The sequence below is a fragment of the Bartonella sp. MU37NMGALS genome (assembly GCF_042194015.1).
GTDB classification, from domain to species: domain Bacteria; phylum Pseudomonadota; class Alphaproteobacteria; order Rhizobiales; family Rhizobiaceae; genus Bartonella; species Bartonella grahamii.
This window is the reverse complement of record NZ_JBHIML010000006.1, coordinates 1-57,671: the sequence shown is the minus strand read 5'-3', so window position 1 is coordinate 57,671 and position 57,671 is coordinate 1. Positions and strand designations below refer to the sequence as shown.

The following is a 57,671-nucleotide window of genomic DNA, read 5'->3' as shown; positions in this document are numbered from 1 at the left end:
CCTAAAATATTGCGGATTGTGCCATTAGGTGATTTCCACATTTTTTTTAGGTTAAATTCTTTAACGCGTGCCTCATCAGGTGTGATGGTTGCACATTTTATACCAACCCCATATTTTTTGATAGCATTGGCAGAATCGATTGTTACCTGATCATTGGTTGCATCACGATTTTCGACGGAAAGATCATAATATTTGAGATCAATGTCGAGATAGGGATGGATTAATTTATCTTTGATATATTTCCAGATGATACGGGTCATCTCATCCCCATCAAGTTCAACAACGGGGTTTTCTACTTTGATCTTTACCATTAGAAGTCCTTTTTTTTAAGCGATACTACTTTATAGCACTTTCAAGTTTATAATGAAAAGTAAAAACAAGGGAAAAAAGCATTCAAATATGAGCTTTTAGAATATATTATCAATAGAGTGTAAAGTTTTTTTGGAGGGTTTAATTTTTGAAAAGAAGTGATGTGTTTAGAAATCTATAATTATTCTATGATCGATGAAGAATCTGTTTACTAGATAAGGTAGTTAGATCACTGGGGGCAGGGATTATGCATTTTTATTTATCAGAGATTCCATTTAATAAGTTGATCGTATTCTAAATTATAGTTTCTTGATTTGTTGTGTTAGGTGAATAAGAATCTATTTTTATATCGTATTTCAATTCTAAGATTACGGTCTGTTTGTTTATAGAAAAATTTAATGTGATACAAAGGCACTGTAATTAGAAATGCTTCATATAAAATGCGTTTGGGATAAACTTCAGTTTTGAAGATTGGAAAAAACGTATAAATGATGTGGCTGGTTTTAATTTAAAAATTGACGGCATACGCAAGAATATGGTTTATAAACTTACCGTATCATGAGCTAGAACCCTCTAGTTTTTATATTTTATCGATTTTTATTGTTATCAACTGTGCGCAGTAAAGCACTACTATCAAAATGCAACAAAGAAATTAATCATCTAATGATTCTCGTATCTTTTTTACGAAGAGATCCCTTTAAAAATCTTATTCCTCGTTTTTATTTATACATTCCTCATTTTTAAAAATACAAATAAAATGAATGTATTAAACATAGAAAAAAGGATTATGGTACGCCCAAGGGGAATCGAACCCCTGTTTCCGCCGTGAAAGGGCGATGTCCTAACCGCTAGACGATGGGCGCAAACCATTGATGAGGCTTATAGAGAGGATCTTTTTACTTCGCAAGCCCTCTGTGTCATTTTTTTTGAAAAAAGTGTGTTTTATTGAATAATTTTTGAGCAATTCCTGTTTGGATTGTTTCTTTTCAGTTTGAGTAGTAGGCAAAAATGATCAAAACATTATTTTAAATGTGTTTATTTTTTGCATATTTTATCGTTTGTTATCTTTTCTTGCACATGAGAATATTATTTAACTTGCTTGAAAGAGCCTTTATACAGAAGATTTCTTATTTGAGCTTATCATAAAGCAAAAAACTGTATAAATTTATGAAGTATAAAGCAAATATTTATTACCAAATTAACAAATAATAATAATCATACAAAAGTTTTTTGAGGATTAAGCTATATATTACTTTTATTTTAAAAATATAAATATATTATGTATGATGAAAATGAGAATATTAAATCAATTTTACAGAATATATTAAAAATATTTTTCTTATCTTTACTTTTACATGTTTGTGAGAAATTTAAAATTAAAACCCCTTCATTTGTTCCCTCACATATTTGGAAGGTTATTTATTTGAAAATGAATTAGCTTGGGTGAAGGGCAGATTGAGGTTTTTGTCATTTCAATTCGCTAGTTTTTCAAAGGGGTGGCGATAAGTTTAGGTAAAATATTCGAGTTTTGCAAATTTATTCTCCATATTTATAATATTGCAGAATTATGGTGTGCACATATTAAGTTTTGTTTTTTACTTTAATGTAAGGTTCTATTTTGATATATGGGTGCATTAAAGATTTATAGTTCAAGCTATGGAATGGTAGGAAGGAATGTGTTATTATTTACTGGTCTACTTTATTTTGTCTATTCTATTAATTTATCATATGAAAGAGTGTTTTTTGTCCAATACTTGTTGATTTAGAAGGGGTGTTTTTATTCTTTTTACCAAGTATTCAATATTCTTTAATTTGTTATTGATTATTTTTTAGAACTTTTCTTTATGGCAACTTGCATTTATTAGTTTTACAGATTTTCATTCTGAATTAGATATTTTATAAAGATTCTGAAATCTTTGAAGACAATAAATATTATATTTTTAGGAATGTTGATTGAACAAGCGGGGATAATTCTATTGGAGAACATGGAGTGAATAGAGCGGGGTATTTTTTTTGTTCTTATGGATGTAAGTACTCTTTGTGTTGATTGGCACATCATTTAAACGATTTTTCAGTGAAGATAGGGATCAGTGGTTAATAATGGCAGAAGCTTTAAAAGTTGGTGTTGCGGGACTTGGTACGGTTGGTACTTCAGTTGTTCGAGCTCTATGTGAAAAAGCGAATAGTTTAGCTTGTCAATGTGGGCGATTCATCAAAGTCGTTGCTGTTAGTGCGCGCGATAAAAGCCGTAATCGTGGAATTGATCTCAGTGATATAAAATGGTTTGATTCACCTGTGGAGTTGGCTGCTTCTGATGAGATTGATGTTTTTGTAGAGTTAATTGGTGGTGAATTGGATGTGGTGTACACCGCTGTTAAGAGAGCGCTTGAGGCAGGACATCATGTTGTAACAGCCAATAAAGCTCTTCTTGCTCGACATGGAGTAGAGCTGGCTATAATTGCAGAAAAAAAAGGTGTTTTTCTTCATTTTGAAGCAGCTGTTGCAGGTGGAATTCCTGTCATCAAAGCGATGAGAGAATCACTTGTCAGTAATCACATATCCCGAATTTACGGTATTCTCAATGGAACCTGTAATTATATATTAACACGCATGTTTACGGAAGGCCTTTCATTTAAAGATTGTTTAGCAGATGCACAGAGACTTGGGTATGCTGAAGCAGATCCAAGTTTTGATATTGAGGGAAATGATACTGCTCATAAATTAGCTTTGTTGACAAGCTTGGCATTTGGAACGGCTGTTTCGTTAGATGATGTTTATGTTGAAGGAATTCATAATATTTCGCAAATTGATATTCGGGCAGCTGATGAATTAGGGTATCGGATTAAGCTTTTAGGGGTTGCATTAAAAACGGATTCTGGAATAGAGCAACGCGTTCATCCAACAATGGTACCAACATCTTCAATGATTGCACAGATAAATGGCGTAACCAATGCTCTTTCTATTCAAAGTGATTTATTAGGTGAATTACTGTTTTCTGGTCCTGGCGCCGGAGGAATGGCAACAGCATCAGCCGTTATTGGTGATTTGGCTGATATAGCAAAAGCGCGTTCTGGTTTTCAGTATGCACCTGTTTTAAGACGTCCAGCATTAGAACTTGCTCCTCATAAAAAAGCACGTATTTCGCATCATGCAGGGGGGTATTTTATTCGTTTAAATGTTCATGATCGTACTGGTGTTTTTGCTGCGGTCGCAAGGCATATGGCTGATAATCACATCTCATTGGAGTCGATTGTTCAAAGATCTTTTGTAGAAGATCAAATTGAAAAAACAATTATTTTAATTACGCATGAAACAACAGAGGTGAATGTACGACAGGCACTTGCAGAAATTGAAAAAGATGGACATCTTGTTGCAAAATCTCAATTTATTCGTATTGAGCCTATGGCAGAGAATTGATAACTTTCTTGATAATGACAAAAAGGCAAGCTTGAGTCCTTTTGTCTCTTGTGGAAAATTTTCATCTTTGCCAAAAACTTTATTCTTAGTATTCAATAAGGACTCATATTTTTTCTGGTATTCATTCGGTAGGATTTTTTCGTATGCCCACAACTCAGAAGATTTTAAATGGACTTGATCGTATTTTGACGCTTGAATTGGTACGTGTTACTGAACGTGCTGCTGTTGCTGCTGCACGCTGGCGCGGGCGTGGCGATGAAAAAGCTGCGGATCAGGCTGCTGTAGATGCAATGCGGCAGGAACTTAATCGATTGCCTATTGATGGTACAGTGGTGATTGGTGAAGGTGAGCGGGATGAAGCGCCTATGCTTTATATTGGAGAAAAAGTAGGTCTTCAAAGTGGATTGGCGATCGATATTGCACTTGATCCACTAGAGGGAACAACACTTTGTGCTAAAAATATTGCCAATTCTTTGGCAGTAGTTGCAATTGCTGAAAAAGGTAATCTCCTTTATGCTCCTGATGTTTATATGAAAAAAATTGCTATTGGTCCTGGTTATCCAAAGGGAGTAGTAGACATAGATGCTTGTCCTACCGATAATATCTATGCTCTTGCGAAGGCTAAAGGAGTGGCTGTTAATCAGATTGTTGTTTGTATTATGGATAGGCCTCGTCATGAAAAGTTAATTAATGAAGTACGAGCGACAGGGGCATCGATTCGCTTGATTGGGGATGGAGATGTTGCTGCTGTTATTGATACAACTGATCCAGAAGAAACAGGTATTGATATCTATATGGGGATTGGGGGAGCACCTGAAGGTGTTTTAGCTTCTGCTGCTTTGCGCTGTATTGGAGGACAGATGCAAGGTCGTTTGCTGCTAGATACAGAAGAGAAAATTGCTCGTGCAGCTAAAATGGGGATTAGTGATCCCAATAAAGCTTATACAATGGAAGAAATGGCAAAGGGTGATGTTTTGTTTGCAGCAACAGGGGTGACAGATGGCAATATGCTTTCTGGTGTTAAATTTACATCTCGTTACATTCAAACGGAAACTCTCGTAATGCGCTCCCATACGGGTACAGTCCGTAATATTAAAGCGCAGCATAGAGATCATTCAAAATTTGATTAATGTTTTCTTTTTTCGTCATTAAAAATAGAGGGAGTTTTTTAGGAAATACGCTTCCATGAATCTGCTTTCATGGAAGCGTTTATAGATATGAGAATATCTTATTATTATGAGAGCTGGACAGAATGAACCCAGCCATTTTTATCTTCTATGTTCCCTTTTTGAAGGCCAACCAATTGTGTACGAAGCTGCTTTGTAACTTCTCCAACTGTTTCATTTCCAATAATAAATTCTCCCCCTTTATATTTAAAACGACCAATTGATGTGACAACGGCAGCTGTACCACAAGCAAAGACTTCTTTAAGGTGTCCACTCTTTGCATCTTCTTGAAGCGCTGCAAAAGAATAAGGACGCTCTTCTATTTTTAAACCCATTTGTTGAGCTAATCTTAAGATTGAATCACGAGTTATCCCTGGAAGGATAGTTCCATTAAGTGTGGGGGTTACAAGTGTATTATTGTCCATAATAAAGCAGACATTCATACCACCAAGTTCTTCAATCCATTTATGTTCAATCATATCAAGGAAGAGTACTTGGCTACAATTGTTTTCAGTTGCAGTTTTTTGTGCAAGTAAGCTTGCTGCATAGTTTCCACCACATTTGGCAGCGCCTGTGCCCCCTGGACCAGCGCGGCTATAATCTGTTTCAATCCATACACTAACAGATTTTTCTTCTCCTTTGAAATAGGATTCAACTGGAGAGGCTATGATACAAAAAAGATATTCTTGAGAAGGGCGGACTCCCAAAAAGTTTTCATTGCCAAACATAAATGGACGGATATAGAGGCTAGCGTTGGGATGATCAGAAACCCATTTTTGATCAATTTTTACTAATTGATGAACGGCATCCAGAAAAATATCTTTTGGCAATTCTGGCATAGCTAAACGCCTCGCTGATTCTATAAAGCGTTGTGCATTGGCATCAGGACGGAAGAGCAAGATGCGCCCATCTTTTGCTCGATATGCTTTTAAACCCTCAAAAATTTCCTGTCCGTAATGTAAAACGGTACTTGCAGGGTTAATTTCTAAAGCTTTGTATTGAGAAATGATGGCATTATGCCAGCCTTTGTCTTCAGTCCATTGAATAGTACACATGTGGTCTGTAAAAAATTGACCAAAACCGGGACTTTTTAAAATTTCTTCACACTTTTCTTCTGACAGAGGAGATGGGTGTTTTTCTATTTTAAAGGGAAGCGACGATATAGGAGATTTCATAAAAAAACCTTTTGAGTATGTTTCATTTTTATTAATAAAAATAATGAGATATTTTGATCACAACTCTATTATTAACAAAACCTTTGTGTCAATGTTTTATTATAGAACACAAAGAGGTTTATTATAGAATTCAAAGGCTATGATAGATATTTTAATTCTACTTTCGCCTCTTTTTCTCAACTTTATGAAGTAAGCTGGAACTTTTTTCTATAATTATCGTTTTCTCAAAATAAGTATCTGAATAATTTCATATATGCATATTGTCTAGAAATTAAAAGGTAAGGGAATTGAGAAAAGGAATCTACTATGATTGATAAAAATTATCACACATATGAAGAACGTATGGCAGCAGAAAGAAGAGATAGTGAACAACGTGTTTCAATCGCTAAGGGTATTTTTGCTATTCTTCTTGCGATCGTTATTATCTGGTTTGTTTTTGGTTTTTTAGGATCTTTTTTTGCAAAATCTCCTGAACATAGTTCGCGTTATAATACTCCAGAAACAAGTCAAAGCGTAACAACGCCCAAAAAAGATTTAAATTCGCTCCCTCCTGTACCTTATACTTATAAGGGTACGGAATGACTTTTTCATAAATATAATCTTTTAGATAGGGCGAAAATCGACGTAGATTAAGGAATAAAGTCAGCACAAAGACATAAAAAAGATTGGACGATTTTAATTTCTGAAGTTTTTGATAAGTAATTAAATGGTATGGAAATAAATCATGCAACGGTTGTTAAAACCGTTGCATGATTGGTTTAGCGTGTGATGAAGCAGCTTCCACCAGAACTTTTAATGGATTCACAAAGGATTATGGCTTCATTACGGTCTTGCGCTTGAATCCGAACACGGTAATAAGTACCTTTTCCTGGTATAAAAGCGGATTGAATATTTAAAGAACGGGCACCGATAAGGAATCCAAACTTAGATTTCATATTTTTTAAAGAATTTCTAGCTAGCTCATGCGTTGGTTGAGATGCAAGTTGTACGTAATAACTTTCTGAATTTTGTGCTGCGACTTTGTTTGATGATGTGGGGCGAGACGCGGCGGGTGTTTCAACTTGTGTATTTCTTTCTGCATGAGAAGGAATAGGGATAAATTTTTCTTCAATATTTGAGTTAGAAGTACTTTCTGCGATTATTTTATCAATATTATTTTTGAGATCAAGATCTATTTCTTGATTGTTTATATCAGAATCATGCGACGAAACAAGGGAGGAATCTTGAAGTTCATTAGGAGTTTGATCAATGTTTTCTTCAGACTGAGCAGCAGTTTTGCTCTTTGTTTGATGTACGGGAGCTAGTGTAACTGTACCATCTTGATTTACAATAACAGTTTGTACTTCTTGCGTGGGAATAGTATGGTTTATGGCTTCTGTGACTGCATCTTCAACATCAGATTCATTTAAAGAAGAAGATGAAGCGTTTGAAGATTCTTCAGGATTTAATTCTTTTAAATTTTCAGGTTGTTCAGAGTTATCAATAAGAAATTGTTGTGTGTTTTCTTGTTTTTCATTTTGTTCAGTTGTTTGCTTATAGATATCTAAATTATGTGCAACATCATTTTTCGGTTCAGTTGTTTCTGGTTTGAATTTAAAAGGCGCATTATCAGCGTGGATAATGATCGTTTCTTCATTTTTTTGTGATGACATAAAAAAGTGCGAATAACCAGCAAATCCAATTCCTATTAAAATAAGTATAAAAATACCTTTAATGAAAGTTTTACCAAAAATAAAACTTTTTAAGGGAGGAGGAGCTGGTGGATGCGTGGGAACTTCATCTGAGCCTGTGTATGATGAATTCTCGCTAAAAGGGGGAAAATTATATTCCATATTGGCAGAAGAAAAATAGTCGGAATTTTGTTCTTTAGAGTTTATATAAACACCTTCTTTTGAATTTTGCATAGACTGATGAAAAACTTCACTAAAAACCTCATTTTTCTGTTGTTTTTGAGAAAAATTATCCGTTGGGACATTTCCTACATTAAGTACATCAGCAAATTCTTCCTCTAAACCACCACTAGTTGGCACATCATATTCTGGCGCTTCATACGGGACTTCTGGAACCATAATAGGGCCAGTTTTTTCTACGATTTCCTCTGAAAATTTATAAGTATCAACATTGGGAGGGGGAGTATCTCTGTGCGTATAGTTATGGGCAAAAAAGCCATCCGTTTGTTTTGTATTCAAAGAGGCTGATGAGGAAAGAAACTCATCTGAATTACTTTCATCATATGAAATTTCTCTATTTGGGTTAGAGGTACTTTCGGTGTTATTGATGTATTGGGCTTGAGCCTCATTATATATTGGAACTTTTTCGCTATAAGTTTCTTTTTGTGAAGGGTTTTCTTCAAAAAAATGGGGATAATTGGTTGTATGATCTTCTTGTGAAGCCCCCTTTAAATAAGATTGTCTATCAACTGGTGGAGAATCCAAAGGTGAGGAGAAGGTACTTTTTGTTTGATTTCTTGCAGTGTTTTGTCTTTCTGACATAAGGTTAGAAGATGAGAAAAACTCATTTGCCTCTGTAGAAGAGGAGACATCAGGATAATCTTTTTTGATCCAATTTTCTTGATCAGCTGAAATTTTATAGGGATGGTTTACAGGAGTGTCATAGAGGTTTTGATTATCATCATGAGTTTGTTGTATATTCGTAGCTTTAGGCTGTTGTGAATTTGTTTGTGAAAAACGATTGGTTTGTTCAACAGATTCTGGAATCTCTTTCTTATTTTCGCGCCTTTCAGATTTATCAAAAAAGAAATTTTCTGATTCTGATTGTGAAATAAGATTACTTTTTTTATGAAACGAATCAGCACTGGTTGCTGTTGTTTTCTCTTGAGGGGATTGGTTCTTCGGGATTGGTAATGGAGAAAGCTCATCTAAAATTTGTTCTTCATCATGACTGCTAGGTGAAGAATATTTCTCTTCAGATAAATTATTTTGTTTTGAATGGTTGAAAGAAGCAGCTTGTGCGATATCTGAGGCTGTTGCGTTGCTGGTTGCATGCAAGTCCCATTGTTTTTTTTGATCATCAAACGGTAAGTCATGTGCTAAATTATTTTCAAGTTCCTCTTCTAGAAAGGACAAATAAAAATCATCATCATGGGATGATGTTTCGGGGTGAGATGTTGATCGATCTGTCTGTAAAGAAGATTGCTCATTTTGGTTTCCGCTTTGTTTGTGCGGATTAAAAATGCGCGTAAGTCTTTCCAAAGGATCATGGTGTTCATGATCGTGTTTTGTTTCGTGTAGATTTTTGCGATCGTTATCGCTCATAGCTTTTCTCACATGGTGATTTGCACTTACGTGCAATCAATGGTTGATTTTGATTTGTTATATTAAAATTATAAATTTTCCCCCTCTCATGCAAGGATACATGAAAAAGTTTATCAATAGAGTACCTATTGTATGTATTTATAGAACTTTTTCAATGCATTTCTATTGGTGCTTCGACTCCTATGATGGTAAGTCCTGATGATAAAATATTGATAACAGCTTGTATCAACCCCAATCTTGCAAAGGATAACTCTTTATCATCAGGTTGAATAAAGCGTAAATTGAGATTTTCACTCCCTTTATTCCAATGGGTGTGAAAGCTGGAGGCAAGGTCATAAAGATAAAACGCTAATCGATGCGGTTCCTTATGAACGACGGCCTGTTCAATGATACGTGGATATTCAGAAAGTTTGCGTATTAACAATATTTCATGGTCATCTGTTAATCGATGAAGATGGGCGATTAATGTATCATTTGAAAAGCTTTTAATATGAAGCGCTTCCTGTGCTTGACGAAAGACTGAGTGACAACGTGCACTTGCATATTGTACGTAAAAGATGGGGTTATCTTTTGATTGTTCTGTTACTTTTGCAAAATCAAAATCAAGAGGTGCTTCACACTTACGGTATAGCATCATAAAACGCACAGGATCACGCCCAACCTCTTCGACAACATCGCGTAGAGTGACAAAAGATCCTGCTCTTTTTGACATGCGTACAGGATGACCGTTGCGAAAAAGTTTTACCAACTGACATAAGAAGACGCTTAATTTAGCTTTATCCCCAGAAATTGCTTTTGCCATTGCCTCTAGCCGCTTTACATAGCCAGCGTGGTCTGCGCCTAGAATATAAATCATTTCATCAAAATGACGATTAAATTTATCCCGAAAATAAGCAACATCAGCAGCAAAATAAGTGTAAGAACCATCAGATTTGACTAAAACACGGTCTTGGTCATCACCAACATTTGTTGAACGGAACAAAGTTTGTTCACTTGGTTCCCAATCTTCTGTATTTTTTCCCTTGGGAGGGGGGAGTTTTCCTTTGTAGATATAACCATTTAAAGTGAGGTCGTTGATGGTGTTACGAATGGCGCGTGCATTATCTGCATAAAGCATTCGCTCAGAGAAAAAGATATCATGATAAATATTAAGAGCAGCCAAATCTTCGCGAATCATGGTCATCATTGCATGAATTGCACGTTCTTTCACAAGAGATAAGGCTTCATCTTTATCCATCGTGAGGAGTTGGTCACCAAACTCTTGAGCAAGTGATTGTCCCAATGGTATCAAGTATTCTCCAGGATAGAGCCCTTCTGGAATTTCATTAATTTCTTGCCCAAGAGCCTCACGATAGCGCAATAGTACAGAGTGGGCGAGGACTTCGATTTGTTGACCAGCATCATTGATATAATATTCTTTCGTAATGTTATAGCCCGTAAATTGCAGCAAATTGGAGAGAACATCTCCAACAACCGCTCCGCGGCAGTGCCCTACGTGCATTGGTCCTGTCGGATTTGCTGAGACATATTCAACATTGACGCGTTTTCCTTGTCCCATTGGGATACGACCATAAGAAGTGCCTGATTCAAGCATGGATTTTATAGCATCTTGCCAAAATAATTTTGTAAGCTTTATATTTATAAAACCAGGACCGGCAACATCTATATTTTCGATAGAGGAATCATTTTTAAGAAGTTCTATGATTTTATCTGCAAGTGCACGTGGATTGATTCCAATAGATTTTGCAAGCACCATAGCAGCATTGGTTGATAAATGACCATGGGAGGAATCACGCGGAGGATCAACAGTGATTTTTGATAAATCTAGATCTTCTCCATTTTTCCCTTTTATATCAGATAATTCAATTGATCTCTTAATTTTTTTTTCGAAGTTTTTAAAGATATTCATATTTAGCTTCCATGATGATTCCAAAAGCCATTAGACGAAATTATCTGTATGGTCAAATAAACGGTGATATTCACGTAGAGCGTAGTGATCTGTCATGCCTGAAAGAAAGTCAGCAATCAAACGTGCTAACTCTTGATTTTTTAAGTGCACTGTTTTGTTCTGCCAACTTTCAGGCATTGTATTTGGTTTTTCATAATAACAATTGAATAATTTTTGTACAATGCGTTTTGCTGCATTGCGACGACTAAGAACTTGTTCATGGTAGTAAAGATTTTTAAATAAAAAGTTTTTTAGTTCTTTTTCATAAACAGTCATTGTTGGTGAAAAGGTGACAATAGTTTGTTTTGCTTGGTGAATATCGTTTATGCTTGCTGGTTTGATGCGTGCTAAATTTTCTTGTGATTGTTTGATAACATCTTCAACCATGGTTGTTATTTGTCTTCGTACAAGTGTGTAACCACGACGCGCTTGGTCGAGATGGGGGTGCTCATCTGTTATATCTTTTAATATTGCTGCTGTTAGTGAAACATGTTCAAATTGATCGAGTGTTAAAAATTGCGAACGTAGACCATCATCAATATCATGCGCATTGTATGCGATATCATCTGCAATAGCAGCACATTGCGCTTCTAGTCCTGCAAAACAATCGAGTGCAAGGTCTTGCTTTGCATTGTATTGTAAAATATCGATAGGAACCTCTTTATTCTTCGCGTGAGGACCTAACAGGGGACCATTATGCTTTACAAGTCCTTCGAGGGTTTCCCATGTAAGGTTAAGTCCATCAAAATTTGCATAGCGCTGTTCTAGTTTTGTGACAATGCGTAATGCTTGTGCATTATGATCAAAGCCACCATAATGTATCATGGCTTCATTAAGCGCATCTTCTCCAGCATGGCCAAAGGGCGTGTGTCCAAAGTCGTGAACAAGGGCAATGGCTTCGGCAAGGTCTTCATCAAGACAAAGGGCACGGGCTAATGTTCTTGCAATTTGAGAGACCTCTATGGAATGGGTTAGGCGAGTACGATAATGATCGCTTTCATCAGCAATAAACACTTGCGTTTTATGTTTAAGACGTCGAAATGCATTAGAATGGATAATACGATCTCTATCTCGTTGAAAAGGTGAGCGTGTGGCGCTCATCGTTTCATGAAATAATCTACCACGGCTTGTTTGCGGATGAGCACTGTACACTGCTCGAGATTGGTAATTGAAGTTGATATTGCCTATATCCATTGCAAGCTGCCCATTATCATCTTAGAATTGAGAGTGGTTTATGACAAATAAACTTCTCTTTGAATATGGGATACTCTTTCTTGATGGTTTAATGCAAGGATATATAAAATGAATGTGAAAATTTCAGATGTTGCTGCCAAAAAAATTGCACAGATACTTTTGCGTGAACCCGATAAAATAGCATTGCGTATTTCTGTTGAAGGTGGTGGGTGTTCTGGTTTTTCTTATAAATATGACTTGGTTTCTGAAATGTGTAAAGATGACCTCGTTCTCAAAAAAGATGGGGCAGTTGTGTTTATTGATTTACTATCACTTCCTTTCATGGAAGGAGCTGAGATTGATTTTGTTGATGATCTTATGGGGCAGTCTTTTCAAATCCATAATCCCAATGCTGTTTCATCATGTGGTTGTGGTGTAAGTTTTTCAATTTAAAATGATGGCTTTGTGATATTGTTTCTTGAAAAAAATATCATGTTGGTCAACAATGTGAAAATGGGTATTCTTATAAAAATAGTGCACCGATGTGTATGGTTGTGCGTGGTGCTTGCTTTATTGATCTGGAGCCACTGTGCTTTTTCTGAAGAAGGAGAAGGGAAAGATCAGCAGCAGGGACAATCAAGGAGTTTTATTGTAAAGTCTCAAGAGCAGGAAAAAGAAAATGTAGCATCTCAAACACAACTCATTTTGAATGCTCGATTAACAAATAGTTATCCGGATATTGAAAAAGGGCTTGTCTGGCGGGTTTATGCCCCTATTATAGGGATTGATAATAAATTACCATTAGTGGCAACCTATAAGGGGGGAAGTGCGCGTTTTGATCTCGAACCAGGAAGTTATCTTGTTCATGTCTCATTTGGTCATATGAGTGCTGTGCGCCATATTCGTTTAAAAAATGGACAGAGTCTTGTAAAAAACTTTAATCTTGAGGCTGGTGGTGTCATTTTAAATGCAACACTGCTCAATGGTGTAATGAATGAAAAGGAATTACGTTTTACCATTTATGAGGATGAAAAAGAAAATGATGATACGGGGGTGATTTTATCAAATGTTAAACCCCAATCAGTTGTGCGTTTAAAAGCTGGCCGCTACCATGTTGCTTCCCATTATGGTTCTATTAATGCGACGGCTCGTTCGGATATTCAAGTGGATGCTGGTAAAATGACAGAAGTTACCCTTGAACATCAGGCCGCTCAGATTGTCTTAAAGCTGGTACGACAAGAAGGAGGGGAAGCGCTTGCAGATACCAGTTGGTCTCTTGCTAATGATTCTGGTGATATCGTTTATGAAACAGTTGGTGCTTATGTTTCACTCGTGTTAGCGGAGGGAGAGTATATTGCAATTGCTAAAAATAAAGATAAAATCTATCAAAAAGTTTTTTCAGTCGTTTCTGGTCATGATGAAGATATAAGTGTGGTGGCGAATGAGCAAAATATGCAACGAATTGATGAAGATGTGGATTGATTGTTGTTCATGGGGGTAAACTATGATGAGAGACGGGGTATGAGTTTTGATTGAAATTTCAACAGTTGGTGTGTTTTTTGCTGGGGCACTCTCTTTTTTGTCGCCCTGTGTTTTGCCATTAGTTCCTCCTTATTTGTGCTATATGGCAGGTGTTGGTATTGATGATTTTCGTTCAGAAAATCGTGATGAGAAAGTCTTTATACGGTGGGCTTTATTGTCTTCTGTTATTGCTTTTGTTCTCGGGTTTACGACTGTTTTTGTTGCTTTAGGTGCCAGTGCTAGCACAATTGGGAAATTCATCGGTTATTATCGTGATTGGTTCGCCCTTGCTGCTGGAATTGTCATTATTATTTTTGGTTTAAATTTTTTGGGGATTTTCAAGATCGCTTTTTTATTCCGTGAAGCGCGTTTTCAGACCAAAAAAACACCTTCTGGTCCTTTGGGCGCGTATATTATTGGGTTAGCTTTCGCTTTTGGTTGGACACCGTGTATTGGCCCCATTTTAGGTCCTATTATAACGCTTGCTGGAACAAAAGAAACTGTGGGAGAGGGAGCTATCTTATTAGCGGTTTATGCATTAGGTCTTGCTATTCCTTTTATGTTGGCAGCTTTATTTTCGAGCAGTTTTATGCGATTTTTAGGAGCTTTTCGTATTCATTTAGGAAAAGTTGAAAAAATTATTGGTGTTTTTCTTATTCTTACAGGGATTTTGTTTTTAACAGGCTCTATGCAGGATCTTTCATTTTGGCTTTTAGAACATTATCCTTCGTTGAGCTATATTGAAGATATTCGTTGGCACGATATTATGATTTTTTTTGGATTTTCTCGTTAGTCTTATGTGTTTTTATGGTTAGAAGTTGTCTTTCTATTGTTCTTGCTGCAGGTGAGGGGACGCGCATGAAATCGTCTCTGCCTAAGGTACTTCATAAAATTGCTGGATTGCCTCTTATATGCCATGTTCTAAAACAAATAGAATTGGCAGGCTCTTCACAATTAGCAGTCGTTGTGGGATTTGGTGCTAAGGAGGTTACGCACGTTGTTCAGTCATTTGTAAAAGATGCGATGATTTTTGAACAAAAAGAGCGTTTAGGAACAGCTCATGCTGTTTTATCTGCTCGTTTAGCTTTGCAAAAGGAAGTGGATGATGTTCTCATTGTTTTTGGGGATACTCCTCTCATTCAGCAAGATTCATTGCACCAAATGCGTGCACAGCTTGCTGATGGAGCAGATGTTGTTTTTGCAGGTTTTCATACCCAAAATCCAACAGGTTATGGGCGTCTTCTTGAAAAAAATGGTCAATTGATCGCAATTGTAGAAGAAAAAGACGCTAGCGATGAAGAAAAAAAGATTTCTTTTTGTAACGGCGGAATACTCGCTATGCGCGGAAAACATGCACTTTCTCTTTTAGAGAAAGTTGATAATAACAATGTGAAAAAAGAGTATTACTTAACAGATATTGCTTCTCTTGCAACACGTGAAGGATTAGATGTGCGTGTTGTTGAAGTTCCTTTTGAAGATATTGTAGGAATTAACAACGGTCTTGAGCTTTCTGAGGCTGATTCTTTATGGCAAAAACGTAAATCGCGCGATTTAATGTTATCGGGTGTTACGCTTTTAAAACCAGAAACACTCTATTTTTCTTATGATACAGAAATTGAACCAGGGGTGGTGATAGAACCAAATGTTTATTTTGGATTAAGCGTGAAAGTACAATCTGGTGCTGTTATTCATGCATTTAGTTATCTCGAAGGTGCTGTGGTTGGTAGGGATGCACAGATTGGTCCCTATGCACGTTTGCGTCCTGGAACAGAGTTGGCGAAGTCCGTAAAGATTGGAAATTTTTGTGAAGTCAAACAAGCTAAGATAGGAGAATCTTCTAAAATCAATCATTTAAGTTATATTGGTGATGCTGAAATTGGTGCACATACCAATATTGGAGCCGGTACGATTACCTGCAATTATGATGGATTTAACAAATATAAAACCATGATTGGTGATCATGCTTTTGTTGGGTCTAATACGGCACTTGTTTCCCCATTGGTAATAGGGGATGGCTCTTATGTTGCTTCAGGAAGTGTTATTACTGAAAATATTCCTATGAACAGTATGGCTTTTGGGCGTGCACGACAGGTTATAAAAGAGGGCTATGCGACAAAATTTCGAGAGCGCTTGTTAGAAAACAAACAGAAAAAATGATTATTTTCAGCTTATTCCTTTGTTTCGTGTTATTCTAACGATCGATAGGATGTTTATTCTTAAAGATTGCCGTACTCCATGTTTGAATTATTTTATTATTTATAGTTTTAAATAAAGGCTGTTGGATTGTTTTATAAGATTTAAATCTTAAGATGTGGGTTGGAGCTTTTTAATGTGTGGAATTATTGGAATTCTTGGAAAGAGGTGTGTTACGTCTTCTTTGGTTGAGGGGTTAAAACGTCTTGAATATAGAGGGTATGATTCATCTGGGGTGGCAACGGTCCATAATGGGCATCTTTATCGTGTACGTTCTGAGGGGAAGCTTGTTCATTTAGAAGAAAAATTAAAAAAAACACCTCTGGAGGGAAGTTTAGGGATTGGTCATACCCGTTGGGCTACGCATGGAATTGCTGTTGAACGCAATGCGCATCCCCATGTGACTGAAAAGCTTGCGATTGTTCATAATGGTATTATTGAAAATTTTGTAGAATTGCAAAAGGAACTCATAGAGGATGGTTATATCTTTGAAACAGAGACGGATACGGAAGTTATTGCACATTTAATAACGCGTGCATTAAAAGATGGTCTTTCTCCGCAAGAAGCTATGCGTACCAGTTGGAAAAGGCTGCAGGGGGCTTTTGCTATTGCTCTTATTTTCGAAGGAGAAGATAACCTTATGATTGCGGCTCGTTCTGGTCCACCTCTGGCAATTGGTTATGGAAAAGATGAATTTTTTGTTGGGTCAGATGCGATTGCTTTGGCACCATTCGTTGATTATATTAGCTATATGGAAGACGGGGATTGGGCTGTTCTCACACGGGAAGGCGTCACAATTTATGATGTATATAATCAACCGGTAAAACGTCCTGTGACAACATTACTTGAAGAGGCTTTATTGATTTCTAAGGGTAATCATCGCCATTTTATGCACAAGGAAATGTTTGAACAACCTGAAGTGATTTCTCATAATTTGGCGCATTATCTTGATCTTGGAAATTATGCCGTTCGACCTTTTAAGAATTTGATTGATTGGAAAAATATTCATCGCCTCCTTTTTGCGAGTTGTGGAACGGCTTATTATTCAACCTTAGTTGCGCGCTATTGGTTTGAGAAATTTGCCGCTTTAAGTGTTGATAATGATGTTGCTTCGGAGTTTCGTTATCGTGAACCTCCTATAACATCTGATGTGTTGTCGCTGTTTGTTTCTCAATCAGGTGAGACAGCTGACACATTGGCTTCTTTGCGTTATTGTCGTGAGCGGGGTGTAAAAACAGCAACAATTGTGAATGTAGAGCAATCAACAATGGCAAGGGAGGCTGATTTTATTCTTCCAACACTTGCCGGACCGGAAATTGGTGTTGCGTCAACAAAAGCTTTTACCTGTCAATTGGCAACGCTTGCTTCACTAGCACTTAGTGCTGCTAAACAACGTGGCTATCTCTCTGTTCAAATGGAACAGCAATTGGTTCAACAATTGGCAGAAGTTCCACGTATTTTAAATGAGGTCTTAAAATTAGAGAGCAAAATTGAATGTATTTGTCGTGATTTAGTGAATGCAAAAAGTGTTCTTTATCTGGGACGTGGGACTTCTTATCCGATTGCTTTGGAGGGAGCCCTTAAACTGAAAGAGCTTTCTTATATTCATGCTGAAGGTTATGCGGCGGGTGAGTTGAAGCATGGACCAATTGCTTTGGTGGATGAGACAATACCTGTTATTGTTGTTGCACCTTATGATCGGTGGTTTGAAAAAACTTTTTCTAATATGCAAGAAGTGGTAGCGCGTAATGGTCGTATTATTTTAATAACCGATAAAAGGGGAGCAGAAGTAGCTTGTCTTAAGACTTTATCAACGATCACTTTGCCAGAAGTTCCAGAATTTATTTCTCCTATTATTTATGCACTCCCTGTTCAGTTAATCGCTTATCATACGGCTGTTTTATTAGGAACAGATGTCGATCAACCCCGTAATTTGGCAAAATCAGTCACGGTTGAATAAAAGTATATTTCTGAATCTTTGGAAGAATAATCAAGTGTAAGAAACTGATTGATAATGATAGCTTATTTTTTCCACTTTTCTCTGTTGAACGAGAATACCGGAGACGGGATTTTTCTTTCTAAATTCTTTACGATAAAACAAAAAATATTTTCTTACCTGTCAAAAAATAGATCAGCTATGTGAATATAATGATAGAAAAATGCGCAATATTTCTTCTACTGTTTTAATGCAAGAATAATTTAGATTGAAAGAAAAGATGCTGTTGTTGGGTTGTTACTCTTTCATGAAGCATAAAGATGGTAAGGGATTGCATAGATTGTTTATGGGTTATTCTAAGAGAGAGAACCGTATTTGAACAGAGAGGTATTTTAATTTTTATTAGAGGGTCTTTATTATCCTGCTCGCAAGAGGCGTGTAGCATCATCGTGTCCGAAAAGATAAAGCAGCAACCGTAAAGCTTGTCCTTGCTGAGAAGAAAGATGAGGATCGCGTTGTAAAAATAAACGAGCATCTTTTCTTGCCATTGACAAAAGATCACTATGAACAGCAAGGTTTGCTATATGAAATTCAGGGACTCCGGATTGTTTTGTACCTAAAAGCTCTCCTTCGCCTCGCAGACGCCAATCTTCTTCAGCGATTTCAAAACCATCTTCTGTATTGCGTATAATATTAAGGCGTGTTGCTGCTGTTTTAGTCAGTGGATCTTTATAGAGCAAAATGCAGGAAGATTTTTTATCGCCTCGTCCTACACGTCCACGCAATTGGTGCAGTTGTGAAAGGCCAAAATGTTCGGCGTGTTCGATGATAATGATCGAAGCATCTGGAATATCTACTCCCACTTCAATAACAGTAGTTGCAACTAAAATACGTGTATTTCCACATTTAAAAGATGCCATAGCGGCTTCTTTTTCTGCTGTAGACATTTTTCCGTGGATCATACCAACGTGTGCACCAAAGCGTTCATGGAGAAATGCAAAGCGGTTTTCAATTGAAGTGAGATCAAGAGCTGTCGATTCCTCCACTAAAGGACAAATCCAATAGAGCTTTTCTCCTTTTTCTAATGCAATTGCGATTCGCTCTATAAGCTCATGAAGACGTTTCAAAGAAAGCATTGCTGTTGTAATGGGTTGTCGTCCCATTGGTTTTTCTGTAATTTTAGATACATCCATATCACCAAAAGCTGTTAAGACAAGTGTGCGCGGAATGGGCGTGGCGGTCATAACCAGCATATCAGGTTTATTGCCTTTTTCTGTAAGAGCGATACGTTGATGGACACCAAAACGGTGTTGTTCATCGATAATGGTTAAGGCAAGATTGTTATAAGTAATGCTGTTTTGTATGAGAGCATGGGTTCCGATGATAATAGAAACTTGACCTGATAGAATATCATTCAAGATATTTGTCCGCAATTTTCCTTTTTCTCGCCCTGTTAAAAGAGTTGTTTGTAATCCGACCTTTTCGGCAAGAGGAGCGATGGTGGCAAAATGTTGCCTGGCAAGTACTTCGGTTGGCGCCATTAAAGCTGATTGTCCTGAATTTTCAGCAATTTGTGCCATTGCCATCAATGCAACAACAGTTTTTCCTGCGCCTACATCACCTTGGAGTAGTCTTAGCATCGGTTCTGGTGAAGCAAGATCATTTGCGATATCTTCTACTGCTTTTTTTTGTTCGGTTGTGAGTTGAAAGGGGAGGACATTAAGCAATTTTTTAGTATAAATTCCTGTTGCTGGTCGAGAAGTGCCTACAAGAGATTTGGTTTTTAAACGCACGAGTCCTAGCGCCAATTGACAAGCGAGCAATTCATCATAGGCAAGACGTTTGCGTGCTGTACTTTCTAGGGATAGATCGTTGGGGTTAATGGGCGCATGGATACGGCGTAAAGCAACAGAAAAAGAAGAAAAATTTTGCTGCTTTTTCACATTTTCATCTATCCATTCTGGGAGGAGAGGAATAAAATCAAGAGCGTTTTGTATGGCGCGTCTTAGTGTTTTTGCAGTTAGTCCTGCAGTAGAGGGATAGACAGGTTCGATGAGAGGAATCTGATTTGATTGTTCGCTTGGCGCAATATAGTCGGGATGCGCCATTGAAAATTGCCCATTAAACCATTCAACTTTTCCTGATACAGTAACTTTTTTTCCTTCAGGGAGTTGTTTTTTTAGCCAAAGAGGCTGAGCGTGAAAAAAGACTAAATTTATTTTTCCTGTTTGATCATGGGCAATAACACGATAGGGGATTTTGTTGTGACCACGGGGCGGTGGTTGATGTTGATCGATGATAATTTCGAGCGTAACAGTGTCTCCTTCTTTTACACAAGCGATGCTGGGACGCATTCTGCGGTCTATGACGGAATGGGGCATTAATTGAAGAAGATCAATAAGGGTTGCTTCGCGTTGTGTAGGATTAACATTTAAGAGTTTGGTCAGTAAACCATAGGTTTTAGGTGTAATACCAGAAAGAGTTCGAATAGAATTAAAAAGAGGGGTAAGAAGATTTGGAGGCATGAGCAAATTTAACCTGCTCTTTTTGTTTTTTCTAGACCTTTAGAAGAGCTTTTTGGGGATAAAGTCATAAAGAGGAGGTTGCTTTATTTACATATTATTTACACATTGAATTTTAGGAAGAAAAATTAATATTTAAAGATAAATACAATAAAAGGGTGTAAAAATTAAAGTGCTTAGATGAGGTGTATTGTTTTTCTTTTTATTTTAGCTGTTTATTTGCTGTGAATAGAAGCATTTTCTTGATAGAACTCTCTTATAAATATTAATAAAATTGGGATATTGCTCCTATGTAGGATGATGAACTTATAGCTTTAAAGTTATGATAAACAGGAGTTTTTTTCTTTTATAAGGGGTGCTGTTTGGCATTTATTTTGTAGTGGGAAATTGTGAGAGTGGTAAAAAATAAAAATAAAACGCAAGAGAACAAAAATTCTCTTCCTCGCTTTATTCATTTGAGAGTGCATTCAGCTTATTCTTTACTCGAAGGGGCTTTAAAAATCCCTCAAATTATTCAACAGGCGATTTCAGATCATGCACCAGCGGTTGCTATTACCGATACCAATAATTTATTTGGTGCTTTGGAATTTTCACAGCATTGTCTTTCTCATGGGGTCCAACCTATTATTGGTTGTCAGCTTACTGTTGATTTTTGTGATGAAAATGATCATTCACGTTTGGCTAAATGGCGTAATCCTTCTGATTTTTGCTCTATTGTTCTGTTGGCTGCTAGTGAAATCGGTTATGCTCATTTGGTTCGTCTTGTGAGCCGTGCTTATCTTGATAAACGTGATACTGATCCTCCTCATATTAAAGCTAATTGGTTGTCGGCACACAGTGAAGGAATAATTGTTTTAACGGGAGGCAAGGGAGGACCTATTAATCTTTCTTTGGCAGAAGAGAAAAAAGAACATGCTGTTGAACGCTTAATTTATTTGAAAAAATCTTTTGCTGATCGTCTTTATGTGGAATTACAACGGCATGGCTCTTATAATCGGAGAGTAGAAGCTGATCTTATTGAATTGGCTTATGCGCATGAAATTCCTCTTGTTGCAACAAATGAAGCCTTTTTTCTGAAGAGAGAAGGGTATGAAGCGCATGATGCGCTGATGGCTGTTTCAGAAGGGCAAATAGTCTCTAATCCAGATCGCAAACGTGTGACGCCAGATCATTATTTGAAGTCACAAGATGAAATGGTTACACTCTTTTCTGATCTTCCAGAAGCTTTAGAAAATAGTGTTGAAATTGCATTGCGTTGTCATATTGCCACGCCTCTTCGAAAACCGATATTGCCTCGTTTTATAGAACAATCTGCTAATTCAGAAAATACTTTGGAAGTAGAAGATAGTGAGTTGTTAAATCAGGCTAAAGCTGGTTTGAAGATGCGGCTTGAAACAATTGGATTGGCTGAAGGGTATACGATTGCAGATTATGAGCAGCGGCTTGATTATGAAATTTCAGTTATTACGCGTATGCAATTTTCGGGATATTTTCTTATCGTTTCAGATTTCATAAAATGGGCAAAGGTTCATGATATTCCCGTTGGACCAGGACGGGGTTCTGGTGCTGGTTCACTTGTTGCTTATGCATTGACGATAACTGATGTTGATCCATTGCGGTTTTCTCTTCTCTTTGAACGTTTTCTCAACCCAGATCGTGTTTCGATGCCAGATTTTGATATCGACTTTTGTCAAGAGCGGCGCGAAGAAGTTATTCAATATGTTCAAAAAAAATATGGACGTAATCAAGTTGCTCAAATTATTACCTTTGGTAAGTTACAGGCACGTGCAGTTTTGCGTGATGTGGGGCGTGTTTTAGAAGTTCCTTATCGTCAGGTGGATTATCTTACAAAATTAATTCCTGCCACACCAGGAAGTCAGGTAGAATTGGCTGATGCTATTAAGGATGAACCTAAATTTGAAGAGGAAAAGAAAAAAGATCCCGTTGTTGGACGCGCATTAGATATCGCACTCCAGTTGGAGGGACTTTATCGTCATGCTTCAACTCATGCTGCTGGGATTGTTATCGGAGATCGTCCGCTTTGGGAGCTTGTCCCGATGTATCGTGATCCTCGTTCTGATATGCCTGTTACACAATTTAACATGAAATATGTTGAACAGGCAGGGCTGGTAAAATTTGATTTTCTTGGATTAAAAACGCTTACTGTTTTGAAAATGGCAGTCGATTTTGTTGCCAGAAAGGGGATTAAAATAGATTTATCAAATATTCCTCTGAATGATGAAACAACCTACGCTATGATGGCACGTGGTGAAACGGTTGGTGTGTTTCAGGTGGAAAGTTCTGGTATGCGCAAGGCGTTGATTGGAATGAAGCCAGACCGTATTGAAGATATTATTGCGCTGGTCGCACTTTATCGTCCAGGTCCAATGGAGAATATTCCAACCTATAATGCACGCAAACATGGGGAAGAGGAAATTGCTTCTATTCATCCTAAAATAGACCATCTGATCAAAGAAACACAAGGTGTTATTGTCTATCAAGAACAGGTGATGCAGATTGCTCAGGTGCTTGCTGGCTATTCGCTTGGAGAAGCTGATTTATTACGTCGTGCTATGGGGAAAAAAATTCATGCTGAAATGCAAAAACAGCGTACGCGTTTTGTTAATGGAGCTGTTGCAGGTGGTGTGGATAAAGATCAAGCTGATATTATCTTTGATCTTTTAGCAAAATTTGCCGATTATGGTTTTAATAAATCGCACGCTGCTGCTTATGCAATTGTTTCTTACCAAACAGCTTATATGAAAGCAAACTATCCCGTTGAGTTTTTAGCTGCTTCAATGACATATGATATGACGAATACAGATAAGCTCAATGATTTTCGGCGTGAAGCATTAAGGTTGGGTATTGAAGTTATTGCACCTTCTATACAAACATCTCATCGTGTTTTTGAGGTTGGTGATAACTGTATTTATTATTCTCTTGCTGCCATTAAAGGTGTGGGAGAAACTGTTGTGGATCATATTGTTACTTGTCGTGGGAATAAGATTTTTAAGGATTTGGAAGATTTTTGTGCGCGTATTGATCCTCGTATTGTTAATAAGCGTGCGATGGAAAGTTTAGTTTGTGCTGGTGCTTTTGATTGTTTTAACATTGCACGTGAGGTTTTATTAGCCAATCTTGGAACCCTTCATGCGCGTGCACTTCGTATTCTCGATGACAATTCTAGCGGGCAGGTTGATATATTTGGAATGGCAGGCGGATTAAAAGAACCATTGATTTTATCGCAAACAACCCCTTGGTTGCCGGCTGAGAAACTTTATCGAGAATTTCAAGCTATAGGTTTTTACTTTTCTGCGCATCCTTTGGAGGAGTATCAAACTATTCTGGACAAAAAACGCATTCAGACTTGGGGTAATTTTGCCAATGCCGTTAAAGGGGGAGCAACGGCTGCACGGCTTGCTGGAACTGTTGTGGCAAAAAACGTGCGTAAAACAAAATCTGGTAAAAAAATGGGAATTATTCATTTTTCTGATACAAGTGGACAATATGAAGCAGTTCTCTTTTCTGAGGTACTATCGGATTATGAAGAGATGCTAGAACCCGGAAAATCTTTTATTATTACGGTAAGCGCAGAAAATCGTTCTGAAGGAGTTAGTTTGCGAATTGAAACAATTCAGTCTTTGGAAAAGGAATCATTACAACAGCATAAAATGATGCGTCTTTTTATAAAAACAGTTGATATGCTTCCACAAATTGAACAAAATTTAAATCTTGGGGGAAATGGAGAGGTTGGGCTTATTTTAATTCAAGAGGATGGATTGCGAGAAGTCGAAATTGCGCTTCCTAAGCGATATAAGGTAAATTCACATGTCGCAAATGCGATGAAATTAATTCAGGGTGTTGTTGATGTAGAACTGAGTTAAAGAAAGATAAAGATGGGAGCTGATTTTGAGTGGTGTTTTTGCTTTTAGGAGAGCTAAAAATTGAGCTTTTAAAATCAGATTGTAGGTTTCGAAAAATTTTGCTTTTATTTGAGTAAATTATGATGGGTTTTAGTGTCATAGAGTCAAAAAATCTCGTTCTTTCGTAATATTCAAAGTACTGGAAAAATTTTATAAGTTTTTATCATTATTTTTTTATGGAATTCATTGCATCATACATGTAAAGCCAATTGAGATCTGACATAATGCTCTCTGGTGTACGAATTTTCATCATGAGATTGCGTGCAATTGCTATGGGACCGGTTGCGTGATAGGCTAATCTATTGAAATCTCCGCGTTTTTTTACTGCTGCAATACGGGGGGTGCGTGTTGTTTCGTAAAGCGAAAGTGCTTTCGTTAATGAAAAATCTTGCAATGAAAGTGCTTCTGCTAATGTGGCAGCATCTTCGATTGCCATAGCGGCACCTTGCGCTGCAAAAGGTAAGGCTGCATGTGCACAATCGCCAACAAATACTCGTCTCTCTAAGCCGATAAAACGATTTTGTTTCATTTGAAAGAGTGGCCAATAGCTCCATTCATCGATATGATCAAAGATTTGTAAGATTTTTGAATTCCAACCTTTAAAAAGAGATTTGAGTTTTTCTTTATCTCCTTTATGAGCCCATCCTTCTTTTGAATTTTCTCCATGCGTAATGGCGACAAAATTAAAAATTTTTTCTGACGATTGAATGGGATAGACAACAAGATGATTTTGGGGTCCCATCCAAGCTGTAATTGTCTTCATATTTTGCAATGAAGAACGAAATTTTTGAGGAAGATGATCAAATGTTGTTGTTGCACGCCAAGCAATAAAGCCACTAAAATTTGCTCTTTCATGAAAGGGAGATTGTTTACGTAATGTTGACCAAACTCCATCACATCCGATCAGGAGGGGCGTTGAATGAAGCTGTTCTGTTGTTGTATCTGTTTTTATTGTCTTTATTTTAATGTTGGTTGCAGATTGGGTAGAAGATACAATCGTTTCGCCTGCTTTGTATTTGATCAAAGGATTTTCAATTACTGCATCATATAAAATTTTTTGTAAAGCCGCGCGGTGGATCGTCATATAAGGGGCTTTCCAATATTTTTCTGTTAGATTGATAAGATGAGCCCGTAGATGTATTTTTAAAGATAATCCATCTTTTAACTCAAGAAAATGTGGGATTGTCGCGACTTCAGTGAGTTTGTTAAGAAGTTCCCAGCGAGCAAGAATAGATGTTGCATTTGGTGTCAGTTGAATACCAGCACCTATTGTTTCAAGTTGCTTACACTTTTCGATAATGGTGCTTGCAATTCCTTTATGAGCGAGTGCTAAAGCGGCACTTAAACCAGCAATTCCTCCTCCAACAATGAAGGGTGATCGGTTCACAAATGATTCCATATTAAACAAGAAGAATTAAAAGAGTGGTTATTAAGAAAGCCCAAAAACGCGATTATAATAGCTTTTCTGGATGATATAAACATCCTGTTGGGTTTGTTTGATTGTATGATAGCGAGGGAACATAACGATAAAGGGTTGAGCAATAAGGGCAAATTTTCTCATCTGCTTCTCCCATGTCGATAAAGACATGGGGATGATCGAATGGTTGTGTAGCGCCTACACACATAAATTCTTTCACACCAATTTCGATTGTTTTATATCCAAGGTCATTTTGGAAATGGGGAATATTGTGATCAGCCATGGCGTACAAACTCCAGAATAAATTGTCTCATCAGCTATAATTGGGCTCTTTTATTTTATAGGCGTGAGTTTGTAATAAAGCTTATAATAATGCAAGCTGCTTTTTAAGACAAATTTCTCCTCCTTTTATGCTATATTAGAATAATTGTCGTGTTTTTAGCGCTTTGCGCATAGAAATAGTTCCAAATATTTTTAAATATTAAATGGAAAAATGATAAGGAAAGTTAGGCATTGATATATTATTATGATGATAACATGTTATCAAATGTTATGTGAGATATTTCGTCAAGGATTTTAGAAAATATAAAAGAAAATTATTTAGGATATATGGAACAGAGGGTGGTAGATAAAATTTCTATATCGAATATAACAATGAAAAATCCGGTACGGTTTATTAATCGAGAGTTTTCATGGCTACAATTTAATAATCGTGTTTTGATGGAAGCGGCTAATGCGAGACATCCTTTATTAGAACGTCTACAATTTCTTTCTATTTCAGCTGCAAATCTTGATGAGTTTTTTATGGTTCGTGTTGCAGGACTAGCAGCTCAAATTCGTGCTCGCGTTACAGCGTGCAGTGCAGATGGGCACACTCCACAGGAACAACTTGATATTGTATTAGCTGAGATTTCAAAGCTGCAGGCTCACCAACTACGAGAATTGAATATTTTACGTGATGAATTAAAAAAGAATGATATTGAAATTATTTGTTCTAATGATCTTTCAGAAATTGAAAAATCATGGCTTGAAAAATATTTTCTTGAGACAATTTTTCCTGTTTTAAAACCTTTGCCTGTTGATTCTACTCATCCTTTTCCATTTATTCCTAATTTAGGGCTTTCTATTGCGCTTCAATTGTCTGGAGAAACTGATCAGAACTCTCACATAGTGTTGTTGTCTATTTCAATGCTTTTGAGGCGTTTTATTCTTCTTCCTCAAGAGGGTAATCATTTTCGTTTTATTGCATCTGAAGATGTTATTTGCCTTTTTATTAAACATGTATTTCCTAACTATGAGGTTACAGGAATTGGTATATTTAGAGTAATCCGAGATAGTGATATTGAAGTAGAAGAAGAAGCTGAGGATCTTGTTCATTTTTTTGAAACTGCTCTCAAAAGGCGGCGCCGTGGGCAGGTTATTCGAGTTGAGTTTGACGCAAGAATGCCAGAGAGTTTACGCCAATTTATAGCGAATAGTCTCGCTGTCCCTGATAATTGTATTAATGTTCTTGATGGATTTTTAGCGCTTAATACGGTATCAGAAATTGTTTCTATTCCTCGTGATGATCTCAAATTTATTCCTTATATTTCTCGTGTTCCAGAATGTATTCGTGAACATAAAGGGGATTGTTTTGCGGCTATTCGTGAAAATGATATTGTGATTCATCACCCCTATGAGACATTTGATGTTGTTGTCCAATTTTTACGTCAAGCTGCTTGCGATCCTGATGTTGTGGAAATCAAACAAACACTTTATCGTACATCAAATGATAGCCCAATTGTTAGCGCTTTGATTGAAGCAGCTGAACAGGGAAAGTCTGTGACTGCTTTGGTAGAACTTAAAGCACGTTTTGATGAGGAAGCAAATATTCGTTGGGCGCGGGATCTTGAATGTGCTGGGGTTCAAGTTATTTTTGGTTTTATTGCATTAAAAACTCATGCTAAGATGTCATTGGTTGTGAGACGTGAGGGAAAACGTCTTTGCTCTTATGTTCATCTTGGAACAGGAAATTATCATCCCATTAACGCTAAAACTTATACCGATCTTTCTTTTTTTTCCACGGATGATGATATCGCTCATGATGTTGCGTTATTGTTCAATTATATTGCGCAATATGAGCGTCCAAATGAAACAATGAAGATTGCTTTTTCACCCTTAACATTGCGTGGTCGTATCTTAGAGCATATTGAGGGAGAAATTGTTCATGCACAACAGGGAAGGTTTGCTGCTATTTGGATGAAAGTTAATGCATTGGTTGATCCTGAAATTATTGATGCTTTATATCGTGCCAGTCAAGCAGGGGTGCGAATTGATTTGGTTGTGCGGGGGATATGTTGTTTACGTCCTCGTATTCTAGGAATTTCGGATAATATTCGTGTAAAATCAATTGTCGGGCGTTTTCTTGAACATAGTCGCATTTTTTGTTTTGGGAATGGTCAAGATTTGCCTAATGAAAATGCACTCGTTTACTTAGGCTCTGCTGATATGATGCCTCGTAATCTGGACTATCGTATTGAAATATTGGTTCCAGTTTTTAATAAAATAGTGCGTCAAAAAATTCTTTTACAGATTATGTTGGCTAATATTATTGATAATCAGCAAAGCTTTGATATACTTAAGGATGGAACATCAAAACGTATTACGCCGCAGATAGGTGAAAGTCTATTTAATGCGCAGGAGTATTTTATGGCCAGTACAAGTTTTGCAGGGAAAAATGAGTCTTTTGAGTCTTCTGTTTCGCGCTTGGTTGCGTTGCATCGGCAACAAGCCGAAATACATAAAGACTAAAATCCAATGACATATAGAGATGCTCAAGGTCGGTTAAAAGGGTGTAAGCCTGTTGCTGTTATTGACATTGGTTCAAATTCTGTTCGGTTGGTTATTTATGAGGGGCTTGTTCGCTCACCAACAGTTTTATTTAATGAAAAGATTCTTTGTGGTCTCGGTCATGGTGTGGCAAAAACGGGATTTTTAGAAGAACAATCGATGAAAATGGCATTGCAAACACTGAAACGGTTTCGTACGCTTTGTCGACAGATTGGGGCAGATGAGGTCTATACTTTAGCAACAGCAGCAGCACGAGATGCAAAGAATGGCGTAGCATTTATTCAGCATGCTGAAGATATTTTGCAAAATAAAATATATCTTCTTTCAGGAAGTGAAGAAGCTATGTATTCAGCATATGGAGTTGTTTCTACTTTTTATCAACCAAAAGGTATTTCTGGGGATCTTGGTGGTGGAAGTCTTGAGCTGATTGATATTGATCATTCTGATGTTGGTGAGGGGATAACTCTCCCATTAGGTGGTTTAAGGCTACAGTATATGTCAAATAATGATAGTGCCGTAGCTACAAAAATTGTACATGAGCAACTTTATAAATCGTCTGTTGTTCGTACTCGTAAAGGTATAGCACGTTATTTTTATGCAGTAGGGGGGACATGGCGTAATTTGGCAAAACTCCATATGGCAATGAAACACTATCGGCTCCCTGTTATGCATGGCTATGAAGTTGAAGCCGTTGAAATGGAGAACTTTTTACGTCTTGTAGCACGTGGCAATATTGATAATTTGAGAGGGATTGCAGCGATTTCTCAGAATCGTCGGAAACTTTTATCTTATGGGGCAATAGTTCTTATTGAACTCATTCAGTGTATGCAGTTTGAAAAGATAATTTTTTCAGGTGCTGGCGTTCGTGAAGGTTTTCTTTATTCACGATTGCCGCAGGCGATTCAGCTGTCAGATCCTCTCATTGCAGCATGCACAGAAATGGCTATTTTACGGGCACGTTCACCAAAACAAGCAGAAGAACTCATTGATTTTACGACGAATGCTTTTGAAGTTTTTGGAATTTCAGAAACTGAAAATGAATGTCGTTATCGTCAAGCTGCTTGTCTTCTTGCGGATATTGGTTGGCGTATACATCCAGATTATAGAGGTAATGAAGCAGCAAATCAAATAGCTTTAGGATCTTATCCAGGAATTTCCCATGAAGGGCGCCTTTATGCGGCGCTTGCTGTTTTTTTTCGCAATACGAGTTTATTGGTTGATAAAGAATCTCTTCCCATTTTTCAATTAGCAACTCAAAATATAATTGAGAAAGCACGTATTCTTGGCGAAACTATGCGTATTGCTCATCTTTTTAGTGCTTCTGTTGCAGGAATTTTACCTCATTTATTGTGGCATAAAAAAGCAGATCATATTATCCTGCAGATCCCAAAGAATTACGCTGGGTTATTAGGAGAACGTCCTCTTGGACGATTACAGACGTTATCAAAAATAATAAAACAACCTCTCGCTTTTGAAATTTTTTGATTTTTTTCCTAATTTATTCGTGTTTTATGTCTTATAATAGGGCTATTGACGAGGGATAAACTAGCTAACCTATCATCATGAGCTGGACAATAGGACTTGTTCCATAACTTTCATACAAGACACCACGCAAGGCATTGGTAATGCTCTGAGCATTCATAAAAGAAAACATAATTTTTTATTCTGTTATTTGCGTCACAAGATGGATTTTTCACTTCATAAGCTTCATGTGAAAATGAAAGCCTTGTCCATTTTTACCTGAAAAGGTTTTCTTTTTATGCTGCGTCGTTATAACGTTTCTGTTTAGCTTGCTCGATTATATTGATAAGATTCGATTGTAACCAACGCGATAAAAAAACAAACTTTTAAAGGTTTTGGGAGAGATCCATTGGTTACATGACACCGGAATGTTGAAATACTCATATGAAGCAGTTTTGCACTTTCACGGTCTGTCAAAAGAATATCATTTCAGTCATTATAAAATCCTTTCACTATAAAAAATAGAAATAAATCATAACTATTTATTAACCATGATTTTTTGAAAGGCGTTTAATCTATAAAAAAACAGCGCTTTATCATATAATTTCTTATGTAAAACTTTATGAGTCTTATTGAGATGGAATGAGAGAATCTTATGATATTCGGGGGTCTAATTTAATATAAATAACGCTAGATTATCTTTATAAATCAGTATGTTGTCTTTGTTAGGTGTTTTAGTTGTTATGCTGGCTGGTTTTTGATTGTTATATTGCAATCTCGGTAGTTTTTTAATACGATATGGGGACGTAAGATATTATATCTTTGTTTGTTCCTATTGCTAGGCTGCTATTTTTGTAATGAGTGCGCTTTTATTATCAGAACTTTTTCTTTTCAAAACTTTTAAATAAGGAGCTGTCTGTTTTTTTTTAGATTATTTTTAATAGGACTGCTATTTGATTGACTGGGTAAAGATTTAGCTGTCATTTTTAATAAGAGTTCACTATTTAAGTTTTTAACTTTGTCAGAAGTAGGCTTTAGTTATCCTATTTGCGTTGGTCTATAGGGCATACCAATTTATGTAGATAATAAGTAGCGTAATGGATTTTTCAAAATGAAAATGTAAATTAAAGCTGTTTTGTGCTTATTTTTCCATCGTTAAAGTAAAACCCTATCTGTCCCTTTAGCATTTGTTCGGCTTTTTTACCAAATATTTCATAGCGCCAGCCATTCATAGCGGGAATATTTTTCTTTATTCCTCCATTGGCAATTTTTTCTAAATCATTAGATGTTGCAATAATTTTAGGAGCAATGCTGTTTTCGTTTGCAACAATTTTTAATAACACTTTGAGTAGATCGATAACAGCGGCCGTCGTATCATTGAGTGGATTATGTTTAGGAATGGGAGGTAAAGTAGAAAGATCCACCTCTAAGCCTTCGTGGACAGCTTTGATTAATGATTGAGCAATTGAGAGTTTATCCCAATTCTTATTAAGACTGCGCAATCGTTTTAATGCAGATTCATCTTTTGGTTGTTGGGTTGCTATTTCTATAAGACATTCATCTTTTATGATATGGCGACGTGGCATATTGTATCTTCGTGCTTCACGTTCACGCCAAGCTGCTATCTTTTGTAATACCGCAAGTTCCCGTGGCTTTTTAATTTGTCCTTTCACTTTTTTCCATGCGTCATCTTCTGGCATATCATAGGTTTTAGGATTTAAAAGGATTGTTAGCTCATCATCCATCCAGTGGGCACGTTGATTTTTTTCTAACCTTTTTTTCAATAACAGGTAAACATCTCTTAAGTAGGTTACATCGGCAAGTGCATAGAGCAGTTGTTTTTCAGACAAAGGTCGGCAACTCCAGTCTGTAAAGCGGGAGGATTTATCAAGATGATGCCCCGTGCAGCGTTGTACAATTTGATCATAGGAGATAGAATCACCAAATCCACAAATTGATCCTGCTATTTGCGTATCAAAGAGAGGGGAAGGAATAACACCTCCAAGATGATAAATTGTTTCAATATCTTGGCGCGCAGCATGAAAAACTTTTACAACTTTTTTATCGATCATAAGGTCAAAAAAAGGTTTTAAATCAATATCTGGTGCTATGGGATCAATCAAAACTGTGATATCTGGTGATGCGAGCTGGATTAAACACAGTTGAGGCCAAAAAGTTGTCTCGCGGATAAACTCAGTATCGACTGTTACAAAATCAGAGCTACGTAGAGCGTTAAGTGCAATTTCAAGATCTGTTGTTTGTGTAATAAGATTCATCATTTTATTATAATTCGATAAATTAAGTTTGTCCTTTATTGACTTTATTTTTGAGTTTTTATTCTCATATCTTGACAAATGATTATTAAAAAGCGTTTGTAGCGCATGTGAATATTATAATCAAAGGCAAAAAACATGCACCGTTATCGCAGTCATCATTGTGCAGCTCTTCGTAGATGTGATGTAGGAGCACAAGTCCGTCTTTCGGGATGGGTTCATCGTGTTCGTGATCATGGAGGAATTCTTTTTGTGGATTTACGTGATCATTTTGGAATCACACAAATTGTTGCTGACCCTGCTTCGCCGGCTTTTAAAGTTATTGAAAAAGTGCGTTCTGAATGGGTTATTCGTGTGGATGGAGAGGTATGTGCACGTTCTGATGAGGTTATTAATGCAACGCTTCCAACAGGTGAGATTGAAATTTTTGCACAAGAGGTGGAAATTCTTTCAAAATCTGATGAACTTCCTTTACCTGTTTTTGGTGAGCCTGATTATCCAGAAGATATTCGATTAAAATATCGTTTTCTTGATTTGCGTCGGGAGACTATGCACAAAAATATTATGCGTCGGACTGAAATTATTACGGCTATGAGACGGGCTATGCAAAATAATGGTTTTACGGAATTTACGACGCCACTTTTGACAGCTTCATCACCGGAAGGAGCACGTGATTTTTTGGTTCCAAGTCGTGTTCATCAGGGAAAATTTTATGCGCTACCGCAAGCACCACAGCAATATAAACAGTTGTTGATGATGTCAGGTTTTGATCGTTATTTTCAGATTGCTCCATGTTTTAGAGATGAAGATCCAAGGGCCGACCGTCTTCCTGGTGAATTTTATCAATTAGATGTTGAAATGAGTTTTGTTGAGCAAGAAGATGTTTTAGCAACTATGGAACCTATTATACGTTCTATTTTTGAAGAATTTGCAGATGGAAAAACTGTGACACAAAGCTTTCCTCGCATTTCCTATGATGAAGCAATGCGAAAATATGGTTCTGATAAGCCTGATCTACGTAATCCGATTATTATGGAAGATGTTTCTCAGCATTTTTATAATTCTGGTTTCAAAGTCTTTGCTCAAATTTTAGCGAATGATGAGAATGCACAAGTGTGGGCTATTCCAGCTAAAACGGGTGGAAGTCGTGCTTTTTGTGATCGTATGAATGTATGGGCACAAGGCGAGGGGCAACCAGGGCTCGGTTATATTTTTTGGCGTGAAGAAGAAGGAAAATTTGAAGGAGCAGGGCCTATCGCCAAAAATATTGGTGAACAGAGGACTGAAGCAATCCGTATACAGCTTGGATTTGAAAGTGGTGATGCCTGTTTTTTTGTGGCTGGCGATCCAAAAAAATTCGCATCTTTTGCTGGAGCAGCCCGTACACGGATAGGGGAAGAATTAGATCTTCTTGATAGAGAGAGTTTCTCTTTGGCGTGGATTGTTGATTTTCCATTTTTTGAATGGAATGAAGATGAAAAAAAGATTGATTTTGGACATAATCCTTTTTCCATGCCTCAAGGGGGAGAAAATGCTCTTGAGACCCAAGATCCTCTTACTCTTAAAGCTTTTCAATATGATCTTGTTTGCAATGGTTATGAAATTGCATCAGGTGGAATTCGTAATCACTTACCAGAAATGATGCTTAAAGTTTTTGAACTTGTAGGACTTTCTAAGGAAGTTGTGAAAGATCGTTTCGGTGGTCTTTATCGTGCATTCCATTATGGGGCTCCGCCACATGGTGGCATGGCTGCGGGAATTGACCGCATCATTATGCTGTTGCAGGGTGTTAAAAATTTGCGTGAAGTTGCTTTATTTCCTATGAATCAACAGGCACTTGATCTTTTGATGAGTGCTCCGTCTGATGTTTCTCCTACACAATTACGTGATTTAGGAATCCGTATGGCTCCTACTCACAAAAATAGCTCATAAAATTGATTATGGATTGTTTTCATCTTTTCTACGTAGAGTGAAGTTTTGATGCCTCTCAAGAGCATCATGTGTGTGTGTATGCTGTTTGTGAAATTTAGATAGACAAAAACGCCATTGTGTTGATTCTTTACGAGGCATTTTTATTCCTTGTTTTATAGTGGCTGTTTCCTTTGTGATAGGTGAGGAAATGATTGTGATTGTTTTATCATGAATACATTAGAAATGAGAGAATTCTGTAATATTTGGAAGTCTCATTTTAGTTGAAAAAAATGAATTATCTTTATACGACAATATATTATTTATTTTTTATTGAAGTTCTTACAATGTTGTAGCAGAGAATTGTGTTTCTTCGTTTTTATGAGAATAATGCGGTTTTCTATTCTATGGACTTACTCTGAAAAGTTTAAATTTTATAAGCTTTGAATATTTTTTTAGTTTTTCATGGAAAAACTGAATGGGGTTGTTATACAATTTATTTTTATAATAAAAGATGATGTTTGAAAGGTGCTTTTGTCATTCCAAAAAGAATGAAATAACTCTTTGTGAGCAGTTAAATTATTATCGGATTTGACAAAGCTTTCAATAAATTACTTAGAACAAGGGGGGAAGGACATGTATAAATTTTTCAAATTGATATAATTTTCTGTTCATGTTCTAATCGCAGCGTTTGTTTTTATGTAATTGACTTTTAATAAAAAAGTCGACTCATAGAAGATTTCATTAAATAAATCCTATAAAATAATTTCTTATTATTGTGGGAATTGTTGTTTTAATACTATGTCTGATAAAATGAATTTACCTTTTGATAAAGAACACATTGAACCAATAGAATTACGCTCTGCTTTACAGGAACGTTATTTGGCTTATGCACTTTCTACGATTACACACCGTGCATTGCCTGATGTACGTGATGGATTGAAGCCTGTCCACCGGCGGATTGTTCATGCGATGCGTCTTCTCAAACTAAATCCTGGACAGTCTTATGCGAAATGTGCGCGGATTGTCGGTGATGTCATGGGAAAATTTCATCCTCATGGGGATGCGTCTATTTATGATGCTTTGGTGCGCTTGGCTCAAAGTTTTGCTGTTCGTTATCCATTGGTTGATGGGCAAGGCAATTTTGGTAATATTGATGGTGATAATGCTGCTGCCATGCGTTATACGGAAGCACGTATGACTGAAGTGGCTGCATTGTTACTTGAAGGAATTAATGAGAATGCTATTGATTTTCGTTTAACCTATAATGAAGAAGATGAAGAGCCTGTTGTTTTACCAGGAGCTTTCCCTAATCTTTTAGCAAATGGTTCTTCTGGTATTGCTGTTGGTATGGCAACATCTATTCCACCCCATAATGTTGCTGAGCTTTGTGATGCAGCGCTCCATTTGGTTGCGCATCCCGATGTAAATGATGAGGAATTAAATCAATTCGTTCTTGGTCCTGATTTCCCGACGGGGGGAATTTTAGTTGAACCTAAAAAAAGTATTGAGGAATCCTATCGTGTTGGGCGTGGATTCTTTCGCTTGCGTTCACGTTGGCATCAGGAATCGGGCAGTCGTGGTTCTTATGTGATTGTTGTGACTGAAATTCCCTATCAGATTCAAAAGTCACGTCTTATTGAAAAAACAGCAGAGTTATTGCTTGCACGGCGATTGCCAATGCTTGAGGATATCCAAGATGAATCAGCAGAAGATATCAGAATCGTGCTGGTTCCTAAAAATCGTACGGTTGATCCGGAGCTCCTTATGGAGTCTCTTTTTAAATTGACTGATTTTGAAGTAAGATTTCCCCTTAATCTGAATGTTTTGTCTTTGGGAAAAATACCCAATGTTCTCTCTTTGCGCGAGAGTTTACAGCAATGGCTCGAACATCGTCAAGAAGTCCTTATTCGCCGCTCTCATCATCGGCTTGATCAAATTGATTGTCGATTAGAAATTCTTCATGGATACCTTATTGCCTATTTAAATCTCGATGAGGTTATTCAGATTATTCGTGAAGAGGATGAACCTAAAAAGCAGCTGATCAGTCGTTTTGAATTAACAGAAAATCAAGCTGAAGCTATTCTTAATATGCGCTTGCGTTCTTTGCGTAAGCTTGAGGAATTTGAAATTCGTAAAGAATTTGAAATTTTGAAAGCTGAAAAAGAAAAGCTACAGAATTTGTTAGCTTCTCCTATAAAACAATGGAAAATAATTTCAGAAGAAATCAAAAAAGTTCGAAACACTTTTGGTCCTGAAACACTCTTAGGGAAAAGACGTACGACATTTGAAGAGGCACCCAGACATGATCTTGATGATATTCAACAAGCAATGATCGAAAAAGAACCGATTACTATTGTTATTTCTGAAAAGGGGTGGATGCGTGCTTTGAAGGGACATTTGAACGATTATAAAGCACTTTCTTTTAAAGAAGGAGACAGTTTAAAGTTAGCATTTCCAGCATTTACGACCGACAAGATTGTACTGATAAGTACGGGGGGAAAGTTTTTTGCACTTGGTGCAAATAGTTTACCTGGAGGGCGGGGACATGGTGAGCCTATTCGTATTTTAGTTGATATGGATGATGAGCACGATGTTCTTACAGCTTTTGTGCATCACGCAGAGGAAAAACTGCTCTTGGTTTCATCTCACGGTAATGGTTTTATTGTTCCTTCTGCAGAAGTGATCGCCAATACACGAAAAGGAAAGCAAGTGATGAATGTGAAGGCTCCTGATAAGGTAAAGCTTTGTGTTCAAGTAACTGGTGATCATGTTGCAGTAGTTGGAGAAAACCGTAAAATGCTTATTTTTTCTATTGAACAAATACCAGAAATGAATCGCGGTAAAGGTGTTCGTTTACAGCGTTATAAAGAAGGTGGTGTTGTTGATGCCAAGACTTTTAATTTATCAGAAGGCTTAAGTTGGCAAGATACAGCTGAACGAATCTTTAACCGTCAGGCGGACGATCTCTTTGAATGGATGGGAACGCGTGCGTGCGTCGGGCGTTTGGTTCCAAAAGGATTTCCAAAATCAGGAAAATTTATTAATTAAATGTATTTTATAAATGGAAAAATTCCCTATGGTTTTATGATCGTGTAAGATATTAATTTATAAGGATAATTTATTATTTTTATATTGAAGGAAAAACTTAAAGCGTGATTTTTTCTTATTTCGTTCTAGTTCAGGTTAAATCAATCAAAACTGTTTGTTTACTTGTTATGAGATGAAAGAGACCAGCCCGCCTGCATAAAAACTATTCAAAAAAAGAATAAAAATACTTTTTTAATAAATTGTTTCACATACAAGAGTTGTTACAACAATAGGTATGTTTGTTTTTTTACGTTATAGCATTTATGGGTGCTGTCGTGAAATGATTTGACATTTTGAGAGCTGTATCTTTAAACAAACAATGTGAATGTTTAACATAAGAGTGTTCTATTTGGAGATGTTTTATTTGTCTGATAGGTTTATCTCCTTATTGTTCAAGAGAGATGTTATTAATCTTTCGTCGTAATATTTATTCGTTAGGATTACTATGATATTGCCTAAAAAGATGACCACGTTCAGCCCATAAGACGAGAAATATGGCAGCGAGACTCAAAAAGAAAAATCCTGCTGAGTTTGGGGTGGTTGTTTCATCAAATTGTTGAGCAATAAAAAAACTGAGACCTGTGCCAATAGATGTTTGCAGAAAACCAGATATAGACGACGCGGTCCCAGCTATTTCTCCTACAGGTTCAAGAGCGAGTGTATTGAAGTTTGCCATAATGCCACCGCAGGCAAACATCAGTATACAGAATAACAGCATGTAAAAAGCAAAAGGAAGAATACCATCTGTTAAGATAGAGCCAACAAACCATACACATGAAGTGATACAAAAAAGTAAAAGCATCGCGTGAGCGATACGGCGCATTCCAAGGCGTCCAACGAGTTGAGAGTTAAAGAAAGATGATAGAGCTTGAAATGCAGCACCAACTGCAAAGGCAATAGGGAACCAAAGTCCTAGATTATAGATCCCTTCATACGTTTGTTGTGATGTATTAACGGCAGTAAAGATACAGCCTAAAATAATCGAAGTTGCTAGTGTATAGCAAAGTGTTGTGCGATTGGTTATTACAATCCATAAATTATGTTTGACTGAAGAAAAGGAAAGAGAGCGTTGCGCATAAAGAGTTTCCGGCAAGCGGAATTGAATCCAAATCATCAACCCGAAACCAATCATTGCCATGAATATGAAAATAAATTGCCAGTTTCCAAACAGTAAAATGATCTGTCCTGTTGCTGGTCCAATCATTGGTGCAATAAGGAAAACCATCATCACGATAGACATCACTTCTGCCATTTTCCGACCACTATAGAGATCACGTACAATGGAAACTGTGAGCACGCGCATAGCAGCTCCTCCCATACCTTGTAAGGCACGCAAAATAAGCAAGAGAGAAAAATTTGATACAAAGGCAGAACCAATCGCTGCAAATGAATACAAAGCAAGACCAATAAGAATAATCTTACGGCGCCCATAACGATCACTTATGGGACCAAAAAATATCTGTGTGACGCCATAGCTGATAAGATAACTAGAAATGATATAATGCTGATCGTTTTCATTGATAACATTTAAACTGTTTAAAATGTTGGGCATAGCTGGCAACATAATATCAACAGCTATAGAATTGATGGCCATGAGTGAAGCAATGAGAATAACAAATTCTTTATAGCCAATTTTTTCTCTAATCGCATCACTATGCTTTTGTTCGTCGACTGAATATGACATATGCACCCTTTTAATAAAAGTTTCGACTGAACACGATTCTATAAGAAGCAAATAAAATGAGAGACATCTATGATTTATTGCAAGGAATGTCTTTTTCCTTTAGCAGTTCTTGCAATTCGTTATTTTGAAACATTTCTTTAACAATATCACAGCCGCCAACAAATTCACCTTTGATATAGAGTTGCGGAATTGTTGGCCAATTTGAGTAGTCTTTTATCCCTTGACGCAATTCGTTAGAAGTTAAAATATTAATTCCTTTATAATTTAACCCTAAATAATCAAGGATTTGAACGACCTGCCCAGAAAATCCACATTGTGGAGCGTCAGGCGTTCCTTTCATGAATAAAATGACATCATTTGTTTTAATTTCGTTGTCAATAAAATCATGAATAGTAGTCATCTCTATTCCTCAATAGTATAAATTCTTGGAAGTGTGCATTCACGCTCATATTATTTCTAATAGTATTGAGTGAATGAATGCAAGAAGAAATTTTTAAATTATTTGGGAATACTCGTTTGCAGTGCTAAAGCGTGCAAGTCATTTCCCATATTGCCTTTAAGAGCATCATAAACCATTTTATGTTGTTGAACACGGGTTTTACCACGAAAACTTTCAGAAATAACTTCTGCAGCATAATGTTCTCCATCTCCAGCAAGATCACGAATTGTTACAGTAGCATCAGGAATGCCTTCACGAATAAGCGTTTCAATTGCATGGGCACTCATTGCCATCATTATTCTCCTATGTATTCATTTCTTATAAAGGCTGTTGCTTAAGAGAAAAAACAATTTTTATTCTTCACCCATAAATTGTGGAAACCAGTTTTCATAGGCTTTTGTGAGTTTGTCTACTGAAAGTGTTAATATCCCATCTATATTGAGAGAAGTCCCCTCAACTTGACCTAGCTCTGTTAAAGTAACTGTATTGATTTGTGCACGCTCTTTAAGACTATTGAGAGAGTGAGGTTTGACGGCTAAAAGATAACGTCCTTGGTCTTCTCCAAAAAGTTCTGCATGATGGGGTGATTTATTGCTTAACGTTACTTTGATTCCTTTACCTGCTTTAATCACCATTTCGGCAAGTGCTATCGCCAATCCCCCGTCAGAAAGGTCATGGGCAGCGTGAATAAAACCGCTATTAATGGCATCTCGAACAAATTGACCATGTTTTTTTTCAAGTTGTAAATCTACAGGGGGGGGGGCACCTGCATCAATATTTAAAATGTTACGTGCATAGATTGATTGTCCTAAATGAGAGCCGCAATTTCCTACTAAAACAAGAATATCTCCATTTTGCATACCACTTATTGTTACCATTTTAGACCAATCATTAAGAAGGCCTACACCAGCAATTGTAGGGGTTGGAAGAATGGCTTCCCCATTTGTTTCGTTGTAAAGAGAAACATTGCCTGAAACGATAGGAAAATCGAGGATTCTACAAGCTTCTCCTATACCTTTAATAGCCAAAACCAGCTGTCCCATAATTTCAGGTTTTTCAGGGTTACCAAAATTGAGATTATCTGTAGCAGCCAGTGGTGTTGCACCTGTCGTACTAATATTTCGCCAGCATTCTGCGACAGCTTGTTTTCCTCCTTCATAAGGGTCTGCTTCACAATAACGAGGTGTTACATCAGAAGAAAAAGCAAGAGCACGTTTGCTGTTGTTTCCTACACGGATAACGCCTGCATCACCTCCTGGACAAACAAGGCTATTTCCTTGGATAAGGGTATCATATTGTTCATAAACCCATCGCCGTGAACTTTGATCAGCAGAATTCAATAAGGATAGAAGGGCATCACCAAGATTTTCAACCTTTTTGACGTCTTCTGCTTTCAAGGGTGTTTTTTTTGCCGGCTCACTCCAAGGACGATCATAAACAGGTGCTTCATCACCAAGCTCTTTGATGGGAAGATTGACAACTTCTTCCCCTTGATGAAATACACGAAAACGTAAATCATCGGTTGTTTTCCCAATGATAGAAAAATGTAGCCCCCACTTATGAAAAATTGCTTCTGCTTGCTTTTCTAGTTCTGGTTTAAGGACCATGAGCATACGCTCTTGACTTTCAGACAGCATCATTTCATAGGCTGTCATATTTTCTTCTCGAACAGGAACTGTATCGAGATTAAGCTGTATCCCTAAATTTCCTTTTGCACCCATTTCAACGGCAGAAGAGGTGAGTCCTGCTGCTCCCATATCTTGAATAGCAACAACGGCTCCAAGTTCCATGAGCTCTAAACATGCTTCAAGGAGACATTTTTCTGTAAAAGGATCACCTACTTGAACAGTTGGGCGTTTTTCACTGATTGAATCATCAAATTCAGCAGAAGCCATTGTTGCTCCACCGACACCATCACGTCCTGTTTTTGCACCAAGATAAACAACAGGGAGTCCAATACCTTGCGCTTTAGAATAAAAAAGGGCGTCTGTCTTTGCAATACCGGCGACAAAAGCGTTAACAAGGATATTGCCATTATAACGCTTATCAAAATTTACTTCTCCACCAACAGTTGGAACGCCAAAAGCATTGCTGTAACCACCAATTCCAGAAACAACACCAGAAACAAGATGGCGTGTTCTTGGGTGATCAGGAGCACCAAATCGCAATGCATTCATAGCAGCAACAGGACGGGCTCCCATTGTAAAGACATCACGTAAAATACCACCAACACCTGTTGCTGCACCTTGATAAGGTTCAATATAAGAAGGGTGGTTATGGCTTTCCATTTTGAAAACAACACATTGCCCTTCGCCAATATCGACAACACCAGCATTTTCACCAGGTCCTTGGATAACACATTTTCCTTCTGTCGGAAGAGTCTTTAGCCATTTTTTAGATGATTTATAGGAACAATGTTCGTTCCACATTGCAGAAAAAATTCCTAGTTCAGTAAATGTTGGTTCTCTACCGATTAAAGTCAGGATACGTTCATATTCATCTTCTTTTAGCCCGTGTTGTGCAATGAGCTCTGGTGTAATAGTGATGTTATTGCAAGGCTTCATGAGTATTTATCCGTCCAATTAATCGAAATTTAGCATTTTTATTTTTTTAATCTAGCAGCTTATATTATAAGCAATACTGTTGTTTAATAATAAAAATATTTATAGACAGTAAGCTGAAGATTTTGTTCGTTTGTTTGGTGGGATTTAAGACTAAAAATGGTCTTAAATAATTATGTGTTTAAAAAATAATATCCATTGTTGTTTGTGAAAAGCTTTGTTCATAGATTTACGATGCGAGAAATGGTATAGATCCTTGTTTTTTAAAAATTATGGAGCGCGAGTATTTTTTCAGCATCATCCATTTACTAACTCTAAAGCACTTTGAAAAAGTAAACGACCGTCAATACCTCCGTGGGCGGGTTCAATAAAGTTTTCAGGATGAGGCATCATACCAAGAATATTACCAGCTTTATTAACAATACCAGCAATATCTTTCATTGAGCCGTTCGGGTTTGTGTTTTCTGCATAGCGAAAAACAATTTGTTCATTATCTTCCATTTGCCTTAGTGTTTCACTATCAACAAAATAATTTCCATCATGATGGGCAACAGGACAACGAATAATTTGTCCTTTAGAATAATATCGAGAAAATTTTGTTTTGGCGTTGACGACTTCAAGTTTGATTTCACGACAAACAAATTTTAAAGAAGCGTTACGCATTAAAGTCCCAGGTAATAATCCTGCTTCCAACAAAATTTGAAATCCATTACAGATACCTATTATTGTCGTACCTTCTTGTGCTTTTTCACGAATGGCTTTTAAGATGGGAGTTCGCGCTCCAATAGCACCACATCTTAAGTAGTCGCCATAGGAAAAACCACCAGGAATAATAATAATATCTACATCTGGAATTGTTGTTTCTGTTTGCCAAATTTTTAGTGGCTCAACTCCCGTTATATGATGTAATGCTGCAACCATATCTCGATCACGATTTAATCCAGGAAGTTGAATGATGGCAGTTTTCATGAGCGTTTCACTTAAAAAAGTTCGATTGTATAATTTTCAATGACAGTATTTGCGAGTAACTCTTCACACATTTGTTCAAGTTTTTTCTTTGCGGTTTCAGAAGGTAGATCATCAAGAACAATATCAAAAACCTTTCCTTGACGAATGGATTGAATGCCTTCGAAAGCTAAACTTTTTAAAGCACCGGCAATCGCTTCTCCTTGTGGATCAAGAACGCTTTCTCTTAAAGTAACTGTAATGCGTGCTTTCATTTCTTGCTTCCTGCTTTTTAAAAGAACCCCTTCTTTGAAGAGGGGTATTTATATAAGGTGATGTTTTTTACCTTGTTTTTACTTTACGAGAACGGGACCACTTGGTCGTGTTGGTTCGTTTTCATTCATAATACCAAGACGTTTGGCAACTTCTTGATAGGCATTAATAAGCCCACCCATATCACGACGAAAACGATCTTTATCCATTTTTTCTTGTGTTTGCATATCCCATAGTCGTGCAGAATCAGGTGAGATTTCATCAGCAAGAACAATGCGCATTGTTTCATCTTCCCACAGGCGACCAAATTCCATTTTAAAATCAATTAATTGGATGTTAACACCGGCAAAAAGCCCAGAAAGAAAATCATTAATACGAATTGAAAGTTGCATGATATCTTCTATCTCTTGTGGGACAGCCCACCCAAAAGCTGTGATATGTTCTTCCGTTACCATGGGATCATCGAGAGAATCATTTTTATAGTAGAACTCAATGATGGATTGCGGAAGCGGGGTTCCTTCTTCTAAACCTAAACGCTTAGCAAGAGAGCCGGCAGCAACATTGCGAACAACAACTTCCAACGGAATGATTTCCACTGCTTTAATAAGCTGTTCGCGCATGTTTATACGTTTGATAAAATGTGTTGGGATGCCCAAACGCCCAAGATGGCTAAAGATATGTTCCGAAATTCGGTTGTTTAAAACCCCTTTTCCGTCGATAATTTCATGTTTTTTTGCATTAAAGGCAGTTGCATCATCTTTAAAAAATTGAATATAAGTCCCTGGTTCAGGTCCTTCATATAAAATTTTAGCCTTGCCTTCATAGATACGGTGGCGACGATTCATCATGATTCTCTATTTTCTTGAGAGGTTTTTAATAACATTGGTAAATGATACTATCCTAATTGATAGAATTTCTCAATGATATTGCTATGATACTTTTATAATTTTTGTCATTACACGTCTACCCAAAGGTGAAGATACATAAGCGATGAGAAAGAAGATCACCTCTTTTGGATCAAATTTTTGCAAGAAAGTGAGAGAGGACCATAAGCCCTTCAGGCCAAGGTCCGTGTCCGGATTCTGCGTTAATATGGCCAGAATACCCAGCATCAACAAAGAGCGATCCCCAATCATTGGCAATTTTTTCTGCTACTGAAAATTGACAAAATTCATCGTTGCGACTGGCTATGACAATAGAAGGAAAAGGAAGCTTTTGGCGATGATAGGGGCCAAATGTCATTAAATGTTTGGGACGTATTTTCTCATTGGCGACATCTGGAGGAGCAACAAAGAAAGCGCCACAAATTTTTTCTGTATTTTGTACAGTTGCGTGAATAGCACTGGGAACTCCTAATGAATGAGCAATAAGCATAACAGGCCTTTGAGCTTTTGCAATGGCGGTTTTAACTTTGTTAACCCACTCTTCACAAACAGGCTTTGACCAATGGAGTTGTTCAATGCGGCGGGCTGTCGACAATTTTCTTTCCCAGCGTGTTTGCCAATGATCTGGACCAGATCCTTTGTAGCCAGGAACAATAAGAATATCGAGTTGATTTGCTTTCATGAATTGTTTTCTTTGTTACAACAGATTTTTGATCATAGGTGGAATAGATTTGAGGTTTCTATGTCGCTTTACTGTTCTTCAAAAACACGTTTAAAAATCGTATTGATATGTTTGGTGTGGTAAGAAAGATCAAATTTTTCGCGAAGTTCTTCTTCACTTAAAGCTTTGATAACATCTTTGTCGTTGAGGAGTTCTTCTAAAAAATCTTTTCCTTGTTCCCAAACTTTCATCGCATTTCGTTGTACAATCCGATAAGAATCTTCACGACTGATTCCTGCTTGCGTAAGTGCTAAAAGCACCCGTTGTGAGTGAACAAGGCCACGGAATTTATTGAGATTTTTTTGCATATTTTCTGGATAGACAATGAGATTTTCAATGACAGATGTGAGGCGAGAAAGAGCAAAATCAAGTGTAATAGTCGCATCTGGAGCAATATAACGCTCAACAGATGAATGCGAAATATCGCGTTCATGCCAAAGTGCAACATTTTCCATGGCTGGGAGTGCAAATGCACGTACCATGCGGGCTAATCCAGTTAAATTTTCTGTTAAAACTGGATTACGTTTATGAGGCATCGCCGATGAGCCTTTTTGCCCAGGTGAGAAATGTTCCTCTGCTTCCAGAACTTCTGTTCGTTGTAAATGGCGTATTTCTATCGCTAACCTTTCAATAGAGGAAGCAATAACACCAAGTGTTGCAAAAAACATAGCATGACGATCTCTTGGTATTACTTGGGTGGAAACTGGTTCAGCACGCATCCTCAAGGCTTTTGCTACATGTTCTTCAACGCTTGGATCGATATTTGCAAAAGTTCCTACAGCTCCTGAAATCGCGCAAGTAGAAATTTCTTCTCGTGCTGCAAGAAGACGTTTGCGACAACGGGAAAATTCAGCGTATGCAAGAGCAAATTTTACTCCAAATGTTGTTGGTTCAGCATGAATGCCATGGCTCCGCCCAATGGTGATTGTCTCTTTATGCTCAAAAGCACGTCTTTTTAATGCCTCAAGAAGTTGATCTATATCCTCTAGCAAAATATCACTAGCACGCATCAATTGAATATTCAGTGTTGTATCAAGAACATCAGATGATGTCATGCCTTGGTGGATAAAACGTGCCTCGGGTCCAATGAATTCAGCTAGGTGGGTCAGAAATGCGATAACATCATGTTTGGTAATTGCTTCAATTTCATCAATGCGATTGACATCAAATTTAGCTGCTGCGCCTTTTTCCCAAATGACTTTGGCGGCTTCTTTCGGAATAATCCCTAAGTGAGCAAGGGCATCACAGGCATGGGCTTCAATTTCGAACCAAATACGATATTTTGTTTCAGGAGACCAAATTGTTACCATTGCAGGGCGGGAATAACGTGCGATCATCATTTTTTTCCTTGTTGTGAGAGGATTGCGGCTTGGCGCAATGCACTCATGCGTGTTTTGTAAAGCTCTTTATTTCCATCTTTATAAATTGCAGAGCCTGCGACAAATACATTTGCTCCAGCTTTTGCAGCTATCCCAATTGTATCAACGGTGATACCACCATCAACTTCAAGATCAATAGGGCGGTTTGCAATCATGCTTTTAACGCGCTTAATTTTATCTTTTATTTCTGGAATAAAACTTTGTCCACCAAAACCGGGATTGACCGTCATGATGAGAATGAGATCTAATTGATCAAGCAAATATTCAAGTACATGTTCAGGGGTGCTTGGATTGAGTGCAATTCCTGCTTTTTTTCCCATTTTTTTGATTGTTTGTAATGAACGATGAAGATGTGGACTTGCTTCAGCATGAATGGTTATAATATCTGAACCCGCTTTTGCAAAAGCTTCCAAATAAGGGTCTACTGGTGCGATCATCAGGTGGACATCAAATATTGCTTTGGTTAATGGGCGTAGAGCCTTGACGATTTCAGGACCAAAGGTGATATTAGGAACAAAGTGTCCATCCATGATATCAAGATGAAGCCAATCTGCACCAGCATCAACAACATCTAACATTTCTTGTCCAAGTTTAGAAAAATCAGCAGCCAAGAGTGAAGGCGAAATGAGATGAGAATGGGGCATTAAAATCTCCTTGATTGGCTGTTTTTATCATATCGCAGTGTATACACAAATATCTTTTGTGTTATGACGGAAAAGAAAAAATATGTATTATAGATCTTTTTATGGAAAGATCGCTTGAAATTTTAAAGCTTTATAAGTGAAAGATATGTCGAATCATAAAACATATTTGATGCCTGAACTTCAACATAAACATACTATCGCGGTTTCTTCCCAAGAATATCGAGATGCCATGAGTCTTTTTGCAGGAGCTGTGCATATTGTGACAACAAATGGTATTAAGGGAAGACGCGGGGTGACTGTTTCGGCGTGTTGTTCTTTATCTGATGATCCTCCGACCCTTCTTGTTTGTCTCATGCGCCATAATTTAAAGAATCAGGTGTTTATGGAGAATGGAAATTTTTGTGTTAATAGCTTGGCAGGAAAGCATCGTTCATTAGCGGATGTTTTTTCGAGGCGTTGCAATTCTACACAAAATGAGCGTTTTGATGTTGCTCAATGGGGAGCTTTGCAAACGGGAGCGCCTAGTCTTTCAGACGCTCTAGCATCGTTTGATTGTCGTTTGATTTGTTGGCATGAGCACGCAACCCATTGTGTTTTGATTGGTGAGGTTGTTGCAATCAACTGTAATAAAGAAAAAGATGCTTTGATGTATTTGAAACGTGAATATCACACTTTGCCTTTATAAAGATTTTATTTTTTTGCATTGCTGAAATGATTTATTATTGCCTCATTTAGATTTTAAACAATGAGAAAGCAGGGGAGAGATCACTCTGATATCTGAATATTAGATTTCCTTCTTTTTGAAGTTTCTCAGTAAGCAAGAAAAATGTTCTGGATGAGATTTGATCAAGAATCCAACCTAAATAGAAAAGCGATTAAATCTAAACAGTGTATTTAGACATATTTGTAGATTGTTATGAAAAACATTTTACTCTTGTGTTGATGGGTATTGCACAATATATAGACCGCACATAGCATATGTGGAGGTTTTTTATTGCATGAGCGAAGAGATTGATGGTCAATATCGCCCCAGTGAAGATGAGCCTTTTATGAATGAGCGGCAAAAGGCGTATTTTCGTGCTAAATTGGTTTCTTGGAAGAATGATATATTAAAAGAAGCTCGTGAGACTTTGGAAAATTTGCAGGAAGAGAATGTTGGTCAACCCGATTTGACTGATAGGGCTTCTTGTGAAACTGATCGTACAATCGAATTACGTGCGCGTGATCGTCAGAGGAAACTTATTTCAAAAATAGATGCTGCTTTAGAGCGCATTGATAATGGGACATATGGCTTTTGTGAAGAAACCGGCGAACCCATTAGTATAAAGCGTCTTGAGGCTCGACCGATAGCCGTTTTATCATTGGAAGCGCAAGAACGTCACGAACGACGTGAAAGAGTTTATCGCGATGATTAAGGTCATTGAAATGATAAACAAACGAAACTCGTGGTGATAAAATTGTATATTTTTATTTTTGAAGGGTAGGAATGAATAAAGATGGTTCTTGCCTCCCCTCAATTTCGGCGGTGATTGCTGAATCTTTTACTGCTTGATTCGTAAAAGGAGAGGGATTTTTATCCGATATATCGTTTCTTTCTGTAGGGGCGGAATTTGGATGTGTGTGTGTTTCTCTCTTTTGTATTTTGGATGTACTGGTAATATCGGATTCTACAACCACATCTGTTAATCCGCCAATAAGGAGCAAATGTTCTTTATTATCGCAACGGACTAAAACAAGGCGGCGTGCTCGATCTATAGAAATTACTTCACATAATGCTAATCGTGATAGACTTTTTTTTCTATTATTGCTGAATCTTCCCGTACTTAAACGACGTAAAAACAAGATAATTATGGTAATAGCCACGATTGTTATTATAAAAAACAAAAAGCTTATCGTTATCTTCGCAGCAGATACACCTATTTGCTCTGATAACCAGATATACATAGATTTTCTCCCATTTTTGTGTGAAAATATCGTTTTTATTGAGATAAATTTATAAACACACCCTTAAAAGGTTCACTTAAATACAAGAAATAAAATTTTTAACATTAAGTGAGCTTTCTTTGAAAGATAATATCATAGTATATACTTTATAACAATGAATATAAAGGAAGTTTTGTGATATAAGAAACAGCTAAATCTAAGGCAATGAGAGATGGATAAAGGTTTTGATAATAATAAAAGATCAGCGTCTTCTGTTCATCGAAGAGTTGTGATTTTTGGTATTGTTTTTATATTATTTTTTCTTTTCATTGTGGGTATTTTAGGTTTTTTTTATCCACAAAGCTATTTGCAAAAGGCTATATTGATATCTTTTTTGATTCTAGCAATTATCGGCGTTGCAACACTCGTTTTGTGTGGAATGGGAATTTTAAGATACCATGTGTGGTCGCATGAAGATTTTGATTTTAGCATCTTTAATCGGAGCGATGATGCAATTGTAATCTCTGACCTTTCTGGTTTTGTTTATTATTCTAATCAAAACTATCGAAAAATTGTGACTTATAAGCCTGAAGTGTCTTGTTATATGGTTATTGCTGATCTTCCAGGAGCTGGTGCACTTTCGTATCGCTTAAAGGTTGCAGCCTGTAATAATCTTGCGGCGCAAGAGGAATTAAGAGTAGAACAACCAATATTTACCGATTCTACACCAAAAAAATCTGTTTGGTATAATATTTCCATTCAACCTATCACAAAACAGAAAAAAAAGCTTTTATTTTGGCGTATTGCTGATATTTCGCATTTACAACAAACACGAGAAGTTTTTTTCTCGAACCTTCAAGAAGCTATCAATCACTTGGATCAAGCTCCTATTGGTTTTGTATCAGTTAATACACAAGGAACTATTCTTTATGCGAATGCGATTTTTGCCGAATGGTTTTCAATTGATTTAGCGAATTTCTCAGTTGGTCAATATAATTTTGATTCGTTATTTGATAGCGTTGGCGCTAAGAGCTCATGGAGTGATATCTGTTTGCAAACCAACAGATATCAAAGTTCAGGTTACTCTTTACCTTATAAGTTTTCGTTATGTTTAAATTCACAAGCGACTTGTGAGAAAATATTCCATTGTCTTATCTCTGTTTCTTCTCTCTTAGAAGAGGAAGCCGTTTATCGTATTGTGATCATTCCACAACAAATACAAAAAGAAGAGGACGACCAATTAAAATTACCCACTATATTAGGAGAATATTTTGATGCGAGTCCTTTTGCAATAGCCGTGGTAGATCATGAAGGGCAATTGGTTCATATGAATAAAGCTTTTTCATCACTTACGGGATGTATGGACAAAGCTGTCAATTTTTATGATGTTATTTCTCGTCGTGATTGTGTGCAGTTAGAGCGTTCTTTTCAGAGAATTGCGACAAATAAAAATTATTTTGTTTCTCTAGAAACTGTTTTAGAAAAAAATGAAGAATGCCATTTACGGCTCCATATTATGTCTGTACCACCCCATCATGGTGATGCATTGCAAGATTTGCTTATTATCTCTGTGATTGAAACAACCGAACAAAAAACGCTTGAAGATAAAATGATGCAAAGTCAGAAGATGCAAGCTGTCGGACAATTGGCTGGCGGCATTGCTCATGATTTTAATAATGTTTTAACAGCAATTTTAATGTCGTGTGATCTTCTTTTAAATACGCATCGTAGTTCTGATCCTGCTCATGCTGATCTGATCAATATTAAAAATAATGCTAATCGTGCAGCTGCTCTTGTACAGCAATTATTAGCTTTTTCTAGAAAGCAAACACTTCGACCTGAAGAAGTTGATTTTACTGAATTTTTATCAGATATTCGCAATCTTATTTTACCACTTTTGGGGAATAATGTTCAGTTAAAAATTATCCATGGAAGAGATTTGTGGAGTGTTGAAGTCGATCAAGCATCTTTTCAGCGTGTTATTATGAATTTGGTTATTAATGCGCGTGATGCCATGTTAGATGGAGGTATTGTTACGATTGCGACAAACAATATTACAAAGCAACAAAGTGCTGAATTTAATCATCTTGGTTTAGAAATTGGTGAGTATGTACAATTGACTATTTCAGATACAGGGGCTGGTATATCTGCTGCTATACAAGAAAAAATGTTTGAGCCATTTTTTACAACAAAAGAAGTTGGAAAAGGAACAGGACTTGGTTTATCAATGGTTTATGGAATTATCAAGCAGAGTGGTGGGTGCATTTATTGTGAAAGTAAAGAAGGTGAAGGAGCAACATTTTATATTTTTCTTCCCCGTTATATCCCCAATATAAAAGGAAAAACTTCTCAAAAGATTGAAAAAGATGAAGAGAAAGATAAAAATATAGACTTAACAGGGTCTGCAACTGTTTTATTGGTTGAAGATGAAGATGCGGTTAGAATGGGGGGGGTAAGAGCTCTTCAAATGAGAGGATATACGGTTTTAGAGGCAGTGAGTGGGGTGGAAGCACTCTCTATTCTTGAGAAACAAAAAGGAGCTATTGATATTATTGTTTCCGATGTGGTGATGCCAGAAATGGATGGACCCACTTTATTGAAGGAAGTACGTAAAAACTATCCTGATATCAAATTTCTTTTCGTTTCTGGATATGCAAAAGATGCATTTGCTAAAAATCTTCCACAAGATGCTGTTTTTGGTTTTTTATCTAAGCCTTTTACACTCAAACAGTTAGCTCTAACAGTTAAAGAAACACTTTCATCATGAGGCAAAAATTTATGCAATAGAAAAATTGCGTATTTAAGATTTTTTAGGCGAAATACGAGAGTATTTTGATAAATAGAACTTGTGATAATGTCATAGAACTGAATAAAAAAGAAGAATTTGAAAATTTAATTAAAATTCAAAAAAAACACACATTCTGTGCAAAAATTTATGAAAAGATAGGCTCTATTACGTCAACATTTAATAGAGATTTTCAATTATAGACACTGAGCACGAATTATATGTAAAACATTGAAAAATGCTTATTAATAGATTGTTGATACACTCAAAAAGATAAAAGCTGTTGCTGCGCATCTACCATTTTGCTCTTCCCTTCAATAAATGCTTTTAAGGCTTCGGGGTAGAGTTTATGTTCTGCTTTAAGAACTCTTTGTCCTAAGCTCTCAGCAGTATCATGAGGATAGACTGGAACGGCTGCTTGGGCAAGGATTTTTCCTGCATCCATGTCTTCTGTAACAAGGTGAACAGTGCAACCCGTGATTTTTACGCCTGCTTGTAAAGCTTTTTCATGTGTGTTTAAGCCTTTAAATGAAGGCAAAAGAGAAGGATGAATGTTTAAAATTCGTCCTTCGTAAAGTTTTACAAAACGTGGCGAGATAAGGCGCATATATCCTGCAAAGCAGAGAAAATCTGGTTTATATTGATTTAAAATCGTAAAAATACTTTCTTCATGCTCTTCTTTTGTTTTGTAAATTTTGCGATCAACAATATGAATAGGTAAGTTATGGTTTCGCGCCTTTTCAATACCGTCTGCACGCGGATTATCGCAAATAACCGCGATGATTTCAGCAGGATATTCCTTTTGTTGACTAGCTTGAGCAAGGGCGACCATATTGGATCCATTACCAGAAATGAAAACGATGATTTGTTTTTTCATAAATGCAGTACCCCTTTATAAAGTATTCCTTTATTTTGATCTTGGCGTTTTGTTAAAATGCCAAGAGGAGTTACGCTCTCTCCTTTTCTTTCAAGAGCTTGCGTAATTGTTTCAGCTGCATGCTGTGCTACGATAATGATCATGCCAATACCACAATTGAATGTTCTTAACATTTCTGTTTCTTCTATTTTACCTTGTTTGGCAATCCATGAAAATACTGCTGGAACATTGATGGTAGAAAGATGAATTTCAGCGCAGAGAGAAGATGGAACAACACGTGGAATATTTTCAGGAAAGCCTCCACCCGTAATATGAGCAAGAGCTTTAATCCCTTCGTATTTTTTCATGATGGGAAGAAGCGATTTTACATAAATGCGTGTTGGTGTAAGGAGTGCTATACCAAGGCTGTTTTCGGGAGCAAAAGGGGCAGGGTCATTCCATTTGAGATCATGTTGCTGGATGATTCGTCGAACAAGCGAAAAGCCATTGGAATGAATTCCAGAGGCGCTTAGACCTAATATAATATCACCTTCTGTTAAATCTTTTGAAGGGAGTAGCTTGCTGCGTTCGCATGCTCCTACAGCAAAACCGGCTAGATCATAATCTCCCTCTGCATACATTCCTGGCATTTCTGCAGTTTCTCCTCCAATAAGAGCAGCACCGGCTTGTTTACATCCTTCTGCAATACCAGAAACAATTGCAGCACCTTGTTCAGGGTCAAGCTTTCCAGTTGCAAAATAATCCAGAAAAAAGAGAGGTTCAGCCCCTTGTACGAGTAAATCATTGACACACATAGCCACAAGATCAATACCTACAGTGTTATGGTGACCTACTTCAATGGCAATTTTTAATTTTGTTCCCACACCATCATTGGCTGCTACTAGGATAGGATCCGTAAAGCCAGCTGCTTTTAAATCAAAAATTCCACCAAAACCGCCAATTTCTGCGTCTGCTCCGGCTCGTTTTGTCGCGCGTATAAAGGGTTTAATTTTTTCTACCATGGCATTACCCATATCGATGTTTACACCGGCTTTTGCGTAGGTAAGACCAACTTTGGATTTATTATTTGTAAGATCTTGGTTGCTCATTGGAGCCTTCCTTTAATGGAAAATCGGGTTTTGATATTATGCAATGCCATGATAGAGTTCTCTCTGCAAGAGATATTGATAAGAAAATAAGCAACTTTGCTTGTACCTTATTTTGAAGATGTTTATAATTTTTTGTGAAGAATTTTTTAGGATATTTTATGAGCAAGATATCAGATAATCACGGTCAGTCTTCTTGGCAACTTATGAAAAAGAAAGTGAGTGAGAATACATCTCGTGATCGTTATAAGACTTATGTGCCAGCGTATACTCAATTACCGTTGCCGAATAATATGAAAAGGCAAATCTTTTTTTGGCTTGGTACGCTGATTTTTTTCATTTTTTTTATGTTTGTTTTTGGATCGATTTTGCTCCCTTTTGTGGCAGGGATTGTGCTGGCTTATTTTCTCAATCCCATTGTTCAATTACTTGAAAAATTTGGTATTCGACGGGTGTTTGGGACTGTCCTCATTACCTTATTTATTGTTGTTACCTTTGTTGCTGCTTTAGTTATTTTGATTCCTGTTATTAGTTGGCAAATACAGCAATTCATGAGTGATGGTTTACCTGTTTATATTAATCGTATTCAAACCTTTTTTGTTGAGCATGATTTTGATTGGATAAGGCGCTATTTTGGAAGTGATCCAAATGAATTACGGAATAATATTAAAGGATTTTTGGGAGAAGGTTCTGATTTTATTACGTCTCTTTTGAATTCACTTTTAAAGTCAGGAAAATCTATCGTTAATATCGCTAGCTTATTTGTTGTGGCACCTGTGGTGGCATTTTATATGTTATTAGATTGGCCGCGTATGGTAACAGCAATCGATTCGTTAATACCGCGTGATCATCTTGAAACCGTTCGGAGTATTTTTCATGAAATGGATAGAGCTATTGCAGGCTTTGTTCGTGGACAAGGAACAGTTTGTCTTATATTGGGAGGCTATTATGCTATTGGTTTAACGATTGCAGGACTCAATTTTGGTCTTTTAATTGGTATGTTTATTGGTCTTATTAGCTTTGTTCCTTATATCGGCACAATGAGTGGTTTGGTCCTTTCTGTTGGTATTGCATGGGTCCAGTTTTATCCCAATAATTGGGGAGGAATCATCGTTGTGATGGCACTTTTTTTAATTGGTCAATTTATTGAAGGTTATATTCTTCAACCCAAGCTTGTAGGTTCATCAGTGGGATTACATCCCGTATGGCTGATGTTTTCACTTTTTGCTTTTTCTTCACTCTTTGGTTTTACTGGTATGCTTGTTGCTGTTCCTGCGGCAGCGGCTGTTGGCGTTTTAGTTCGTTTTGCTCTTCATACTTATCTTAGTTCTCAGATGTATTCGCGAAGGGGAAATTCGGAGCCGCTAAAATGAATGGGTGTGAAACGCAATTATCTTTAAATTTTCCTTATGATCCGATTTTTCAATTTGAGGATTTAGTGGTAACGGAAAGCAATCGTATGGCTTTTCAGCTTATTGATCACTGGCCCAATTGGAGCTTACCTATTGCAGTTTTGGTTGGCAAAGAAGGATCTGGAAAAACGCACTTTTCTAATATATGGCTCCAAAAAGCAGATGCTTTCAGGATTCAGCACAATGAAATTGATCAGGCTGTTACTGTGGCTTCTTTAGGCAGATCATTTTTGATAGAGGATATTGATGCAGATGAAATCAAAGAGACAGAACTTTTTCATTTAATTAACAGTATTAAGCAAGCAAATCTTGATGCACGACAAGCTACTTTATTGATGACGGCACGGACACTTCCTTCCGCTTGGAATTTAAAGTTAAATGATCTAAAAAGTCGTCTTAATTCGGTGATGTTCGTTGAAATTAATCAGCCTGATGATGCATTATTAACAGCTGTTGCATTTAAGCTTTTTTCCGATAGGCAACTTATTGTACATCCAGACACGGTTTATTATCTTGTAAGTCGTTGTGAACGTTCTTTATTTTCATTGAAGTGTGTTATTGATTCTGTTGATCAGTTGGCATTACAAAGAAAAAGAAAAATAACACGTGCTGTTATTGCTGAAGTTTTGAATAGAAAAAATCCGTAAACACTCCCTATCATGGCTTACTTATTCTGTCTTTCTATTATCGTTTCAATATGTGGCAAGACAAATCATTGAAATTTTCTTCTTTTTTGATATCCGTTAAGAGTGAAAAATAGTATTTTTTACTTTAGTCATGTGTTTATCTTAAATAGCTTTGAGATTTTATTGTATGATGTTGACTTTTTTCCATCTTTGCATTTGAAATTTTTTCTAAAAAAAGCGCTTTATTTTATTTATAATGGAACTTTCGTGCTTTGAAAAAATGTCTGTTGTTTATGGATTTGGATTGTAGAAGATTCTAGAATTTTTATAAAAGAGTTCTTTGCAAGATAGAAAAAGAGGGGAAAAAGCTTAATACAGCTGATTTTTTGGCTTGTGTTCTCTTTTAGAAAGTTTTTCTATGATATTTAAGTCGTTTTTTTCTAAAATTGTATCTGTAGAATGCGTTTTGATACAGTGAGAGTTTGCTTAAAGCAGGATGAAAATTATGAAATCCTTACAGAGAAATTCGTTATTTTTTAATATAGATTGGATTCTTTACGGAGGTTGTTTTCTATTATTTGTCAATAAATATGTTATTGAGTAGGGAAAAAATTTTTAAAACGTGCTTTTTTGTAAAGAAATGCAACAAAATTAAAAAAAAGTGTGTTTTTCTCTTGCACTTCTGTTGTGAAAATTTTAGGAAATGTGCATCAAGTAAATGTAAATGGCGGAGCGTAGCGCAGCCTGGTAGCGCACCTGATTTGGGATCAGGGGGTCGTAGGTTCGAATCCTATCGCTCCGACCATATTTGATTAAGTGTGTGAGAATGACCCAATTGGGTACGTGTGGTGGAAAACTATCATTCAAGCGTTGTGTAATCTGAAGGAAAAAGGCATGATCGCACGTATTTATAGTCCTGCTAAGACAGCTATGCAGTCAGGTAAGGGGAATACAGGTTTTTGGATTCTAGAGTATGAGCCGGTGAAAGCAAAAATGCTTGAACCTCTTATGGGGTACACGGCAACGTCTGATATGAATAATCAGGTGAGGATCAGATTTAATAAGAAGGAAGAAGCGATTGCTTTTGCGCGTAAGAATGCTATCTCTTACCGTGTAGAAAAGAAACGTATGTCGATTCGACGTGCTGTTTCTTATTCTGATAATTTTCGCAGTGATCGGCAGCACTCTTGGACACATTGAATTAAAGATGCTATTTTGAATTGAGAAAATAATCAGTTGGGTCCCGTAGCTCAGCTGGATAGAGCAACGGCCTTCTAAGCCGTGGGTCACAGGTTCGAATCCTGTCGGGATCACCATCCGGTTTTTCCCCATGTATAATGTATTTATTCTTTGTAATCTTTTTTAAAGTTCGGGAACATTAACAAAAGTTCGGGAGTAGGATTTTCCAACATACTTTTACAAAGCTCATCTGTTTCCTCCAATGTTCTCTAATAATTTTTTAAATTCTTTGAGAACCACTATTTTAAATGCGCAAAGACATTATCTATCGCATCCATAAAGACAAGCAAAATTAATAATTCATTTCGTATAACGAGACATCACTTTACACTTTTGTAGGTCATGATGATTTCTTGAAGTATTTCTTTTCCAGCTTCTGTAAGCTCTATATCGTCTTGTGTTTTTTTTCTAGCCATGTTTCCACCCACATACGCGTTCACCTAGATTATTGTGCTTTAAGATCTCTCTTGCTAAGTTTGAACTGATGGCGTTCAGATCTTGCCGGCTTAAATAAATTGGCAACCAGCCAACACAAGAAGAAGCATATTTATTTGTCGCGCAACCAGTCAGAGAGAGCAACGCGCACATCAGCATCACTTTTTTGATTAACTTCACTTTCCACCTCCAGACGTGTTGTGGCTGCTTTTAAAGCTTTTTC

General features: G+C 37.0%; 41 protein-coding genes, 3 tRNA genes and 1 pseudogene (1 of these 45 running past the window's edge). 21 read left to right on the top strand and 24 right to left on the bottom strand.

Annotated features, from left to right (window positions below; all coding sequences use genetic code 11):
- Both ACFIJP_RS04975 and ACFIJP_RS04970 read right to left on the bottom strand, forming a co-directional pair.
- Window positions 1-311, bottom strand: the 5' portion of a protein-coding gene (locus tag ACFIJP_RS04975; protein ID WP_375625980.1) for an NADP-dependent isocitrate dehydrogenase. 904 nt of this gene lie to the left of the window's left edge; only the first 311 of its 1,215 coding nucleotides appear in the window; the start codon lies at window positions 309-311; its stop codon lies off the left edge, out of view.
- A 786-nt stretch (window positions 312-1,097) separates the two neighbouring features.
- A tRNA-Glu gene (locus ACFIJP_RS04970) sits at window positions 1,098-1,172 on the bottom strand.
- 1,237 nt (window positions 1,173-2,409) lie between these two features.
- On the opposite strand from ACFIJP_RS04970, the gene ACFIJP_RS04965 reads away from it, so the two are divergent.
- Both ACFIJP_RS04965 and glpX read left to right on the top strand, forming a co-directional pair.
- Complete coding sequence (locus ACFIJP_RS04965; RefSeq protein WP_375625979.1) at window positions 2,410-3,726, top strand: homoserine dehydrogenase; 1,317 nt, start codon at window positions 2,410-2,412, stop codon at window positions 3,724-3,726.
- 143 nt (window positions 3,727-3,869) lie between these two features.
- The gene (glpX, locus tag ACFIJP_RS04960; RefSeq protein ID WP_375625978.1) at window positions 3,870-4,856 is read left to right on the top strand and encodes a class II fructose-bisphosphatase; all 987 of its coding nucleotides are present in this window, start codon (window positions 3,870-3,872) and stop codon (window positions 4,854-4,856) included.
- A 104-nt stretch (window positions 4,857-4,960) separates the two neighbouring features.
- Here glpX and ACFIJP_RS04955 read toward each other — a convergent pair whose 3' ends face one another.
- Entirely contained in the window at window positions 4,961-6,067 is a 1,107-nt protein-coding gene (locus tag ACFIJP_RS04955) for a branched-chain amino acid aminotransferase (RefSeq protein ID WP_375625977.1), read from the bottom strand.
- 306 nt (window positions 6,068-6,373) lie between these two features.
- Between ACFIJP_RS04955 and ACFIJP_RS04950 the strand changes: the two genes are divergently transcribed.
- Window positions 6,374-6,649 (top strand): hypothetical protein, encoded by a 276-nt coding sequence (locus tag ACFIJP_RS04950; protein ID WP_375625976.1) that lies wholly within the window; start codon window positions 6,374-6,376, stop codon window positions 6,647-6,649.
- A gap of 176 nt (window positions 6,650-6,825) precedes the next feature.
- Here ACFIJP_RS04950 and ACFIJP_RS04945 read toward each other — a convergent pair whose 3' ends face one another.
- The 3 genes from ACFIJP_RS04945 to ACFIJP_RS04935 all read right to left on the bottom strand — a co-directional run bounded on the left by ACFIJP_RS04945 (window position 6,826) and on the right by ACFIJP_RS04935 (window position 12,484).
- Window positions 6,826-9,342, bottom strand: coding sequence for an SPOR domain-containing protein (locus tag ACFIJP_RS04945; protein WP_375625975.1), 2,517 nt, complete (start codon window positions 9,340-9,342; stop codon window positions 6,826-6,828).
- A gap of 151 nt (window positions 9,343-9,493) precedes the next feature.
- Window positions 9,494-11,251 carry an arginine--tRNA ligase gene (gene argS / locus ACFIJP_RS04940; protein WP_375625973.1) on the bottom strand — a complete coding sequence of 586 codons (1,758 nt, stop codon included), beginning with the start codon at window positions 11,249-11,251 and terminating at the stop codon, window positions 9,494-9,496.
- Between the two features lie 30 nt (window positions 11,252-11,281).
- Entirely contained in the window at window positions 11,282-12,484 is a 1,203-nt protein-coding gene (locus tag ACFIJP_RS04935) for a deoxyguanosinetriphosphate triphosphohydrolase (protein WP_375625971.1), read from the bottom strand.
- A 108-nt stretch (window positions 12,485-12,592) separates the two neighbouring features.
- Here ACFIJP_RS04935 and ACFIJP_RS04930 point away from each other — a divergent pair, with 108 nt between their 5' ends.
- The 5 genes from ACFIJP_RS04930 (at window position 12,593) to glmS (ending at window position 18,137) form a co-directional block, all read left to right on the top strand.
- Window positions 12,593-12,916 (top strand): iron-sulfur cluster assembly accessory protein, encoded by a 324-nt coding sequence (locus ACFIJP_RS04930; RefSeq protein WP_015856510.1) that lies wholly within the window; start codon window positions 12,593-12,595, stop codon window positions 12,914-12,916.
- A 39-nt stretch (window positions 12,917-12,955) separates the two neighbouring features.
- Window positions 12,956-13,945 carry a carboxypeptidase regulatory-like domain-containing protein gene (locus ACFIJP_RS04925; protein WP_375626070.1) on the top strand — a complete coding sequence of 330 codons (990 nt, stop codon included), beginning with the start codon at window positions 12,956-12,958 and terminating at the stop codon, window positions 13,943-13,945.
- 46 nt (window positions 13,946-13,991) lie between these two features.
- The gene (locus ACFIJP_RS04920) at window positions 13,992-14,777 is read left to right on the top strand and encodes a cytochrome c biogenesis CcdA family protein (RefSeq protein WP_375625969.1); all 786 of its coding nucleotides are present in this window, start codon (window positions 13,992-13,994) and stop codon (window positions 14,775-14,777) included.
- A 14-nt stretch (window positions 14,778-14,791) separates the two neighbouring features.
- The gene (gene glmU, locus ACFIJP_RS04915; protein WP_375625968.1) at window positions 14,792-16,141 is read left to right on the top strand and encodes a bifunctional UDP-N-acetylglucosamine diphosphorylase/glucosamine-1-phosphate N-acetyltransferase GlmU; all 1,350 of its coding nucleotides are present in this window, start codon (window positions 14,792-14,794) and stop codon (window positions 16,139-16,141) included.
- Between the two features lie 172 nt (window positions 16,142-16,313).
- On the top strand, window positions 16,314-18,137 hold the full coding sequence (glmS, locus tag ACFIJP_RS04910; RefSeq protein ID WP_375625966.1) for a glutamine--fructose-6-phosphate transaminase (isomerizing): 1,824 nt from the start codon (window positions 16,314-16,316) through the stop codon (window positions 18,135-18,137).
- Window positions 18,138-18,529: 392 nt separating this feature from the next.
- Here the strand turns inward: glmS and recG are convergent, their stop codons facing one another.
- Complete coding sequence (gene recG, locus ACFIJP_RS04905; protein WP_375625964.1) at window positions 18,530-20,638, bottom strand: ATP-dependent DNA helicase RecG; 2,109 nt, start codon at window positions 20,636-20,638, stop codon at window positions 18,530-18,532.
- 392 nt (window positions 20,639-21,030) lie between these two features.
- Between recG and dnaE the strand changes: the two genes are divergently transcribed.
- Window positions 21,031-24,519: a DNA polymerase III subunit alpha gene (dnaE, locus tag ACFIJP_RS04900; RefSeq protein ID WP_375625962.1), complete on the top strand. Its 3,489-nt coding sequence runs from the start codon at window positions 21,031-21,033 to the stop codon at window positions 24,517-24,519.
- A 205-nt stretch (window positions 24,520-24,724) separates the two neighbouring features.
- On the opposite strand, the gene ACFIJP_RS04895 is transcribed toward dnaE, so the two are convergent.
- Entirely contained in the window at window positions 24,725-25,945 is a 1,221-nt protein-coding gene (locus tag ACFIJP_RS04895) for an FAD-binding protein (protein ID WP_375625961.1), read from the bottom strand.
- A 64-nt stretch (window positions 25,946-26,009) separates the two neighbouring features.
- Window positions 26,010-26,258 (bottom strand): zinc-finger domain-containing protein, encoded by a 249-nt coding sequence (locus tag ACFIJP_RS04890; protein ID WP_375625959.1) that lies wholly within the window; start codon window positions 26,256-26,258, stop codon window positions 26,010-26,012.
- A 326-nt stretch (window positions 26,259-26,584) separates the two neighbouring features.
- On the opposite strand from ACFIJP_RS04890, the gene ACFIJP_RS04885 reads away from it, so the two are divergent.
- Entirely contained in the window at window positions 26,585-28,765 is a 2,181-nt protein-coding gene (locus tag ACFIJP_RS04885) for an RNA degradosome polyphosphate kinase (RefSeq protein WP_375625957.1), read from the top strand.
- A gap of 6 nt (window positions 28,766-28,771) precedes the next feature.
- Entirely contained in the window at window positions 28,772-30,289 is a 1,518-nt protein-coding gene (gene ppx / locus ACFIJP_RS04880) for an exopolyphosphatase (protein WP_375625955.1), read from the top strand.
- A gap of 272 nt (window positions 30,290-30,561) precedes the next feature.
- Here ppx and ACFIJP_RS04875 read toward each other — a convergent pair.
- Window positions 30,562-30,748, bottom strand: a pseudogene (locus ACFIJP_RS04875) (helix-turn-helix transcriptional regulator).
- A gap of 641 nt (window positions 30,749-31,389) precedes the next feature.
- Window positions 31,390-32,544, bottom strand: a complete 1,155-nt coding sequence (rnd, locus tag ACFIJP_RS04870; protein ID WP_375625954.1) for a ribonuclease D — start codon at window positions 32,542-32,544, stop codon at window positions 31,390-31,392.
- Between the two features lie 132 nt (window positions 32,545-32,676).
- Between rnd and aspS the strand changes: the two genes are divergently transcribed.
- Complete coding sequence (aspS, locus tag ACFIJP_RS04865; protein WP_375625952.1) at window positions 32,677-34,470, top strand: aspartate--tRNA ligase; 1,794 nt, start codon at window positions 32,677-32,679, stop codon at window positions 34,468-34,470.
- A 777-nt stretch (window positions 34,471-35,247) separates the two neighbouring features.
- A complete protein-coding gene (gene parC, locus ACFIJP_RS04860) occupies window positions 35,248-37,497 on the top strand; it encodes a DNA topoisomerase IV subunit A (protein ID WP_375625951.1) in 2,250 nt (749 codons plus the stop codon).
- 466 nt (window positions 37,498-37,963) lie between these two features.
- On the opposite strand, the gene ACFIJP_RS04855 is transcribed toward parC, so the two are convergent.
- From ACFIJP_RS04855 to rpe, 10 genes are all read right to left on the bottom strand, one after another.
- A complete protein-coding gene (locus tag ACFIJP_RS04855) occupies window positions 37,964-39,220 on the bottom strand; it encodes a multidrug effflux MFS transporter (protein WP_375625949.1) in 1,257 nt (418 codons plus the stop codon).
- Between the two features lie 67 nt (window positions 39,221-39,287).
- Entirely contained in the window at window positions 39,288-39,620 is a 333-nt protein-coding gene (gene grxD, locus ACFIJP_RS04850; protein WP_375625948.1) for a Grx4 family monothiol glutaredoxin, read from the bottom strand.
- 98 nt (window positions 39,621-39,718) lie between these two features.
- The gene (locus tag ACFIJP_RS04845) at window positions 39,719-39,952 is read right to left on the bottom strand and encodes a BolA/IbaG family iron-sulfur metabolism protein (protein ID WP_375625946.1); all 234 of its coding nucleotides are present in this window, start codon (window positions 39,950-39,952) and stop codon (window positions 39,719-39,721) included.
- A 60-nt stretch (window positions 39,953-40,012) separates the two neighbouring features.
- Window positions 40,013-42,223, bottom strand: a complete 2,211-nt coding sequence (gene purL / locus ACFIJP_RS04840) for a phosphoribosylformylglycinamidine synthase subunit PurL (RefSeq protein WP_375625944.1) — start codon at window positions 42,221-42,223, stop codon at window positions 40,013-40,015.
- Window positions 42,224-42,517: 294 nt separating this feature from the next.
- Window positions 42,518-43,189 carry a phosphoribosylformylglycinamidine synthase subunit PurQ gene (gene purQ / locus ACFIJP_RS04835; RefSeq protein ID WP_375625942.1) on the bottom strand — a complete coding sequence of 224 codons (672 nt, stop codon included), beginning with the start codon at window positions 43,187-43,189 and terminating at the stop codon, window positions 42,518-42,520.
- A gap of 11 nt (window positions 43,190-43,200) precedes the next feature.
- Complete coding sequence (gene purS, locus ACFIJP_RS04830; protein ID WP_375625940.1) at window positions 43,201-43,440, bottom strand: phosphoribosylformylglycinamidine synthase subunit PurS; 240 nt, start codon at window positions 43,438-43,440, stop codon at window positions 43,201-43,203.
- Between the two features lie 78 nt (window positions 43,441-43,518).
- Window positions 43,519-44,283: a phosphoribosylaminoimidazolesuccinocarboxamide synthase gene (gene purC / locus ACFIJP_RS04825; RefSeq protein ID WP_273724109.1), complete on the bottom strand. Its 765-nt coding sequence runs from the start codon at window positions 44,281-44,283 to the stop codon at window positions 43,519-43,521.
- Between the two features lie 172 nt (window positions 44,284-44,455).
- Window positions 44,456-45,004 (bottom strand): RBBP9/YdeN family alpha/beta hydrolase, encoded by a 549-nt coding sequence (locus ACFIJP_RS04820; RefSeq protein ID WP_375625938.1) that lies wholly within the window; start codon window positions 45,002-45,004, stop codon window positions 44,456-44,458.
- Between the two features lie 68 nt (window positions 45,005-45,072).
- Window positions 45,073-46,380, bottom strand: a complete 1,308-nt coding sequence (purB, locus tag ACFIJP_RS04815) for an adenylosuccinate lyase (protein WP_375626068.1) — start codon at window positions 46,378-46,380, stop codon at window positions 45,073-45,075.
- A complete protein-coding gene (gene rpe, locus ACFIJP_RS04810) occupies window positions 46,380-47,066 on the bottom strand; it encodes a ribulose-phosphate 3-epimerase (protein WP_375625936.1) in 687 nt (228 codons plus the stop codon). Before rpe ends, purB begins: the two co-directional genes overlap by 1 nt.
- Before the next feature lie 145 nt (window positions 47,067-47,211).
- Between rpe and ACFIJP_RS04805 the strand changes: the two genes are divergently transcribed.
- The gene (locus tag ACFIJP_RS04805; RefSeq protein ID WP_375611549.1) at window positions 47,212-47,751 is read left to right on the top strand and encodes a flavin reductase; all 540 of its coding nucleotides are present in this window, start codon (window positions 47,212-47,214) and stop codon (window positions 47,749-47,751) included.
- Window positions 47,752-48,064: 313 nt separating this feature from the next.
- Entirely contained in the window at window positions 48,065-48,481 is a 417-nt protein-coding gene (dksA, locus tag ACFIJP_RS04800; RefSeq protein ID WP_015856486.1) for an RNA polymerase-binding protein DksA, read from the top strand.
- Window positions 48,482-48,533: 52 nt separating this feature from the next.
- Here dksA and ACFIJP_RS04795 read toward each other — a convergent pair whose 3' ends face one another.
- Window positions 48,534-49,010: a hypothetical protein gene (locus ACFIJP_RS04795; protein WP_375625934.1), complete on the bottom strand. Its 477-nt coding sequence runs from the start codon at window positions 49,008-49,010 to the stop codon at window positions 48,534-48,536.
- A 211-nt stretch (window positions 49,011-49,221) separates the two neighbouring features.
- Between ACFIJP_RS04795 and ACFIJP_RS04790 the strand changes: the two genes are divergently transcribed.
- Window positions 49,222-51,756: a response regulator gene (locus ACFIJP_RS04790; RefSeq protein WP_375625932.1), complete on the top strand. Its 2,535-nt coding sequence runs from the start codon at window positions 49,222-49,224 to the stop codon at window positions 51,754-51,756.
- A 283-nt stretch (window positions 51,757-52,039) separates the two neighbouring features.
- Here the strand turns inward: ACFIJP_RS04790 and purN are convergent, their stop codons facing one another.
- A complete protein-coding gene (gene purN, locus ACFIJP_RS04785; RefSeq protein WP_375625930.1) occupies window positions 52,040-52,651 on the bottom strand; it encodes a phosphoribosylglycinamide formyltransferase in 612 nt (203 codons plus the stop codon).
- A complete protein-coding gene (gene purM / locus ACFIJP_RS04780; RefSeq protein ID WP_375625928.1) occupies window positions 52,648-53,739 on the bottom strand; it encodes a phosphoribosylformylglycinamidine cyclo-ligase in 1,092 nt (363 codons plus the stop codon). The genes purN and purM overlap by 4 nt, the downstream gene beginning before the upstream one ends.
- A gap of 158 nt (window positions 53,740-53,897) precedes the next feature.
- On the opposite strand from purM, the gene ACFIJP_RS04775 reads away from it, so the two are divergent.
- From ACFIJP_RS04775 to ACFIJP_RS04755, 5 genes are all read left to right on the top strand, one after another.
- Window positions 53,898-55,109, top strand: coding sequence for an AI-2E family transporter (locus ACFIJP_RS04775; protein ID WP_375625926.1), 1,212 nt, complete (start codon window positions 53,898-53,900; stop codon window positions 55,107-55,109).
- Window positions 55,106-55,795, top strand: coding sequence for a DnaA regulatory inactivator HdaA (hdaA, locus tag ACFIJP_RS04770; protein ID WP_375625924.1), 690 nt, complete (start codon window positions 55,106-55,108; stop codon window positions 55,793-55,795). The genes ACFIJP_RS04775 and hdaA overlap by 4 nt, the downstream gene beginning before the upstream one ends.
- Window positions 55,796-56,502: 707 nt before the next feature.
- Window positions 56,503-56,579, top strand: a tRNA-Pro gene (locus ACFIJP_RS04765).
- Between the two features lie 89 nt (window positions 56,580-56,668).
- Window positions 56,669-56,974 (top strand): ETC complex I subunit, encoded by a 306-nt coding sequence (locus ACFIJP_RS04760; RefSeq protein ID WP_375625923.1) that lies wholly within the window; start codon window positions 56,669-56,671, stop codon window positions 56,972-56,974.
- Between the two features lie 39 nt (window positions 56,975-57,013).
- Window positions 57,014-57,090, top strand: a tRNA-Arg gene (locus ACFIJP_RS04755).
- The last annotated feature ends 581 nt before the right edge of the window (window positions 57,091-57,671 follow it).

What these genes read in the sequence shown, in the direction of transcription:
- glpX (WP_375625978.1), top strand. Translation starts at nt 3,870, where the DNA reads ATGCCCACAACTCAGAAGATTTTAAATGGACTTGATCGTATTTTGACG.
- ACFIJP_RS04795 (WP_375625934.1), bottom strand. Translation starts at nt 49,010, where the DNA reads ATGTATATCTGGTTATCAGAGCAAATAGGTGTATCTGCTGCGAAGATA.
- ACFIJP_RS04885 (WP_375625957.1), top strand. Translation starts at nt 26,585, where the DNA reads ATGGAACAGAGGGTGGTAGATAAAATTTCTATATCGAATATAACAATG.
- recG (WP_375625964.1), bottom strand. Translation starts at nt 20,638, where the DNA reads ATGCCTCCAAATCTTCTTACCCCTCTTTTTAATTCTATTCGAACTCTT.
- ppx (WP_375625955.1), top strand. Translation starts at nt 28,772, where the DNA reads ATGACATATAGAGATGCTCAAGGTCGGTTAAAAGGGTGTAAGCCTGTT.
- argS (WP_375625973.1), bottom strand. Translation starts at nt 11,251, where the DNA reads ATGAATATCTTTAAAAACTTCGAAAAAAAAATTAAGAGATCAATTGAA.
- ACFIJP_RS04760 (WP_375625923.1), top strand. Translation starts at nt 56,669, where the DNA reads ATGATCGCACGTATTTATAGTCCTGCTAAGACAGCTATGCAGTCAGGT.
- purL (WP_375625944.1), bottom strand. Translation starts at nt 42,223, where the DNA reads ATGAAGCCTTGCAATAACATCACTATTACACCAGAGCTCATTGCACAA.
- purS (WP_375625940.1), bottom strand. Translation starts at nt 43,440, where the DNA reads ATGAAAGCACGCATTACAGTTACTTTAAGAGAAAGCGTTCTTGATCCA.
- ACFIJP_RS04955 (WP_375625977.1), bottom strand. Translation starts at nt 6,067, where the DNA reads ATGAAATCTCCTATATCGTCGCTTCCCTTTAAAATAGAAAAACACCCA.
- purB (WP_375626068.1), bottom strand. Translation starts at nt 46,380, where the DNA reads ATGATCGCACGTTATTCCCGCCCTGCAATGGTAACAATTTGGTCTCCT.
- ACFIJP_RS04965 (WP_375625979.1), top strand. Translation starts at nt 2,410, where the DNA reads ATGGCAGAAGCTTTAAAAGTTGGTGTTGCGGGACTTGGTACGGTTGGT.
- dksA (WP_015856486.1), top strand. Translation starts at nt 48,065, where the DNA reads ATGAGCGAAGAGATTGATGGTCAATATCGCCCCAGTGAAGATGAGCCT.
- ACFIJP_RS04925 (WP_375626070.1), top strand. Translation starts at nt 12,956, where the DNA reads ATGTTGGTCAACAATGTGAAAATGGGTATTCTTATAAAAATAGTGCAC.
- ACFIJP_RS04845 (WP_375625946.1), bottom strand. Translation starts at nt 39,952, where the DNA reads ATGGCAATGAGTGCCCATGCAATTGAAACGCTTATTCGTGAAGGCATT.
- rnd (WP_375625954.1), bottom strand. Translation starts at nt 32,544, where the DNA reads ATGATGAATCTTATTACACAAACAACAGATCTTGAAATTGCACTTAAC.
- glmS (WP_375625966.1), top strand. Translation starts at nt 16,314, where the DNA reads ATGTGTGGAATTATTGGAATTCTTGGAAAGAGGTGTGTTACGTCTTCT.
- glmU (WP_375625968.1), top strand. Translation starts at nt 14,792, where the DNA reads ATGGTTAGAAGTTGTCTTTCTATTGTTCTTGCTGCAGGTGAGGGGACG.
- purQ (WP_375625942.1), bottom strand. Translation starts at nt 43,189, where the DNA reads ATGAAAACTGCCATCATTCAACTTCCTGGATTAAATCGTGATCGAGAT.
- purC (WP_273724109.1), bottom strand. Translation starts at nt 44,283, where the DNA reads ATGAATCGTCGCCACCGTATCTATGAAGGCAAGGCTAAAATTTTATAT.
- ACFIJP_RS04890 (WP_375625959.1), bottom strand. Translation starts at nt 26,258, where the DNA reads ATGGCTGATCACAATATTCCCCATTTCCAAAATGACCTTGGATATAAA.
- ACFIJP_RS04930 (WP_015856510.1), top strand. Translation starts at nt 12,593, where the DNA reads ATGAATGTGAAAATTTCAGATGTTGCTGCCAAAAAAATTGCACAGATA.
- parC (WP_375625951.1), top strand. Translation starts at nt 35,248, where the DNA reads ATGTCTGATAAAATGAATTTACCTTTTGATAAAGAACACATTGAACCA.
- ACFIJP_RS04805 (WP_375611549.1), top strand. Translation starts at nt 47,212, where the DNA reads ATGTCGAATCATAAAACATATTTGATGCCTGAACTTCAACATAAACAT.
- ACFIJP_RS04945 (WP_375625975.1), bottom strand. Translation starts at nt 9,342, where the DNA reads ATGAGCGATAACGATCGCAAAAATCTACACGAAACAAAACACGATCAT.
- ACFIJP_RS04820 (WP_375625938.1), bottom strand. Translation starts at nt 45,004, where the DNA reads ATGAAAGCAAATCAACTCGATATTCTTATTGTTCCTGGCTACAAAGGA.
- ACFIJP_RS04790 (WP_375625932.1), top strand. Translation starts at nt 49,222, where the DNA reads ATGGATAAAGGTTTTGATAATAATAAAAGATCAGCGTCTTCTGTTCAT.
- ACFIJP_RS04950 (WP_375625976.1), top strand. Translation starts at nt 6,374, where the DNA reads ATGATTGATAAAAATTATCACACATATGAAGAACGTATGGCAGCAGAA.
- purN (WP_375625930.1), bottom strand. Translation starts at nt 52,651, where the DNA reads ATGAAAAAACAAATCATCGTTTTCATTTCTGGTAATGGATCCAATATG.
- hdaA (WP_375625924.1), top strand. Translation starts at nt 55,106, where the DNA reads ATGAATGGGTGTGAAACGCAATTATCTTTAAATTTTCCTTATGATCCG.
- ACFIJP_RS04935 (WP_375625971.1), bottom strand. Translation starts at nt 12,484, where the DNA reads ATGGATATAGGCAATATCAACTTCAATTACCAATCTCGAGCAGTGTAC.
- purM (WP_375625928.1), bottom strand. Translation starts at nt 53,739, where the DNA reads ATGAGCAACCAAGATCTTACAAATAATAAATCCAAAGTTGGTCTTACC.
- ACFIJP_RS04855 (WP_375625949.1), bottom strand. Translation starts at nt 39,220, where the DNA reads ATGTCATATTCAGTCGACGAACAAAAGCATAGTGATGCGATTAGAGAA.
- grxD (WP_375625948.1), bottom strand. Translation starts at nt 39,620, where the DNA reads ATGACTACTATTCATGATTTTATTGACAACGAAATTAAAACAAATGAT.
- aspS (WP_375625952.1), top strand. Translation starts at nt 32,677, where the DNA reads ATGCACCGTTATCGCAGTCATCATTGTGCAGCTCTTCGTAGATGTGAT.
- ACFIJP_RS04775 (WP_375625926.1), top strand. Translation starts at nt 53,898, where the DNA reads ATGAGCAAGATATCAGATAATCACGGTCAGTCTTCTTGGCAACTTATG.
- rpe (WP_375625936.1), bottom strand. Translation starts at nt 47,066, where the DNA reads ATGCCCCATTCTCATCTCATTTCGCCTTCACTCTTGGCTGCTGATTTT.